This window comes from Streptomyces sp. NBC_01116, from assembly GCF_041435495.1.
Classification (GTDB): domain Bacteria; phylum Actinomycetota; class Actinomycetes; order Streptomycetales; family Streptomycetaceae; genus Streptomyces.
The window spans coordinates 5,435,615-5,489,679 of sequence record NZ_CP108644.1 but is presented as its reverse complement, the minus strand read 5'-3'; the positions used below and the strand labels follow the sequence as shown (position 1 = coordinate 5,489,679).

The window sequence follows — 54,065 nt, the reverse complement described above, 5'->3', positions numbered from 1 at the left end:
TCGAGATGAAGGTCAGCGGGAACAGCCAGATCAGGCCGCCCGAGGTCGCAGCCTCCGGGGTGCGCACCGAGAGCCCGATCAGGGCGCCGATCCAGGTGAACGCGTACCCGAGCAGCAGGAGCAGGGCGAAGCCCGCGAGCACCTTGCCGATGTTCTCGTGGGTGCGCCACCCGACGATCAGGGCGACGACCGCCAGCACGGCCAGCGTGATGGCCGTCTGGACCAGGTCCGCGAGCGTACGGCCGGTGAGTACGGCGCCACGCGCCATCGGCAGCGACCGGAACCGGTCGATGAGCCCCTTGTGCATGTCGTCGGCGATGCCCGCGCCCGCGCCGGCCGTGGCGAACGTGACGGTCTGCGCGAAGATGCCGGCCATCAGGAACTCCGTGTAGGCCGCCTTGCTGACGCCGGCCCCGGGAATGGCGATCGAGCCGCCGAAGACGTACGTGAACAGGACCACGAACATGACCGGCTGAATGACCCCGAAAAGGATCATTTCGGGAATTCTGGTCATGCGGATCAGATTCCGCTTGGCGACGACGAGGGAGTCCTTCACGGACTGCGTGACGCCTCCGGCGGGGCGAGGGACCAACGAGGGGGCGTCCTTGGCGATCGCGCTCACGGGGTGTCCTCCTTGCTCCGGGAGTCGCGGAAACGTTCCGCTTCCGCGCCGTCGGCCTCCTCGTCACCGTTCTCGTGCGCCTCGGCCGCATGGCCGGTGAGGGAGAGGAAGACGTCGTCCAGGGTGGGCCTGCGCAGGGCGATGTCGTCGATCTCCACGCCCTGCGCGTCCAGGTCGCGGATGATCTCGGCCAGCAGTTTGGCCCCGCCGCTGACCGGGACGGTCAGTTTCCGGGAGAGCTGGGCGACGGTGACCTCGCCCTTGCCGAGGGTGGTCAGCACGGACCGGGCGCGCTCGATCTCGTCCGGGCGGTGCACGACGACCTCGACGCGCTCGCCGCCGGTGCGGGCCTTGAGCTGGTCGGAGGTCCCGCGGGCGATGACCTTGCCGTGGTCGATGACGCAGATGTCGTGGGCGAGGCGGTCGGCCTCCTCCAGATACTGCGTGGTCAGCAGCAGGGTCGTGCCGCCCGCCACCAGATCCTCGATCACGTCCCAGAGCTGCTGCCGGTTGCGCGGGTCGAGACCGGTCGTCGGCTCGTCCATGAACATCACGGGCGGCGAGACGACGAGCGCCGCCGCGAGGTCGAGGCGCCGCCGCATACCGCCGGAGTACGTCTTCGCGGTGCGGTCGGCGGCGTCGCCGAGGTTGAACCGGTCCAGCAGGACGCCCGCCCGCGCCTTCGCGTCCCGGGCGCTCAGCTGGTAGAGCTGCCCCACCATCCGGAGGTTCTCCCGGCCGGTCAGATACTCGTCGACCGCGGCGAACTGACCGGAGAGCCCGATCGAGCGGCGTACCTCGTTGGGCTTCTTCAGTACGTCGATCCCGGCCACGAAGGCCGTGCCGCTGTCCGGGCGCAGCAGCGTGGTCAGCACCCGTACGGCGGTGGTCTTGCCCGCGCCGTTGGGCCCGAGCAGTCCGAGGACCGTGCCCTCGGGGACGTCGAGGTCGACGCCGTCGAGGGCACGTACGTCGCCGAAGGTCTTCACCAGACCTTCGGCATGGATCGCACCTGGCATGGAGGGACTCCCCCGTCACTCGCGGATGGTGTCGCCGGTGGCGGCCTTCCGGTCCGATCCTAGGATCGGTGGGCCGAAGCCGCCCGGTGAACGGGCACATCCCGGATGCCCGGCGGCACGCGACGGGACCGGCCCGCGCGGACCCATGCGTCGGGACCGCCCGCGCGGGCACATGCGAGGAGTCCGCCCGGGCGGGCTCCTCAGCCCATCACCCGGAAGCCCGCCGACCGCAGCGCCGACTCGACCTCCGCGCAGTGCTGCGGCCCCTTCGTCTCCAGGTGCAGGTCGACCTCCGCCTCGGTCAGGCCGAGGCGCGGGTCGGTGCGCACATGGCTGATGTCGAGGACGTTGGCGTCGGCCACGGTGAGCGCGGCCAGCAGGGCGGCCAGCGCTCCCGGGCGGTCGGTGAGGCGCAGCCGCAGGCTCAGGTAGCGGCCCGCGGCGGACATCCCGTGCCGCAGGATGCGCTGCATCAGCAGCGGGTCGACGTTGCCGCCGGACAGCACGGCCACCACCGGCCCCCGGAACGCCTTCGGGTCGCTGAGCAGCGCGGCCACCGGGCTGGCCCCGGCCGGTTCGACGACCAGCTTGGCGCGTTCCAGGCAGAGCAGCAGCGCGCTGGACAGCTCGTCCTCGGTGACCGTGCGGACCTCGTCGACCAGCTCCTCGATCAGCCGGTACGGTACGTCGCCGGGCCGGCCCACCTTGATGCCGTCGGCCATCGTGGCCGGGGAGTCGAGCGAGACGGGGTGCCCGGCGGCCAGGGAGGGCGGGTAGCAGGCGGCGCCCTCGGCCTGGACGCCGACGATGCGGACGTCGGGGCGCAGGGCCTTCACCGCGACGGCGACGCCCGCGGCGAAGCCGCCGCCGCCGATGCCGAGGACGATCGTGCGGACCTCGGGGCACTGCTCCAGGATCTCCAGCCCGACGGTGCCCTGGCCCGCGATGATGTCGGGGTGGTCGAAGGGGTGGATGAAGACCGCGCCGGTCTCCTCCGCGTACCGCTGGGCGGCGGCGAGGGTCTCGTCGACGACCTGGCCGTGCAGCCGCACCTCGGCCCCGTACTCCCGGGTCGCGGCGACCTTGGGCAGCGGCGCCCCGACGGGCATGAAGACCGTGGAGCGCACGCCGAGGAGGGACGAGGCCAGCGCGACGCCCTGGGCGTGGTTCCCGGCGCTGGCGGCCACCACCCCGCCCGCCCGTTCCACCGGGGTGAGGCCGGAGATCCGGACGTAGGCCCCGCGCAGCTTGAAGGAGCCGGTGCGCTGGAGGTTCTCGCACTTGAGGTGGACCGGGGCGCCGACCAGCTCGGTCAGATGCCGGCTGCCCTCCAGTGCGGTCACCCGCGCCACCCCGGACAGCATCTTCTGCGCGCCCCGGACGTCGTCGAGGATCAGGGCCGGGTGGCGGGCGGTCGCGCGGAAGCTCATGTCCGCAAGTCTTGCAGCTCCGCCCGTGCGCGGCAGACTCGTCTCATGGCGGCCCTCGGTGGTGGGCCTGCGGTGGTGTCCGCAGGTTTGTGCGGCACTGGTACGCGTTGCCCCGGGGCCGCGTACTCTGTCCCCCACCCATCCGACACCGCACGAAGAGAGCCCCCGGCCATGCCCCCTCAGGACATGACGACTGCTGCGTCTCCTTCCGGGGGCGCCGTCCCCGAACACCCGGGCCCCGACCGCCTGCTGGACTCCCTCCAGCACCAGGTGGCGGTCTTCGCCCGCCGTGCCGAGCAGACCCGCCTCGGCGGTGTCGGCCAGGTCCGCAACTCGATGGACCGGGCGGCGTACCTGCTGCTGAACCGGCTCGACCGGGAAGGTCCGATGGGCGTCAAGGCGCTGGCGGCCGGAATGGGCATCGACTCCTCGACGGTGACGCGGCAGGTCGCGCCGCTCGTCGACACCGGTCTGGTGAAGCGGACTTCGCATCCGGAGGACGGCCGGGCCGTGGTGCTCCAGCTCTCGCCGCGCGGTCAGGCCCGGCTGGAAGAGGTCCGGGCCTCGCGGCGCGAGCTGATGTCCCAGGTGACGGACGGCTGGTCGCAGGAGGAGCGGGACACGTTCTGCGCCCTGCTCACCCGTTTCAACGGGTCGTTGGCGGCCCGGCAGGCCGCGTACCAGCCGCCGCAGTCCGACTGACGGGGCGCGGGCGGCGGTCGGCCCCGGGGGCCTGCCCCCGGGGTCACGCCGGCCAGGTGCCCGTGAAGCGCCTGGTCGCCTGCGCACCCGAGCGCTCGACGGCGGCCTTGACCACGGAGAAGATCGCCCCCTGCACGGCGGCGGCGAGAAGGATCTGCCGCCACGGGCGGCCCTCGTCGAGGGCGTCGGGCGCATCGCCCTCGCCCTCGATGAGCTTCCACGTCTGCTTGAAGGCGGCGCCCGCGATCATCCCGCTGACAGCACCCAGGACCAGGCCGACCGGCCTGTAGGCGATCTTGGACGCCTTCATCGGGTGCGTCCACGGCTGCGGCGTACCAGCAGGAAGGCGACCAGCAGGGCGCTGCCCGTGAGGAGCGGGGCGCGGTGGGCGCGGACAGCCGTCGCGGCTCGCTCCGCCCCGTCCCGCAGAGGATCGGGAGCCTTCACCGCCGCGTACCGACCGGCGCGCGCCGTGCGCTCACGCAGCCGCGCGGTGACGCGCGCGGTCTCTTCCAGCACGGCGTCGGGTGTCCTGTCCTTCACCCGCCGCGCGGTCTGCTCCGTCAGGTGGCGCACACGGCCGGTTGCCGTCCCGGCCTTCCCGGCCGCCCGCTCCCTCACCGTGGCGACCGTGTCCTTGGCCTGCTCCGTGAGGTCCTTCGCCTGACCCTTGAGGTCGGCCTTCGCCTCTCCGTCGAGGTCGGCCTTCGCCGCGAGCGCCTCGACGGTCTGCCCGACCTTGTCGCGCGTTCGCTCCACCCGGTGGCGCAGTTCCTCAGGGGTGGGCGTGTCCGTGTCGTTCTGCGATGCGTCGTTCATCGGTGTGCCTTCTCCATCGGTGTGCCTTCTCCTTGGGCCCGGAGCCGGGGCCTGGGCGCCTGCGGGTGGCTCAGCGCTTGCGCGAACCGCCGATCCGGCTTCCCACGCCCGCGACGTGCAGCGCGAGGAGCGCGAGGCCGAGCAGCATCACATTGCCCGACGCGAACACGTCGTTGGTGGAAATGTCGGCGGCGTTGATGAGGAATGCGACGAAGAACAGTACTGCGGCTGCTATACCCAGCATGGGATTTACTCCTTCGATTCGTGTTCGTCCGTGTGCCCGGCATCGGGAAAGGTAAGCCTCGATACGGAACAGTCCTGGGCGCCGGAGTAAATCGACGAGGCTCGTGGACCGACATGGCGCAGGTTGCACGGCTTCCCTGAAATCGGGCGGGAAAACAACCGATTCCGTGTGCGTATGCCGGATGGTCCGGGGCAGGAGCTGACCAGCGGTTGCTGAGGCAAAGGGCGGATCGCCGGGCGGGACGGGACTGAAGAGCGAACCCGATTCGAGCGCCGCCCTGACGGCCACCCTGAATACGTTCATTCCTCATCCATACGAACGAAGGAATTTCCATGAGCGAGAACCTGTGGGGCTACCAGCCGAATGTCGGCCACACCGCCGGTACCGATCTGATCGGCTACAAGGTCGAGGCCACGGACGGCAGCATCGGCAAGGTCGACAAGCACTCCGACGATGTCACGTCCTCATATCTGGTGGTCGACACCGGCGTATGGATCTTCGGCAAGCACGTTCTGCTCCCGGCGGGCACCGTGAGCCGGATCGACAGCGACGAGAAGAAGGTCTACATCGACCTCACGAAGGACCAGGTCAAGGACTCTCCGGAATTCGACAAGGACAAGCACATCGGTGACGCGGACTTCCACCGCACGACCGGCGAGTACTACGGCCGCCACCGCCGCGTCTGACACGACGCCCGGCGGAACGGCGGGCGGGGCGGGAAGGCATGATGCCTTCCCGCCCCGCCCGCCGTTCCGCCGGTAGGCCACGAGTTCGCGGACCCGGCCCCTCTCGGGCGCGCTTCCCCGCACCCGCCGTGTCCGGGCTCTTGACCGGGGCGGTGCGCCGGGGCTCGTATGTGGTCCATGGCAGAGCGGGCTACCCACCGGGACCGGCTCCGCGCCCTGGAGTTCGAGGCCTTCGTGGCGGGCGCGGGCGGACGTCTGCTGCACACGGCGACGCTGCTCACCGGCGAACCGTCGCACCCGCCGGGCGCGTACGAGCGGGCCGAGCGACTGCTGCACGCGGCGCTCGCCCGTACGTACGCCGGCTGGGACGGGCTGCGCGGCGGTGACCCCTACGATCTGGCCCGCCGGGAGCTGGCCCTCCGGTTCGCCCGGGAGGCCCGGCGCCACCAGCGGCCGCGCGGCGGTCCGCTGGACCGGCTGACCCCGATCGAGCGGCTCGTCCTCGTCCTGCGGCTGTACGAGGAGGTCGGCGAGGAGCAGACGGCGGCGCTGCTCGGGCTGCCGGGCGACCGGGTCCGCGCGGTGTGCGCCCGGGCGGTGGCGGCGCTGCGCGCGCCGAGGCGCGCCGCCGGTCCGGGTCCGGCGGCCGCGCACCGTGCGGCCGGGCCGCGGCGGGCGCCGGGCTCCCGGGCGGCACCGTGAGCGGCGACCGCCGGGACCCGCGCGAGGAGCAGGTCCGCAGGATGCTGGACGGCCCGCACCCGGTCCTGCCGCCGGACCTGGCCGTGCGGGCGGTACGGCACGGCGGGCGCCGGCTGCGGCTGCGCCGGGCGGTGCGGCGGACGGCGGGCTGGCTGCTGGCCGTGGCGTTCGCGGCGTTCCTCGTCTGGGCCGGGGTCGAGCAGCCGTGGGAGACCGAGCCGGCGCAGGTCACTCCCCCGTTGGAGGGCTGGTGAGCCGTTGGGGTCCGGGGACGACGCGCCTACGCTGGAGGGGTCGAACGAGCCGAGGAGGCCGTGATGACCAGGAAGGTCGCGGACTGCCGCAACTATCCGAGCGAGACGAACTGCACCCTCACCATCGCCGGTGAGGAGGACGAGGTCGTCCGGGCCGCGAGCGAGCACGCCGCGTCGGTCCATGGGCACGAGAACAACCCCGCGCTGCGGGAGCAGGTCAGGGGCATGCTGGAGGACGAGAAGGTGGGCGTCTGACACCTGACGGGCGCCCACCGGTTCTTCCGGCGGGCGCCCCTCTTCACTTCTGCCGGATCAGCCCAGCTCTGCCGGATCGGCTCACCTCTGCCGGATCAGCCCAGCGCCTGGGTGAGGTCGGCGATCAGGTCGTCGCCGTTCTCGATGCCGACGGAGAGCCGCACCAGGTCGGCCGGGACCTCCAGCGGGGAGCCGGCGGCGGAGGCGTGCGTCATCCGGCCCGGGTGCTCCAGGAGGGACTCCACACCGCCGAGGGACTCGCCGAGCGTGAAGAGCTTCGCCCGGTTGCAGACCTCGACCGCCGCCTCCTCGCCGCCCGCGACGCGGAAGGACACCATGCCGCCGAAGGCCTTCATCTGCTTGGCGGCGACCTCGTGGCCGGGGTGCTCGGGCAGGCCCGGGTAGAGGACCTGGGAGACCTTGGGGTGCCGGGTCAGCAGGTCGGCGACCTTGGTGGCGTTCTCGGTGTGCCGGTCCATGCGGACGGCGAGGGTCTTGATGCCGCGCAGCACGAGCCAGGCGTCGAAGGGTCCGGCGACCGCGCCCATGGCGTTCTGGTGGTAGGCCAGTTCCTCGGCGAGTTCCGGGTCGCTGACGACGAGCGCGCCGCCGACGACGTCGGAGTGGCCGCCCATGTACTTCGTGGTGGAGTGCACGACGACGTCCGCGCCGAGCGCCAGCGGCTGCTGGAGGTAGGGCGAGGCGAAGGTGTTGTCGACGACGAGGCGGGCCCCGGCCTGCCGGGCGACCTGCGCCACGGCGGCGATGTCGGTGATGCCGAGCAGCGGGTTGGACGGGGTCTCCACCCAGACCGCCTTGGTCCGCGGGGTGAGCGCGACCCGCACGGCGGCCACGTCCGAGGTGTCGGCCACCGAGAACTCCACGCCCCACCGCGAGGCGACCTTCGCGAACAGCCGGAACGTGCCGCCGTAGGCGTCGTTCGGGATGACCACGTGGTCGCCGGGGGTCAGCAGCGTACGCAGGAGGCAGTCCTCGGCGGCGAGGCCGGAGGCGAAGGCGAGGCCGCGCCGGCCGCCTTCGAGGGCCGCGAGGTTCTCCTCCAGCGCGGTGCGGGTCGGGTTGGCGCTGCGGCTGTACTCATAGCCGCCGCGCAGCCCGCCCACGCCGTCCTGCTTGTACGTGGAGACCTGGTAGATCGGCGGAACCACCGCGCCGGTGAGGGGGTCGGCGGTGTTCCCCGCGTGGATGGCGAGGGTTTCGAAGCTGTGCTGGTCGCTCATGAGGCCCGAGCGTAGTTCGTGCGGAGGGCACTTACCGGCCACTCGCCGCGCCGGGGACAATGGGGTCATGGAGATTCTGTTGTTCCTGCTCGCGATGTGCATGTTCGCGGCGGTCATCGGCCCCTGGGTCATGCGCCGCCGGGGCGGTATCCGCCAGGTCGCCCCCGGTTCGCCGGACGCCGCCGACCCGGACACGTACGGCTTCGCCCGCCAGGAGGAGCTGGACGTCCGGATGCCGGGCCCCGACCAGGACCTCCTGGACGTGCTCGACGTCGTCCAGGGCACCCAGGACTGGCGGGCGGCCTCCCAGCTGCTCGCCGGGACGCCGAAGGAGGGCGAGGTGCGCTGGCAGCGGATCCAGGCCTTCGCGGGCGCGGCCTCCCTGGAGCTGGCGCAGCGGCCCGGGGCGGGTGGCGCATGGCTGCGGACCTGGCGCGCGGAGTCCCCGAAGGACGCGGGCGGTGCGGCGGTGCACGCGGAGTTCCTGGTGCAGCAGGCGTGGCGGTCCTCGGCGGCGGGGAGCGACGACTTCCGGATCATCCTGGAGGAGGCCCGTACGGTCTGCGGCGAGGCGGCCCTCCTCGCGCCGGGCGACCCCGTCCCGTACATCGTGGAGCTGGCGGTGGCCCGGGGGCTCGGCTACACCCCCGAGCAGTTCGACCAGCTCTGGGTGAAGATCATCGATCGGGCTCCGGCCCACATGGGCGCGCACATCGCGGCCCTGCACTTCCACACCGAGAGGTGGCACGGCTCGCGCAAGGACGCCGAGGCCTTCGCCACGGCCGCCGCCGCCCGCGCCCCGCAGGGTTCGCTGCTCGCGGCGCTGCCGCTGTTCGCGGTGTACGAGCACCTGCCGGAGGTCAACCTCGTGCAGGGCTTCTACCGGGGCCAGGTGGTCACCAAGGCGGTCGAGGGCGCGATGTTCGCGGTGCACGCGGCGCGGCCGGACGACCCGATGCTGGCCCATGTCCGCCACCTCCTGGTGCTGTTCCTGGTCCACATGGAGCGCTGGTCGGAGGCGATGCACCAACTGGTCAGGATCGACGGCCACGTGGGCGCGCTGCCGTGGACGGCGGACGCGGACCCGGCCGCGCAGTACACGGTCTACCGGGCGCTGGCGGTCGCCGGGTACGAGGCGAACGGCGGCAGCCCGGCGACGCTGCCGCACTGATCTCCGTACGGGGATCACGTCCTGGCGGACGCGGGCGCGGGGGCCCGGCCGACCGCCGTGGTCACCAGCGCACCGGCCACGAGAGCCGCGCCGGTCCCCATGACCGCCGTGACGCCGATGCCGTCCGCGACCAGCCCGCCGGCCAGCGCCCCGAGCGCGATGGCGCCGTTGAAGACCGCGACGAAGAGCGACGAGGCCGCCTCGCGCGCGTCGGGCGCGGCGAGCAGCACCCAGGTCTGGGTGGCCACCGAGACACCGCCGTAGCCGAGGCCCCAGACCGCCATCAGTACGGCCGCGAGCGCCGGGGAGCCGCCCAGCCACGGCAGAGCGGCCAGGGTGAGCGCCAGGACCGTGCCGATCACCAGCAGCGTCGTGCGCGGTGTGCGGGCGGCTCCGGCCCCGGCGAGGAAGTTCCCGGCCACGCCGGCGACCCCGTACACCAGGAGCAGGGCGCCGATCGTGCCCGCGCCGACGCCGGAGACGTCCTCCAGGACCGGCCTGACGTAGGTGTACGCGGCGAAGTGCCCGGTGACCAGGAAGCCGACGACGAGGAGACCGGTCCGCAGCCGGGGGTCGCGGGTCAGCCGGAGCACCCCGCCGAGCGGAACCGCCCGCTCGGCGGGCAGCCGGGGCAGCAGGAGCGCCGCCGCGACCAGCACCACGGCCCCGAGCCCGGCGGCCGCCAGGAACGCGGCGCGCCAGCCCGCGAGATCGCCGAGGTACGTTCCGGCGGGTACGCCCAGGACGGACGCGACGGCGATGCCGCTGAAGACCAGGGAGGTGGCGGCGCCGACGGACTTCGCCGGGACCAGGCGCACCGCGAGCCCGGCCGCGACGGCCCAGACGCCGCCCATGCCGACGCCCACCAGGACGCGGGCGACGACCATGGTCCCGAAGTCCGGCGCCCAGGCCGCACCGAGGTTGCCGACGACCAGCACCGCGACCAGCACGCACAGGGCCGTACGCCGGTCGGCGCGGCCGAGCAGCGGGACGAGGGCGGGGGCCGAGAGGGCCGCGACGAGACCGGTGATGGTGAGCGTCAGACCGGCCACGCCCTCCGGGACGCCGAGCGAGCGGCCCATCGGCGTGAGCAGCCCGACGGGCAGCATCTCGGACGTGACCACCGTGAAGGTGCCGAGCGCGAGGGCCACCACCCCCGGCCAGCCGTTGGGTGCAGGCGCCGGCCGGGCGGCCGGGGCGGTCGAGGACGAGTGAGCCTGTGTCATACCTCCAGCCAACCGGGGGCGGTGGACGGGAACAACGGCAGAACGCTCATCCTTCTATGAGCTGGACTCATCGATGCGGACCAGGGAGGCGGGAGCTCATGAGCAACCCGGAGATCCGGGAGCTGGAGGCCTTCCTCGCGCTGGCCGAGGAGCTCCACTTCGGCCGGGCCGGAGAGCGCCTCTACCTCTCCCAGAGCCGGATCAGCCAGCTGCTGCGGGCCCTGGAGAGCCGGATCGGCGGCCGGCTGGTCGACCGGACGAGCCGCCGGGTCCGGCTCACCCCGCTCGGCGAACAGCTCCACACGGGTCTGCGTCCCGCGTTCGACGCGATCGTCACGACGATCGAGGAGGTGCGGGAGGTGGCGCGGGGGCTGGGGGGCGTGTTCCGGGTCGGCTTCCAGGGCACGGCGAACGACGCGTTCCTGCGGGCGGTCACGGCCTTCCGGGACGGGCATCCCGACTGCGCCGCCGAGATCGTGGAGATCCCGCTCTCCGACCCGTTCGGCGCGGTGCACCGGGGCGAGGTGGACGCGGCGGTGGTGCTGATGCCGGTCCGGGACGACGCGCTGGTGATCGGTCCGGTCTTCTCGGCCCGGCCGCTGACCCTCGCCGTCTCCGACCGGCACCCGTACGCGCGCCGCCCCGGCATCGACGCAGAGGAGCTGGCGGGCTGCCCGCTCATCGGCGTCGCCGGGGCGGCCCCGGAGTACTGGCGGCTGGCCCAGGCCCCGGTCGTCACGCCCGGCGGCCGCGCGATCCCGGCCGGGCCCGCGGTGAGCAGCCTTCAGGAGGCGTTGGCGCTGGTGCGGGCGGACCGGGGCGCCATGCTGCTGTGCGACCCGACGGCGGACTACTACGGCAGTCACGCGGTGGCCTTCGTCCCGGTCACCGGCCTCCCGGACTCCTCGCTCGCGCTGGTGTGGCACCGGAACCACGAGACGGCCCGGACGCGTGGTTTCGCACGGGCACTGGCGGACGTGGCCGGTGCCGCCGGGTGAGCGGCCACCGCCCGGAATCCCGGCGGCCGCTCCCGTGTTGTACGTACCGAACACCGACCCCCGGAGGAGCCCCCGCATGTTCCTGAACCACCGCACCCCCGAGCTCCCCACCCCGGAGCAGGCCCTGCGCGGCCGCCCCGTCCCCGAATTCACCGTCCCCTCGCGTCACACGGTCCTCGGCAACCCCCTGGTGGGCCCGTATCCGGAGGGTCTGGAGGTGGCGGACTTCGCGCTGGGCTGCTTCTGGGGCGCCGAGCGGAAGTTCTGGCAGACCGAGGGCGTCTGGACGACGCTCGTCGGCTACCAGGGCGGCTACACGGAGAACCCCTCGTACGAGGAGGCCTGCTCGGGCCTGACCGGGCACACGGAGGCGGTACGCGTGGTCTTCGACCCGGCCGTCGTCCCGTACACGGAGCTGCTGAAGCTCTTCTGGGAGTCGCACAACCCGACCCAGGGTTTCCGCCAGGGCAACGACGTGGGCACCCAGTACCGCTCCGCGGTCTACACCCACTCCCCCGCCCAGGCCACGGCCGCCGACGCCTCCCGCGAGGCGTACCAGAAGGTCCTGACGGCGTCGGGCCACAAGGAGATCACCACGGAGATCCTCCCCGCCGAGGGCCGCCCGTTCTGGCCGGCGGAGGCGTACCACCAGCAGTACCTGGACAAGAACCCGGGCGGCTACTGCGGCATCGGCGGCACGGGCGTCTCGTGCCCGATCGGAGTGGCTCCGGCCGAGGGCTAGGGCCTTTCGTTCGGATCAGGTCGGACCAGGGAGCGGGGTCCGGTGCGTGCGGCTGCAAGGCGGAGGAGGGAGTCACTGCGGAGCATGGGCGACTGACGACAACGCCGCAGGTGCGCGTGCCGGGCCCCGCGAGCCCGACATGATCCAAACGAGAGACCCTAGTCCCGGGGTTTCCGCGCCTCCCCAGCCCTACGGCTCCCCGGCCCTACAGCTCCGCTCGCCCTGGCCCTCGCCCTGGCCCTCGCCCTCGCCCTCGCCCTCGCCCTCGCCCTCGCCGAGCATCGCCGGAAGCAGTCGCCGCAGCAGCCTGACGAACAGGGCGTCCCGGTCGGTGAGGTCGGCCGGGGGCGGTGCGCCGGCCGTGGTGAGGGCGGCGAGCAGGTGCGGGTGGCGGCCCTCGGCGGCGACGGCGGCCAGGTGGGCCGCCTGGGCGGACCGGTCGCCGGCGCCCGTCGCCCCCGTCTCGCGGCGGGCGAAGAGCACGGCCAGGCCGCCGAGGAGGCCGATGGCCTCCAGCTTCTGTCCGGCGGTGCCCGGCGCGGGGGCCAGGACCGCGAGCGCGTGGTCGAGGTAGTCGATCGCGTGCGGGCCCAGCACCTCGCCGCGCCGGTCGTTCAGATCGGCCAGCCACGGGTGCCGGACGTGCGCGTCCCTGGACTGGAGCGCCAGGCCGACGAGATCGTCCAGCCAGTCGCCGGTGGCCCCGGAGCCGCCGGTGGCCCCGGAGAGGTCCAGTTCGCCCGCGACCGCGTCCGCCATGAGGTCCAGCAGCTCGTCCCGGCTCCCCACGTAGCGGTAGAGCGAGGCGGGCCCCGTGCCCAGCCGCTGCGCGAGCGCGCGCATCGACACCGCCGCCAGGCCCTCCGCGTCGGCGAGGGCGAGGGCGGCCGCCGTGATCTGGGTGCGGCTGCGTTCGGGTGCGGGGCCGCGCGCGCCCCGCTCCGGGCGTGACCAGACGGTCGCCGGCCCGGCATCGCGATCGGCCACGGTCCGCCACCTTCCCCTCAGGTCCCCGTCCGGGGTCCGGAACTGGCTGTAGTCTAATACTGCGAACAACGTTCGCAGTATTCGTTCGCAGCATTCTCGTCCCCCCGGAGGAGCCCGCCATGACCTGGACCGAACGCCGCTTCGCCCGCAACGGTGCCGTCGAGCTCGCCCACGACCGGCTCCAGGAAGGCGCGGACGGCGAACCGCTGCTGCTGGTGATGGGCCTGGCGGTCTCCCGGCACTGGTGGCCCGGGGAGCTGTGCGCGGCCTTCGCCGACGCCGGATTCGCCGTCGCCCGCTACGACCAGCGGGACGCGGGCGAGTCCACCCGGCTGCCGAAGCGCACGGCCCGGGGCAACCCCTTCGCCGCCCTGGCCGCCGGCCGCGGTGCGGCCTACACCGCCGAGGACATGGCCGACGACGCCGTCGCCGTCATGGACGCGCTCGGCTGGGAGTCGGCCCACCTCTTCGGGCACTCGCTGGGCGGTGTCGTCGCCCAGCGCGTCGCCCTGCGTCACCCGGGCCGGGTGCGCACGCTCACCTCGTCCGCCGCGCTCCCGAGCGATGTCGGCGGGCTGGGGGCCTTCCGCCATCTGCGGCTCGGCACGCTCGCGAAGTTCGCCCGCGTCAAGCCCGCCCGGGACCGGGAGGAGCGGATCGCGGCCGGGCTCGCCGTGGCCCGGCTCGTCGCGTCGCCCGGCTACCCGTTCGACGAGGCGGAGGCCCTGGAGCGGATCACCGCCGACGTGGACACCGGCATCGCCGACCCGGACGCCCAGTCCCGCCAGATCGGGGCGCCCTGGCACGGCCCGTCCCTGGCCGAACTGCGCGTCCCCGCACTGGTGCTGCACGGCACGGACGACCCGCTGCTCAAGCCCTCCGCGGGCCGGGCCACCGCCGCCGCGATCCGGGACGCCCGGCTCGTCCTCCAGCCGGGCGTCGGCCACGACATCCCGCGCGAACGGCACACCGACGTCGCCGCCGAGGTGCGGGCCCTCGCGGACCGGGCCGCCCGGCTCGACGGCACCCCCTGACGGCCCTGCCCGGGTTCGGTGGTGACCCCGTAACGAACCTCCCGGGCCAGGTGCCCGCGTAACGAACCTCCCGGTTCAGGCGGCCAGCAGCACGCCGCCCGTCGGGCCCGACGGGCGCATCGCGCCGACCGAACCAGCCGAACCCGCCGGACCGGTCGACCGCACGGATCGCCGGCCGCCGGCCGCACCCATCGACCGGGACCGCGCGGCCGTGAGGCTGACCAGCCGCTCCCCCGCCAGCGCCAGGACGTCGGCAAGGCGCAGGCCGAGCGCCTGGGCCGCGGCGGCCAGCACCTCCGAGGAGGCCTCCTTGAGACCCCGCTCCACCTCGGAGAGATACGGCATGGAGATCCGGGCCGCCTCGGCGACGTCCTTCAACGTCCGCCCCTGGGACTGGCGTTCGCGGCGCAGCACCTCCCCGACGAGGTCGCGCCAGAGGGGCTCCCGGGGCAGTGCCGGGGAGGCCGCTGCCGGGAGCGGGCGCAGAGGGATCACGTCGGCCTGGTTCGTCACTCGGATGCTCACCGTCCCCAGCCTAGGAGCGCGACGCCGCCCCGGCACGGGTCGGGCGTTGCGCTCCGGGCAGATCTGCTGGTGGCGAAGTCGTGTGACCTACGGCCGGTGCCGGGGACGGCCGGTTCGGGGCGACCCTGCGTGCTCACCCGACGACGGCGGCACCGGCAGCCGCACCGGCACCGGCGGCTCGACGCCGGTAGTAGGCGACCGCGAGGACGATGGTGATGGGGCCCCAGGCGGCGACGGGGGTGACGCACACCGTCGCCAGCGCCTCCCAGGCGCCGTTGGCGTATTCGACGGATTCGGCGACACCGAACAGGCCGAGATGGCGACCGCCGCCGATGGGGACGGCGGTGAACACGGCGGTGAGGATCAGGCCGCCGATCACGGCGGGGACGACAGCCGCCATCGGCCGGACGCGCCTGCCCCCGATGACCGGCATCCAGGCAGGCGCCACCTCGCCCCAGCCCCGGACCAGCCCGATGGTCATGATCGCGGTCGATTCCGTCAGCACGCTGAGCCCGAGCACGTACGGAATGCTCACCCAGTAGGCGGGCATACCGCCCTCCTGGAGCTGCCCCATCTCGAAGTGCAGGGCGAAGGGCAGCCGCCACAGGCACGACGGCAGCGCGTAGGCCAGGCGCACCGCCCAGCGCGGAACGGGCCGCTCGGTGTCACTGACGGACGGGGGCCGGTGAAGGATCTTCATCGTCATGACTCCACCCTCGCGGAGCAGGCACGACGAGGAATCCCCCGCCCGAGCCAACCCGCTCCCCCGCCCGGGGGAGACCGCACCTGGCGGCCTCACCCGCGCGGGGTAGCGGTGGTGGCGGCGGCCACGGCGGCGTCGGCGCGTCGCCCCGTACGGTCAGATCAGGCCCTGCGCCAGCATCGCGTCCGCGACCAGTTCGAAGCCCGCGATGTTCGCGCCCACCACGTAGTTGCCGGGGCTGCCGTACCGCTCGGCGGTCGTGTAGCAGGAGTCGTGGATGTGCCGCATGATCTCGGCGAGCCGCTCCTCGGTGTGGGAGAAGGTCCACGAGTCCCGGGACGCGTTCTGCTGCATCTCCAGGGCGCTCGTCGCGACCCCGCCCGCGTTGGCCGCCTTGCCGGGGGCGAAGGCGACGCCCGCCTCCTGGAACACCCGGACCGCGTCCGGGGTGGTGGGCATGTTGGCGCCCTCCGCGACCGCCTTGACCCCGTTGCGCACGAGGGCCAGCGCGTCGGCCTCGTGGAGCTCGTTCTGCGTGGCGCAGGGCAGGGCCACGTCCACGGGGACCGACCACACCCCCGTACCGGGGACGAACCGGGCGTGTGCGCCGCGCCGTTCGGCGTACTCCGAGACGCGGCCCCGGCCGGCCTCCTTGATCTCCTTGAGGAGGGCGAGGTCGATGCCCTTCTCGTCGACGACGTAGCCGCTGGAGTCCGAGCAGGTCACCACGGTCGCGCCGAGCTGCTGGGCCTTCTCGACGGCGTAGATGGCCACGTTGCCGGAGCCGGAGACCGCGACGGTCTGGCCCTCCAGCGACTCGCCCCGGCTGCGCAGCATCTCGGCGGTGAACAGGACCGTGCCGTAGCCGGTGGCCTCCGTACGGGCCTGGGCGCCGCCCCAGCCGAGGCCCTTGCCGGTGAGGACGCCGGACTCGTAACGGTTGGTGATCCGCTTGTACTGGCCGAAGAGGTAGCCGATCTCGCGGCCGCCCACGCCGATGTCACCGGCCGGGACGTCGGTGTACTCCCCCAGGTGACGGTGGAGTTCGGTCATGAAGGACTGGCAGAACCGCATGATCTCGGCGTCGGACCGGCCCTTGGGGTCGAAGTCCGCGCCGCCCTTGCCGCCGCCGATGGGCATGCCGGTGAGGGCGTTCTTGAAGATCTGCTCGAAGCCGAGGAACTTCACGATGCCGAGGTTGACCGAGGGGTGGAAGCGCAGCCCGCCCTTGTAGGGGCCGAGCGAGCTGGAGAACTCCACCCGGAAGCCCCGGTTGACGTGGATGTCCCCGGAGTCGTCCGACCACGGCACCCGGAAGATCAGCTGGCGCTCGGGCTCGCATATGCGCTCGATGATGCGCGCGTCGACGAACTCGGGGCGCCGGGTCAGCACCGGCCCGAGCGTCTCCAGGACCTCGCGGACCGCCTGGTGGAACTCCTGCTCACCCTGGTTGCGGCGCAGGACCTCGGCGTAGAGCGGCTCGATGACGCGGGCCGCGGCCTCGTGCGTGCGGGTGGAGTCGGGCGAGTCGGGGATGACCGGCATCTGATCAGGACCTTCCGTGGTCGGCTCGTGCGCGTCGACGCCCCCGCCCCGGGGTGCGCCACCGGTCCGCCTCCCCCGCCGGAGCCCCGTGGGCTCCCTCCCGGGAGGACCACGCGGCCGACGCCCGGCAGGGTGATGCGCGGGACCGTCGTACGGTCCGATTCTCCCGCGCGGCCCGATGATCTTCGAGAAGCATCCACATATTGACCAGGATCGGCCGCTTGATCAGCGCCCGGACCATCGCGCAGGGCCCTGCGAGGCCCCCGGCCGGCCGAGTTCCGACAAGCCCGCGCGGCTCGGGTCCGCTCGCCCGCCGCACACCTTCCGGGTGGCGAAGGTCACAGCTCGGACCGGCCCTCGCGTGAGCCCCTCAGCGCCCAGAGCCCGGCCGCGGAGGCGAGCACGACCACGCCCGAGACGACACTCAGGGCTACTTCGAGGCCGTTCCTGTCGACCGCGAAACCGAGGAAGACGTTGGCGACGAGCGCGGCGGACAGGATGAGCCGGAGCAGGGTTTTCATGACGGTGATGCCTCCGTGGTCGGTGATGCGTCCAGCCTGTCGGCCGGGCCGCGCCGTGAGGAGGGAGCGGGCCCCCGTATCGGGGTGGAGCAGGCTGCACCCCCGATAGGGGGCCGGGTGGGCGGCCCGCGTGCGACCGGGGGCCGGAACCGTAAGGGTCCCGTGAAAACAACGCCGGGGCACCCGTGTTACCCGCCAGGAACAAGGACACCCCGCCTGACGATCGGTCATGATGCCCCCATGACGAAGCCTCGGGGGCGGCGGAGAGGGCAGCCTCCTGACGAATTACGGGCGCTGTACCGCGTACGCAGGACCGGGAGCGGCGACGCCCGGCCCCGCCGGACCCCGCCCGCGACACCGGGCCGGCCGGCGTCCGGGGACGCGCTCCCCAGGGCGGCCTATCCCGCGTACGCCCGCTCCGTGTATCCCGCCCCGGCGCCGCGGAGGGAGCCGCGCCTCCCCAGGGGCACGGGGGACATGCGGCGCTATCTGGCGGTCGGCCTCGACAGCTATCTGTGCCTGCTGGCCGTCGGACTCCTGGTGCGGTCCTGCCTGGACTCCGGCGGGACGGGGCACGCGGTCGCCCTGCTGCTCGTCCAGTCGGTCGCGCTGTCGTTCGCCAACCAGGTGCTGCTGACGATGGCCGTCCGGGCGAGCGCCGGAAAGCTGATCATGGGCGTCCGGGTGATCCGGCTGCCCGACGCGGGACGGCCGGGGTTCCGCCTGCTGGTGCTGCGCTGGCTGTACGGGCTCCTCTGGCTGCCGCGCCAGCCCTGGCACCGGCTCCGCGGCGCGGCGGCGGCCAGCGCCCCTGGCAGGGCCCCCGACCGCCGCTCCGGGGCGCCCGAGGACCTCGCGGGGGTGCGCCAGGTCCGGCGCAGCGACCTCCGGTCGTACCGGGCAGCGGTGCAGGGGCGCGCGGGCTGAGCCCGCTCCGTCGTAGGTGGCGGCCTCCCCGACACCGCGCCGAGGCCCGAACGCGTCACCACCGCCCTCCCACCGGATCCGCCTCGCGGACGGACCCGCACCGACCGGCAAGCCGTCAGGGAGACACAGCGGGGCAGCTCGTGCCCCGTGGCGGGACCGCCAGGTCCGTGAGGTAGCCGTCCACCGCGTCCTCCATGCACGGGCCTCTGGTGACGCTGCCGTGGCCGTGGCCCTCGTAGGTGAGGAGCACGCCGCCTCGGCCGAGCTGCCGGGCCACCGAGACCGCCCACGCGTAGCCGGTGGCGGGATCGTGCAGCGCGTTGGACAGCAGGATCGGCGGTGCCCCGTCCACGTCCAGCCGGTGCTGCGGGTTGGCGGTCGGCGCGCCCAGGCACGCCGCCACCATGTGGATCGGCAGCAGGTGGGGCAGGTCGGGCGCGGTCCGGTTCATCGTGGAGACGAGCGAGGCGTACTCCCGGTAGTCGCGCACCGGCAGGCGCCAGTCGGAGCAGAAGACCGGGGTGGCGAGGGGCAGCGGCATGTTCGAGGTGGGCGACGCGGGCAGCGGCTCGCTCACGTGCAGGCGCGCGATCTCCGTGGCGAGGCCCGCGTAGTCGGCGGAGTAGAACTTCCGGAACGCGATCCTGTTGACCAGGTCCGAGGAGGACAGTGCGGTGCCCGGCTTCGCGGGGTTCTCCAACCGGCCCTGCCCGGCCCGGTCCAGCAGGCCCTGCCAGACGGTGCGGACGTCGTGACCGCGCAGCGCGCAGGCGGCGGCGCCGTCGCACCACTTCACGAACTCCCGGAAGGAGTCCTGCGCCGTGGCCGCCTCGGACCGCAGGAACTCGCGGGTGGTCGGGATGCTGTGGTCCATGACGCTCTCCAGCACCATCGCGCGTACGCGGCGCGGGTAGGTCTCGGCGTACTGCGCACCGAGCAGCGTGCCGTACGAACTCCCGTGGAAGGTCAGCTTCCGCTCGCCGAGGGCGGCCCGGAGAGCGTCCAGGTCCCGGACCGTCCGGGCGGTGTCGAGGTGGTCGAACACCGGGCCGGTACGGGCCCGGCAATCGACGCGGAGCAGCTTGTTGTACGCCACGGTGGCGTCGAAGTCCGCCTGGCTCCTCAGCTCCGGTGACGGCCGCTCCGCGAGCAGGCCGGCGGAGCAGGCCACCGGGTTGCTGCCGCCCACCCCGCGCGGGTCGAAACCGACGATGTCGAACCTTCGGCGGACCTCGGGGCTGAACCGGCCGATGTTCCCGACCACCATCCCCACACCCGAGTCGCCCGGGCCGCCGGGGCCGAACACCATCGAGCCGATGCGCGCGCCCGGTTCGGTGGCCTGACGGCGGGCCACGGCCAGGTCCAGTCTCGGCCCGTCGGGGCGGGCCCAGTCCACCGGCACCGAGAGAGTGGCGCACTCGGCTCCCGGCTTCGCCCCGGCGTCGCACGGCGCCCATCGCGACAACGCGCCGGCAGACGGCGACGTCTGGACCACGGGAGCGCCGGAGAGGCCGGTCGTGACGGCCATGACGGTTCCCACGACCATGACCGTGCCCCGCGCGGTGAGGCGCCGCGGCGTGGATCTCCCCTTGCACCGCATGGACGTCAGCAAGGATCCTCCTCGTGAAGAGAGCGGTTGTTCCAGGCGTGCGGTCCCGGCCGGGGCGCCCTCGTCACGGTAGGTGTGCTGTCGCGGCCGTGGTGCCTCTCTCAGGGTTTTCTCCGGGGCGGACAGGGGCCGTTCAGGGTCGGTGCACGGTCGCCGCCCCCGAACCATCAGTGCCGGTGGGCCCGTTGACGATGCCGCGCTTCCGCGCCGCGTCCTCACGGGGCTGGGCCGGACACAGCGTCACAGGGGCACCGGACACGCCGAAGGCGGCGGTCCCGGAAGACTCCGGGGCCGCCGCCTTCGGGCGGGGACGGGGGGTGCCGAGCAGGAACGGCGGGAAGAGGATCAGGCCTGGGAGCCGGCCGTCCACTCGGCCCAGCTCATGTTCCAGCCGTTGAGGCCGTTGTCCGGGGTGATGGTCTTGTCCGGGGAGTTCTTGACGATGACCACGTCGCCGACGAGGGAGTTGTCGTAGAACCAGGCGCCGGGCGCGCTGGAGTCGTTCGCGCCCTTCACGTCGGCGAGGCCCACGCAGCCGTGGCTGGTGTTGGCGTTGCCGAAGATGCCCTTGCCCCAGTAGTTGCCGTGGATGAAGGTGCCCGACGTGGACAGGCGCATCGCGTGCGGCACGTCCTTGATGTCGTACTCGCCCTTGCCGTCGTCATCGGTGAAGCCGACGGTGGCGCCGTTCATCCGGGTCTCCTTGTGCTTCTCGGAGATCACCATCCGACCGTTGTACGTGGGGTTCTCGGGGGAGCCCGCGGAGATCGGGATCGTCTTGATCGTCTTGCCGTCGCGGGTGACCGTCATCTGCTTGGTCTTCGCGTCGACGGTGGAGACCTGGTTGCGGCCGACCTTGAAGGTCACGGTCTTCTGCTGGACGCCGAAGACGCCGTCCGCGCCCTCGACGCCGTCGAGGGCCAGCTTCAGGGTGACGGTGGAGCCGCCCTGCCAGTAGTCCTCGGGGCGCAGGTCCAGGCGCTGGGCGTTGAACCAGTGGCCGACGACTTCCTGGCCGCTGCTGGAGGTCACGGTGATGCCGTCCTGGACGGCCTTCTTGTCCGTGATCGCCTTGTTGAAGTTGATCGAGACGGGCATGCCGACGCCGACCGTCGAACCGTCCTCGGGGGTGAAGTTCCCGATGAAGCTGTTGTCGGGCGAGACGGTGGTGAAGGAGCTGTTCTCGTGGGCCTCGCGGCCCTTCGAGTCGGCGGCCGTGGCGTCGATCTTGTACGTGGTGGACCGCTCCAGCTGGTCCGCGGGCTTCCAGCTGGACCCGTCGGCCGCCAGGGTGCCCTCGACCGGGTCGCCGGCCGCCGTGGTCATGACGACCTTGGTCAGCTTGCCCTTGGCGACGGTGACCTGGGCCGCGTTGTTGATGCTGGCGTTGGTGGCGCCGTTCTTCGGCTTGATCGCTATCTGCGCCTCGGAGGCGTCAGCGGCTGCCGCCTTGTCGACCTCCTGCTGCGACGACTCCGAGCTGCCGGTGTTGGCCTTGCCGCCCTTGTCGCCGTCGTCGCTACAGGCCGAAAGCACCAGCACGCCGCCGAGCAGTGCGGACATGGCCATGAGGCCCCTGCGCCGCTTGCTGTCCGTCATCACACGCTTCTCCATCGTTGCCGATTCCCCAAAATCCCCGGACGGGGCCGCCAGGCCGCTCTTCCCCGTCAATGTTCCAAGAACACCCGGAAAGGGTGGTCCGTTCCACATCCCTGACAGATGTGGGGAACACCACTCATCGACGCGGCCCCGGCAGCGGTGGTTCCCGCGGCCCGGCCGCGGTTTCCGCCGACGCCCGGCGCGGCCCCGGTCCGCCGGTCGGCGGGGGCCGGGGCCGGTGTTCTCACCTGTCACACCCGCTGCGCGGGGTCACCGTCCTCGCCGTCGTTCCTCCCATTGTGCGCGACCGCGTCGCCGTACCCCTCCTCATCGCCCTCGCCCAGCGGCAGGAAGAGGTCCTCGTCGCCGCCTTCCGGGTCGTCCCAGCCCTCCGCGTCGGGGTCGTAGTCGATGCTCTCGCTGCTCCAGGAAGCCTGGGCCAGCTCGACCCCGGGCACCTCGCTGACCAGGTCGAAGGGATCGACCAGCGAGGCGAGGGCCTCTGCACCGTCTGCCCGGACCGTGGCCTCCGCATGCATCCGCTCCTCGGCGGTGTCGTTCCCTGCGACCGCCGCGACGGGCTCCCCGTACTCGGCGGCGATGGATTCGAGGGCGGTGCCGGTCAGGGCGTCGAGGTCGGTGACCTCCAGCACCATCTCCACGCGAAGTCGAACAAACCTGGATGTCTCTTCTGTGCTCATAGGCCGGAGCGTAAGGCCCGGCGAGGCCGCGACTTTCCACCGACCCGCTGCTTTGCTTAGCATCGGCCCACGGGGCTAACTCATGGTTGTCGCAAGGGGATCGAATCTGTGTCCGTCGCTCGTCGCACACTGCTGACCGCCACCGCCGCAGGCACACTGCTGGCCGCTCTCTGGTTCGTCCCGTCGGCCAACGCGACCGGTGAGAACGGCGCCCAGGGCGCCCCGGCCGCCGCGTCCGACCGGACCGCCGGACAGTCCGCCGGAAGCTCCGGCGAAGGCTCCGGCGCGCTCCTCGCCGACACCGGGCCGGGCCCGGACACCACGCCGTATCTCATCGGCGGCACAGCCCTGTTGGGCCTCGGCGCGGGCTTCGTCACGTACTCGGTGCACCGCTCCGGTGCGGGGGCGCGCCCGGCGCTCTGAGCATCCCGCTCACGGAAGGGTGCTCCCGCGCCATCGTCGCGGGAGCACCCTTCCGTGCGCACGTACGGGTACGGCTCAGGCCAGCGGCCCGGTGACCGGCTCCACGGCCGCGACCAGGCGGCCCTCCCGTACGAACGTGTCGGCGGCGGCCAGGTCCGGCGCGAGGAAGCGGTCCGGGCCCGGGCCCTCGGCGCCGGCGGCCCGCAGCGCGTCCACGGCGGCCTGCGAGGCGGGGGCGGGGGTCAGGCCCTGGGCGGCGCGGATCTCGACGGCGCGGGTCGCCGCGTACAGCTCGACGGCGACGATCCGGGTCAGGTTGTCCACGGCCGTACGGAGTTTGCGCGCGGCGGACCAGCCCATGGAGACGTGGTCCTCCTGCATCGCGGAGGACGGGATGGAGTCGGCGGAGGCGGGGACCGCGAGCCGCTTCATCTCGCTGACCAGGGCGGCCTGGGTGTACTGGGCGATCATCAGGCCCGAGTCGACCCCGGCGTCGTCCGCGAGGAACGGCGGCAGGCCGTGCGAGCGGTTCTTGTCGAGCAGCCGGTCGGTGCGGCGCTCGCAGATCGAGCCGAGGTCGGCGGCGACGATCGCGAGGAAGTCCAGGACGTACGCGACGGGGGCGCCGTGGAAGTTGCCGTTGGACTCGACGCGGCCGTCGGGGAGGACCACCGGGTTGTCCACGGAGGAGGCCAGCTCGCGGCCCGCGACCACGGCCGCGTGGTCCAGGGTGTCCCGGCCGGCGCCGTTGACCTGGGGTGCGCAGCGCACCGAGTAGGCGTCCTGGACCCGGGGCGCGTCATCCTGGTGATGGCCCGTCAGGCCCGAACCGGCCAGCACCCGCAGCATGTTGTCCGCGCTGACGCCCTGGCCGGGGTGCGGGCGGATGGCGTGCAGCTCGGGGGCGAGGACCTTGTCCGTGCCGAGCAGCGCCTCCAGGGAGAGGGCCGCGGTGATGTCGGCCGAGGTGTAGAGGTTCTTCAGGTCGGCGAGGGCCATGACGAGCATGCCGAGCATGCCGTCGGTGCCGTTGAGGAGGGCCAGGCCCTCCTTCTCGCGGAGCTCGACCGGGGTGATGCCGTGCGCGGCGAGGAGCTCGCCGGCCGGGCGGACGGTACCGTCGGGGCCCTCCGCGTCGCCCTCGCCCATCAGGGTGAGCGCGCAGTGCGAGAGCGGGGCGAGGTCGCCCGAGCAGCCGAGCGAGCCGTATTCGTGGACGACGGGCGTGATGCCCGCGTTCAGCAGGTCGGCCATGGTCTGCGCGACCTCGGGGCGTACGCCGGTGTGGCCGGAGGCGACCGTCTTCAGCCGGAGGAACATCAGCGCGCGGACGACCTCGCGCTCGACGCGGGGGCCCATGCCTGCCGCGTGCGAGCGGACGATGTTGCGCTGGAGCTGCGCCCGCAGTTCCGGGCTGATGTGGCGGCTGGCGAGGGCGCCGAAGCCGGTGGAGACGCCGTAGACCGGCTCGGGCTTGGCGGCGAGCGCGTCCACGATGAGACGGGCGGCGGCCAGGGCTTCCACGGCGGCGGCGGAGAGCTCGACCCGGGCGCCGTGGCGGGCCACGGCGACGACGTCCTCGGCGGTGGTTCCGGACGTCCCCACCACGACAGTGTGCATATCCATATTCAGCAGCGTACGTATTGAAACCCGCCATGTCACTAGTGGTGCCGTGCAGGGCCCCTTACGGAACCGGCACGAGTGCGGGCACGACTCCGCATGGGTACGTGAGCGGCTTGCCCGCGGCGCGCGCTGCCGGGAGGCTGCACGCATGCGTCGACTCCTGCTGCTCGCACCGTTGTTGCTGTTCTCCGCCGCCGGCTGCGGAATGCTCCAGTCCTCCGAGGGCGAGGCCGCGGACTCCGCGCGGGACGTGGCCAGGAAGGCGGGCGAGCGGCTCTACGGTCAGCGTCCGCGCACGGCGGAGGAGGTCGGGTACATCGCCTCCGGCGTCGAGGGGGTGGAGGTGCTGCGGGTGAAGGGCGCCTCGACCCGCGACGGGGACGGCATCGAGCTGGTCGTCCGCACGCACGGCACGGCGTACGACCAGACGTTCGACCCCGAGCCGGTCACCGTACGGCGCTGCTTCGCGGTCCGGGTGTCGCCGAAGTCCCGGTGGCGCGAGGACCCGCGCGACGTGGACTGCCCGGACGGCCCCCGGCCGGCCTTCGCCCCGCCGCCCGAACCGCCCGCGCTGCCGCACGAGGAACTGCGCGCGAAGCTCCCCCGGGTGCCGGAGGGCGGCCGGGTGGACGAGGCAGAGGTGCGCCGGGCGGTCGCCGCGCTGGACATGGACGAGGCGATCCGTACCGAGGTGAGGGCGGGCGCCGACCGGGTCGGTGTCCTCCTGTCGGTGGAGGGCGACCGCTACGACCCGCAGGACTGCCTCCTCGGCCGGGTGAGCCCGGGCGCCACCGAGGTGTGGGTGCCGTCCCGGGTACAGCGGATGCGCGGAGAGGGCGGCTGCACCGTGGAGAACGCCCTGGAGCGGATGCCGCCACCGCACTGAGGCCCGAGCGGTGGCGGGTCACGGCCGGTTGCCGCGCAGCCTTCGCCGGTCGTGCGCGGACTTCGGCGGGGAGTCCGCGAGCCGGATGACCTCGCCGTCCCGCCCGGCCACCACCGGACCCGGCGAGCGCGCGGCCTTGGCCCGGTACTGGGCGGCGTCCGCGAGCCGGAACAGCCGGCGGGCGGAGCGCACCGGGCCGATCGGGTCGCCGGTGGAGGCGACCCCGCAGGCGACCCCGTCGCCCAGCTCGATCACCGCCGCCCGGTCGCACAGCTCGGTGGCGACGCCGACCACCGCGTCGGCCGGGGGGCCCGTCGCGAGCAGGCAGAACTCGTCGCCGCCCAGCCGGGCCGCCAGCGCCTCCGGCAGCATCGCCCCGCACAGGGACAGCACCGAGCCGAAACGTTCCAGCAGGCGGTCGCCGACGGCGTGGCCGTGGGTGTCGTTCACCGCCTTGAGGCCGTTCAGGTCGCAGACGACGAGGCTGACGACCGTGTCGTCGACGCGGTGCCGCTCGATGGCCTCGTCGAGCCGGATGTCGACCGCGCGGCGGTTCGCCAGACCGGTCAGCGGGTCGGTGAAGGCCAGCTTGCGGACCTCCTCCAGGCGCTCGGTCTGGGCGATCCCGGAGGCCACGACGGCGGCGAGCACGGTCGCGAAGTCCGCGTCGGCCCGGTCGAAGACGGGCTGCCCGGCCGGCCGCGCCACGTACAGCTCGCCCCACGCCCGGCCGTGCAGCACGATCGGCGCGACCACACAGCAGCTCCGGCCGCGCCGCCGGAGCGCCGCGACCCGCTGGTGGCAGTACGGGCGGGCGCCGCGCGCCGGACCGCCCGCGCCGGGCTGCCCGTCGGCGGTCTCCACCCAGGCGTCGGGCTCGCCGCCACCCGCCCAGCGCTCGTGCAGGAACTCGGTGATCTCCGGGAACTCATGGACCGGGTAGGCCTCCTCCTCGGGGAACTCCTCCTCCCCCTCGGCCCGTTGGCCCGCGTTCACCAGCACCCGCAGTCTGCCCCGGTCCCGCTCCCACACGGAGAGCGCGGCGAAACTGCCGCTCAGCGCCTCGCAGGCGCCCAGCGCCGCGGCCCGCCACGATTCGCGCGGCGTGTAGGCCGCGGCCATGGTCTGCGCCAGCGAAACCACGGCCCGTAGCCGCTCATCGTCACCACCCATTGCTCCAGCTTATGTAGATTTGTCCCCTTTTGATCAGTTTGAAGCGTAACTAATTTCAACTATTTCCCCGGAAGCGCACTCACTCCGCGTAACCGATGCCCCGGTTCACTCACCGGGCCAGTCGGGCCGCCTCTTCTCGTTGAACGCGGCCACCCCCTCCGCCCGGTCCCCGGAGAAGGCCACCGACCGCCAGGCCGCGTCCTCGACCTCCAGGCCCGCCCGCAGGTCGAGCCCCTGCCCCAGCCGCAGCGCCTTCTTGGCCGCACGCAGCCCGACCGGCGAGTTGGCGGCGATCCGGCCGCCCAGCGCGAGGGCCTCCTCGCGGTCCCGGCCCGCCTCGACCAGCTCGTCGACCAGCCCCAGCCCGCGCGCCTCGGCGGCCCCGACCCGGCGGGCGCTGAACACCAGCTCGGCGGCGCGCGCCGCCCCCACCCGGCGCGGCAGCAGCTGTGTGCCGCCGCCGCCCGGGATGACGCCCACGGACACCTCGGGCAGCCCGACCACGGCGGTGGCGTCGGCGACGATCACATCGCAGGCGAGGGCGAGTTCGAAGCCGCCGCCGAGGGCGAAGCCGTGCACGGCGGCGATCACCGGCATGGGCAGCTCCAGGACCCCGGTGTAGGCGGCCCGGGCGGTGGGCCGCTGGCGTACGAGGTCGGCGTCGGTGAAGGAGTTGCGCTCCTTGAGGTCCGCACCCACGCAGAAGGCCCGTTCGTGGCTGGAGGTCAGGACGGTGGCGCGGACGTCCCGGTCGGCGCCGAGCGCCTCGCAGGCGGCGGCGATGGAGCGGGCCATGTCGGTGGAGACGGCGTTCATGGCCTTGGGCCGGTCGAGGACCAGCTCGGCAACGTGGTCCTGCCCCTCGTGCCGTCGGACGACGACGAACTCCCCGAACCGCTGCTCGGACGTGACGGTCATGGCTGCACCCCTGTCATGGACGGCCTGTTAACGAGCGTTACCGTCACGGATCCTAGACAGGAAGCCCCCGCCCCCGACAGAGCGGGCCGGGGGCGGGGTGCGGGGCAGGGCGGGGCGGGGACGAGGACGTGACGACCGGGGCGGAGGCGTGACGGCAGCGGCGAGGGCGGCAGCGACGAGCGACAGAGGCCGGACGGCAGCGGCGCGTCGCGGGGGCGGGCCGCGTTCAGGAGCCGGTCTTCCCCCGCCGGGCCAGCAGCCACGGCTCCACCACGCCGAGCCCGCGCACCGGGCGCTGCCACATCGGCTGGAGCCCGAAGCGGTACGTGGGCAGCGGCGGCTCGTCGTCGGGCTCGCGGCCCTCCTTCTCCGCGACCCGGGCCCGCTCGGCGGCGGCCGCGACGGCCTCGGCGGCCTGTGCCTCGGACTCCGGGGCCTCACCGTGCCGGACCAGCTCCTTGGCGAACGCCCCGTCGACCAGGACGGCGTCCTTCGGCGCTATCGAGGTGAGCCGGCTGGCGAGGTTCACCGTGGTGCCGAAGACATCGCCCATCCGGGTGGTGACCGTGCCGAAGGCGATGCCGACCCGCAGGGCGGGCATCGTCTCGTCCTGGGACATGGCCTCGATCAGCCGGAGCGCTATCTCGGCGGCGGTGCCCGCGTCGTCGGCGGCGAAGAGGACCTCGTCGCCGAGGGTCTTGATGAGCCGCCCGCCGTGGGCCGCGACCAGGTCGGCGGCGGTCGTCTCGAAGGACTCGACCAGCTCGCCGAGCTCCTCCTCCTCCAGGCGCCGGGTCAGCCGGGTGAAGCCGACCAGGTCCGCGAAGCCGACGGCGAGCCGCCGGTCGACCATCTCCTCGTCGTCCGCGGCCTGCACGACCCGGCCGGTGGCGGCGGCGAGCTGGCGCCGCCACACGTAGACGAGGAACTCCTGGAGCTCCGGGAGCAACAGCTCGATCAGCGGATACGTGACCTCGGTGCGGGTCATGCCGGGCTCGGGCGGCTCGGTCAGCCCCTCCAGGAACGAGTCGATCTGCCACTCGGCCAGCCGGGCGGTGGTCTGCCCGGTGGAACGGGCGACCTGGATCGCCATCGGCTCGCTGAGCAGCCCCGCCTCGACGAGACCGGCGAGCCGCCGCAGGGCGAGCACGTCCGCCTCGGTGAGCGCCTTGGCCTGGCCGATGTCGGCGAAGCCCATGGCCCGCCAGAACCGGGAGGCCAGGTCCATCGAGACCCCGGCGGTGCGGGCCGCCTGGAAGGGCGTGTAGCGCCGGTCGGCCCCCAGGATCAGCGCTTCGAGGCGGATGGCGAGGGGGTCGTCGGTCGGTTCCACCGTGTGGTCGACCTCGTGGTGGGGTGTGGCGTGGACCGAGGAGTCGGGCCCGGGCTCCTCACCCGCGCCGGACGTCGTGTCGCCGACGGTCACCAGCCGCCTCCTGCCCGTTCCCTGCGCACTGCCCTGCCGATCTGTCGCTGGATCGCCTCAACGATACGGCAGGTGTGCCCCAGCTCACGTCCTTGGTTGTCCGTCATCGGTGCGTCGCGCGTGACATCTCAGGCATACGCGGTATCCACCGGTACGCCCGGCGGGGGCGCACGGCCGATCAGGTCAGGCCGCCCGCCGCGCCGCGCAGGTGGACGATGTCCCCGGCCGACACCGGCCGCTGGAGCCCGTCCTCGGTGGAGAGGACGAGACGCCCGTCCCCGTCGATCGCGACCGCCTCGCCGACCAGGGACGCACCCCCCGGCAGCTCCGCCCGCACGGTCCGGTCCAGCGTCGCGCAGCCCGCCGCGTAGGCGGCCTGGAGCCCGCTCGCGGCCGCGTCGCCGTCCGCCGCCTTCCACCGGCCGTACCAGTCCTCCAGCGAGCGCAGGACGGCGCGCAGCAGGGTCTCGCGGTCGGTGGAGACCGCTCCGGCGAGCGCCAGCGACCCGGCGGTGGGGGCGGGCAGCTCGTCGGCACGGAGCGAGACGTTGATGCCGAGGCCCACGACGATGCCGTCCCCCGCGAACTCGCCGAGGATGCCGCCCGTCTTGCGCTCCTGCCCCTCGATCGTGACCAGCAGGTCGTTGGGCCACTTCAGCGACATGTCGACGCCGGCCGACTTCGCGAGCCCGGTCGCGGCGGCGACCCCGGCCAGCAGCGGCACCCACCCCCACCGCTCCACGGGGATGTCGCCGGGCTCCAGGTGGACGGAGAAGAACAGCCCGGAGCGGGGCGGTGCGGTCCAGGTCCGCTCCAGCCGTCCGCGCCCCGCGGTCTGCTCCTCGGCGACCAGCACCGTGCCCTCGGCCGCCGCCCCGCCACGGGCCCGCCCGGCGAGGTCGGTGTTGGTGGATCCGGTGGACTCCACGACCTCCAGCGACGTCCACAGCGTGCCCGGCCGCAGCAGCCCGCGCCGCAGCGCGGTCACGTTGAGGGGCGGCCGGTCGAGATCCGACCAGCGGTTGTGTGGCGCATCCGGTGGTGTCATGCAACCCAGCCTAGGTGTGGCAAAGGACGCACTGCCTTTCCGGAGGCGCGCCGATACCCTACGAGTCAGTAGCCAGAGCCGGACTGACGGCTGGCCGTCCCCCCGTGACCGGTGCCAGACGTCGTCCCCGTGACCAGGCAGGGAGCCGCCCCCCGATGTCCGAGCCGCTAAGCGACATCCACACCACCGCGGGCAAGCTCGCGGACCTGACGCGCCGCATCGACGAGGCGACGCACGCCGGTTCGGCCCGCGCGGTCGAGAAGCAGCACGCCAAGGGCAAGCTGACGGCCCGTGAGCGGGTCGAGCTGCTGCTGGACGAGGGCTCCTTCGTGGAGCTCGACGAGTTCGCCCGGCACCGCTCCACCAACTTCGGCATCGAGAAGAACCGCCCGTACGGGGACGGTGTCGTCACCGGCTACGGCACGGTCGACGGCCGCCCGGTCTGCGTGTACTCGCAGGACTTCACCATCTTCGGCGGTTCGCTCGGCGAGGTCTACGGCGAGAAGATCGTCAAGGTCATGGACTTCGCGCTGAAGACCGGCTGCCCGGTCATCGGCATCAACGACGGCGGCGGCGCGCGGATCCAGGAAGGCGTCGTCGCGCTCGGCCTGTTCGCCGAGATCTTCCGCCGCAACGTGCACGCCTCCGGGGTGATCCCGCAGATCTCGCTGATCGTCGGGCCGTGCGCGGGCGGTGCGGTCTACTCCCCCGCGATCACCGACTTCACGGTGATGGTCGACCAGACCTCGCACATGTTCATCACCGGCCCCGACGTCATCAAGACGGTCACCGGCGAGGACGTCGGCTTCGAGGAGCTGGGCGGCGCCCGTACGCACAACACCACCTCCGGGGTGGCGCACCACATGGCGGGCGACGAGAAGGACGCCATCGAGTACGTCAAGTCCCTGCTGTCCTACCTCCCGTCGAACAACCTCTCCGAGGCCCCGGCCTTCCCGGAGGAGGCCGACCTCGCCACCACCGACGAGGACCGCGAGCTGGACACGCTCATCCCGGACTCGGCGAACCAGCCGTACGACATGCACACCGCGATCGAGCACGTGCTGGACGACGGCGAGTTCCTGGAGACCCAGGCCCTGTTCGCGCCGAACATCATCACCGGATTCGGCCGGGTCGAGGGCCACCCGGTCGGCATCGTCGCCAACCAGCCGATGCAGTTCGCCGGCTGCCTGGACATCAACGCCAGCGAGAAGGCGGCGCGCTTCGTCCGCACCTGCGACGCGTTCAACGTCCCCGTCGTCACCTTCGTGGACGTGCCGGGCTTCCTGCCGGGCGTGGACCAGGAGTACGGCGGCATCATCCGGCGCGGCGCGAAGCTGATCTACGCGTACGCGGAGGCGACGGTCCCGCTGATCACCGTCATCACGCGCAAGGCCTTCGGCGGCGCGTACGACGTGATGGGCTCCAAGCACCTGGGCGCGGACCTGAACCTGGCCTGGCCGACCGCCCAGATCGCCGTCATGGGCGCCCAGGGCGCGGTGAACATCCTGCACCGCCGCACCATCGCCGCCGCCGAGGACCCGGACGCGACGCAGGCCGAGCTGATGACGGCCTACGAGGACGCGCTGCTCAACCCGTACGTGGCGGCCGAGCGCGGCTACGTCGACGCGGTCGTCATGCCGTCCGACACCCGGGCCCATATCGTCAAGGGGCTGCGTCAACTGCGGACGAAGCGGGAATCCCTGCCTCCGAAGAAGCACGGCAACATCCCGCTCTGACCGGTCCCATCAGCCGCTCGCAGAAAGGTCTGCCCATGATCAGGGTCGTACGGGGCAACCCCACCCCGGAGGAGCTGGCCGCCGCACTGGCGGTGGTCCGGGCGCGCGCCGCGGCGGCGTCCGCCGTGTCGTCCGGCGCGCCGCTGCCGCCCGAGCAGTGGTCCGACCCGGGGCGCATCGCCCGGGGCGGCAGCCCGCAGCCGGGCCCCCGGGCCTGGGCGCGGACGTACTGGCCGGCCTGAGGCGCGAAGCCGTCCCCGTCCGCACGGGGGCGGCTTTGAGTACCCGTACTCAGGCGTAGGGGCGGGCGGCGCAGCAGGATCGGGAGCATGCTGTGGTCCGACCCCGAGAACAAGCCGCCGAAGGAACTGCGCGACGCCCAGGCCATGATGCGCAGAGCCGGCGTCCTGCTGGCGCTGGCGATGCTGGTGGCGATGTTCGCCCTCGGCATCCGCTGAGCGCCGGGCCCGCGGCCCACCGGCCCTCGCGGGCCCTTCTACGATGGCCCGCATGACTGATCAGCGCCGTCTCGTGCTCGCCTCCGCCTCCCCCGCCCGTCTCGGTCTGCTGCGCCAGGCCGGATTCGCCCCCGAGGTGATCGTCAGCGGGGTGGACGAGGACGCCATCGACGCACCGACCCCCGCCGAGCTGGCGCTCGTCCTGGCCCGGGCCAAGGCGGCGGCCGTCGCGGAGCGCCCCGAGGCCGCGGGCGCCCTGGTCATCGGCTGCGACTCGGTGCTGGAGCTGGACGGCGAGGCGCTGGGCAAGCCGGCCGACGCCGAGGAGGCCACCGCCCGGTGGAAGGCGATGCGCGGCCGGCCGGGCGTCCTGCGGACCGGGCACAGCGTGATCGACACCGCCTCCGGCCGTACGGCCTCGGCGACGGCGTCCACGGTCGTACGGTTCGGCGAGCCGAGCGACGCCGAGGTGGCCGCCTACGTGGCCTCGGGCGAACCGCTCCACGTCGCGGGGGCGTTCACGCTGGACGGCCGCTCGGCGCCGTTCGTCGACTCCATCGAGGGCGACCACGGCAATGTCATCGGGCTCTCGCTGCCGCTGCTGCGCAGGCTGCTGGGCGAGCTGGACGTCTCCGTCACGGAGCTGTGGGTCTGAGACCCGCGTCGACAACGCTGCGGGTCGGTACGGCTAGCGCGTGGCCGCCAGGGCCGCCTCGTCGCCGACGCCGTCCTCGGCGCGGGGCCCGGGCCCGTACGCCAGCAGGGTGAGCACCAGCAGGGCCAGCACGAGCATCATGAACGCGAAGGCGCCCCAGCCCACCAGGCCGACGGCGACCGCGCCGAGGACGCCGTGCACGACCGCGCAGCCGATCAGGGCGATGCGTCCGAAGCGCGCCGGGGCGCGGTCGCGGGCCCCGGCCAGCAGGGCGATCAGCCCGCACAGGACCAGCAGCAGCCCGGAGAGGCCGCCCATCACCCAGGTGCCGGCGGACATGGCGTCCGGGTCCAGGCCGGCGAGCGACATGTTCTGGTTCTCGGCGATCGTGGCCAGGACGGCGTTGATGAGCACGATGCCCACCGCCTCCCCGAACAGTACGAGCGCGGTCACGATCGCCACCGGTCTGCGCATGACCGATCCACCCCCTGTTACCTGCAGTACGTGCGTAGCGCGGACCTTACTTACGGGTATTCCTGTGTACAAGGGGTCGGACAGGTCCGTACGCCGGGCAAAGAATTCACCGGCCGTTCGTAGGGACCCGACAAAGAAACGCCGTAAGGCGTTGAGCGTAAGGACAGAGACCTGAACCACACCGGCTGGTTACTGTGCGGTTGAGGATCGCGGCGTACCGTGGTGCCACAAGGGATTTCACTACTGGGGCAAGCCTCGGATCACACTCCGTGTGGGCAAGCTCACCATTGGGGACAGGTCGTACGGCCGTGTCGGTAGTCCCTAAACTCAGCTTGTTTCGAGGAGGGAGTCATCGTGCGCAAGGTGCTCATCGCCAACCGTGGCGAAATCGCTGTCCGCGTTGCTCGGGCGTGCCGGGACGCGGGGATCGCGAGCGTCGCGGTCTACGCCGAGCCGGACCGGGACGCGCTGCATGTCCGGGCCGCAGACGAGGCGTTCGCCCTGGGCGGTGACACCCCGGCCGCCAGCTACCTGGACATGGCCAAGGTGCTGCAGGCCGCCAAGGACTCCGGGGCGGACGCGATCCACCCCGGCTACGGATTCCTGTCGGAGAACGCGGAGTTCGCCCAGGCCGTCCTGGACGCCGGACTGACCTGGATCGGCCCGCCGCCGCAGGCCATCCGCGACCTCGGCGACAAGGTCGCCGCCCGGCACATCGCCCAGCGCGCGGGCGCCCCGCTGGTGGCCGGCACCCCGGACCCGGTCTCCGGGTCCGACGAGGTCGTCGCGTTCGCCGAGCAGAACGGACTGCCGATCGCGATCAAGGCCGCCTTCGGCGGCGGCGGTCGCGGCCTGAAGGTGGCCCGCACCCTGGAGGAGATCCCGGAGCTGTACGACTCCGCGGTCCGCGAGGCCGTCGCGGCGTTCGGCCGGGGCGAGTGCTTCGTCGAGCGCTACCTCGACAAGCCGCGCCACGTGGAGACCCAGTGCCTGGCCGACACCCACGGCAACGTGGTCGTCGTCTCCACCCGCGACTGCTCGCTCCAGCGCCGCCACCAGAAGCTCGTGGAGGAGGCCCCGGCCCCGTTCCTGAGCCAGGCGCAGAACGAGGAGCTGTACGCCGCGTCGAAGGCGATCCTGAAGGAAGCCGGCTACGTCGGCGCGGGCACCGTGGAGTTCCTCGTCGGCGTCGACGGCACGATCTCCTTCCTCGAGGTCAACACCCGCCTCCAGGTCGAGCACCCCGTCACCGAAGAGGTCACGGGCATCGACCTCGTACGCGAGATGTTCCGCATCGCCGACGGCGAGGAGCTGGGCTACGGCGACCCCGCCCTGCGCGGTCACTCCTTCGAGTTCCGTATCAACGGCGAGGACCCGGGCCGCGGCTTCCTGCCCGCCCCCGGCACCGTCACCACCTTCGCCCCGCCCACCGGCCCCGGCGTCCGCCTGGACGCGGGCGTCGAGTCCGGCTCGGTCATCGGCCCGGCCTGGGACTCGCTGCTCGCCAAGCTCATCGTGACCGGCGCGACCCGCGAACAGGCGCTCCAGCGCGCCGCCCGCGCGCTCGCCGAGTTCACCGTCGAGGGCATGGCCACCGCCATCCCCTTCCACCGGGCCGTCGTCGCGGACCCCGCCTTCACCGCGAACCCGTTCACCGTCCACACCCGGTGGATCGAGACGGAGTTCGTCAACGAGATCAAGCCCTTCGCCGCACCCGCCGACACGGACACGGACGACGAGGCCGGACGGGAGACCGTCGTCGTCGAGGTCGGCGGCAAGCGCCTGGAGGTGTCGCTGCCGTCCTCGCTGGGCATGTCGCTGGCCCGCACCGGCCTCGCCGCCGGCGCGAAGCCCAAGCGCCGCGCCGCGAAGAAGGCCGGTTCCGCCGCCTCGGGCGACAGCCTCGCCTCGCCCATGCAGGGCACCATCGTCAAGGTCGCGGTGGAGGAGGGTCAGGAGGTCCAGGAGGGCGACCTCGTCGTCGTCCTGGAGGCCATGAAGATGGAGCAGCCGCTCAACGCGCACCGCTCCGGCACCGTCAAGGGCCTCACCGCCGAGGTCGGCGCGTCCATCACCTCCGGCGCGCTGATCTGCGAGATCAAGGACTGACCGCCCGGTTCACTCCGAAGGGGCCCGGTCCACGTCGTGATGACGCGGACCGGGCCCCTTCGTCGCAGTGGCATCCTGGAAACCACAGAGGGTCCGAGGACCGAGGGAGGGGCAGAAGCCATGGCAGGGGCGATCCCGATGGAGACGAGCACGGCACGACCGCCGGCCCGGCCGATGCGAGCGGACGCGCGCCGGAACCACGACCGGCTGGTGGGCGAGGCCCGCAGGTCCTTCGCCGAGCACGGCACGGACGCGTCGCTGGAGGACATCGCCCGGCGGGCGGGCGTGGGCATCGGCACCCTCTACCGGCACTTCCCGAACCGGGACGCCCTGATGAACGCGGTCTTCCAGGACGCCCTGCGCTCACTCCTGGACCGCTCCCGGGAGCTGGCCGCCGCGGAGGCCCCGTGCCGGGCGCTGGTGGACTGGCTGGGCGCGATCGTCACTCATGCGGGTGAGTACCGCGGCCTGGCCCACGGCCTGATGTCCGCCTCGCGCGACGGGAGCTCGGCACTGGCGCAGTGCCATCTGCCGCTCCGGGAGGCGGGCGCGGGGCTGCTGCGCCGGGCCCAGGAGAGCGGGTCGGTGCGGGACGACGTCTCGATCGACGACCTGCTCCAGCTCACCAACGCGATCGCGCTGGCGGCCGAGCAGTCGCCCGACGACCCGGAGTTGGCGGAGCGGCTCCTGCGGCTGACGCTGCGCGGACTGAAGTAGCGGCCGCCGCACGGGGATTCTCCCCGCCCCTTCCCGTGACCGGGGTTCCGCCCCGGATCCCGCTCCTCGCACGCCGGAGGGGTGGGGAGACCCCCGGCACGGGCCTACCGCCGCCGCAGGTCCGCGACCCGGGCGCGCTGCTGCTCCCCCGGGACGTCCGCCAGCGCGGAGGCGCTGCGGAGCTGCGGCCCGAGACCGCCGTTCTGCGTGCGCCGCTGTCCGGGAAGCGGCATGTCCCGGCGGGGCTGACGCCCCGGTGAGGGGCCGTCCCCGCCGGACGCGTCCGCGCCCGGACCCGCCACCGTGATCTCCACGCCCTGGTCCGCCAGGGACTGGAGCTCGGCGGCGGCCCGCTCGTCGTGGAGCGGGGGCTCGTCCGTCACCAGGCGGGTGATCAGTTCGGTGGGCACCGTCTGGAACATGGTGTCCGAGCCGAGCTTGGTGTGGTCCGCCAGGACGACCACCTCCGCGGCGGCCTGCACGAGAGCCCGGTCGACGCTGGCCGAGAGCATGTTGGAGGTGGACAGGCCGCGCTCCGCGGTGAGACCGCTCCCGGAGAGGAAGGCCCGGGAGACCCGCAGCCCCTGGAGGGACTGCTCGGCCCCGCTGCCCACCAGCGCGTAGTTGCTCCCGCGCAGGGTGCCGCCGGTCATGACGACTTCGACCCGGTTGGCATGGGCCAACGCCTGGGCCACCAGCAGGGAGTTGGTGACGACGGTCAGACCGGGGACCCGCGCGAGCCGGCGGGCCAGCTCCTGCGTGGTCGTGCCGGCGCCGACCACGATGGCCTCGCCCTCGCCGACGAGGCCCGCGGCCAGGTCGGCGATGGCCGTCTTCTCCGCGGTGGAGAGATGGGATTTCTGCGGGAAGCCGGACTCCCGCGTAAAACCGCCCGGCAAGACCGCACCGCCGTGCCGGCGGTCGAGGAGTCCTTCTGCCTCCAGTGCCCGCACGTCCCGCCGTACGGTCACTTCGGAGGTCTGGACGACGCGGGCGAGCTCACGGAGCGATACCGCCCCGTTGGCACGCACCATTTCGAGGATCAACTGACGACGTTCTGCAGCGAACACGGAACTGACAGTAACCTGACCGCAGGTGAGTTTTCAGCAGTTTGCGCCGAATAACAGAAGTTGTACTTCGAAGGGGCCTCCAAGTGGTATAGGAGGCCCCTTTGTTGTCCGCGGGTGATCACGGAGCGGCGCGGCGTCGCCCGGACTGACGGGGGTTGACGCGGATTGTCCGGCCCCGCGGGCCCTCAGCCCTCGCCCGTGAGCTTGCGGGTGTGCAGCTGCCGGGCCACTTCGGCGATCGATCCGGACAGGGACGGGTACACGGTGAAGGCGTTTGCGATCTGTTCCACCGTCAGGTTGTTGTCGACCGCGATCGAGATGGGGTGGATCAGCTCGCTGGCGCGCGGCGCGACCACGCAGCCGCCGACCACGATGCCCGTACCGGGGCGGCAGAAGATCTTGACGAAGCCGTCGCGGATGCCCTGCATCTTGGCGCGCGGGTTGCGCAGCAGCGGCAGCTTCACCACCCGGGCCTCGATCTTGCCCGCGTCCACCTCGGCCTGGCTGTAGCCGACGGTGGCGATCTCCGGGTCGGTGAAGACGTTGGCGGAGACGGCCTTGAGGTTCAGCGGCGCGACCGCGTCGCCCAGGAAGTGGTACATCGCGATACGGCCCTGCATCGCGGCGACCGAGGCCAGCGCGAAGATGCCGGTGACGTCGCCGGCCGCGTAGACGCCGGGGGCGCTGGTGCGCGAGACGCGGTCGGTGAGGACGTGCCCGGAGTCCTTGAGCCGTACGCCGGCCTCCTCCAGCCCCATGCCCGCGGTGTTCGGGATCGCGCCGACCGCCATCAGACAGTGCGAGCCGGTGATGACCCGGCCGTCGGCCAGCGTCACCTCGACCCGGTCGCCGACGCGCTTGGCGGACTGGGCGCGGGAGCGGGCCATGACGTTCATCCCGCGGCGGCGGAAGACGTCCTCCAGGACGGCGGCGGCGTCCGGGTCCTCGCCGGGCAGCACCCGGTCGCGGGAGGAGACGAGGGTGACGCGCGAGCCGAGCGCCTGGTAGGCCCCGGCGAACTCGGCGCCGGTGACACCGGATCCGACGACGATGAGCTCCTCGGGGAGTTCGTCGAGGTCGTAGACCTGGGTCCAGTTCAGGATGCGCTCGCCGTCGGGCTGCGCGTCCGGGATCTCCCGGGGGTGGCCGCCGGTCGCTATCAGCACGGCGTCGGCGGTCAGCCGCTCCTCGGTGCCGTCCGCGGCGGTGACGACGACCTGTCGGGACCCGTCGGCGGCCTGGAGCCCGTCGAGCCGTCCCCGGCCGCGCATCACCCGGGCGCCGGCCCGGGTGACGGAGGCGGTGATGTCGTGGGACTGGGCGAGCGCCAGGCGCTTGACCCGGCGGTTGACCTTGCCGAGGTCCACGCCGACGACCCGGGCGGCCTGCTCCACGTGGGGGGTGTCGTCGGCGACGATGATGCCCAGCTCCTCGTACGAGGAGTCGAAGGTGGTCATCACCTCGGCCGTGGCGATCAGGGTCTTCGAGGGCACGCAGTCGGTGAGGACCGAGGCCCCGCCGAGACCGTCGCAGTCGACGACGGTCACCTCCGCACCGAGCTGGGCGCCCACCAGGGCTGCCTCGTAGCCGCCGGGGCCGCCGCCGATGATCACGATCCGGGTCACGAAAAGTCCGCCTCGCGTTGGGTTACCCCGCGGCCGCCCTGCCGCCCCGGCCGGGGGTCCGGGGGATCGCCCCGGGGGAATGCAGTACGTCCTCCATTGTCCCGCACGCGCCAAGGTGCTTCGCCCCGGGGCCCTCCATACGGGAAAGAGGGCGTCCGCCGCACGGGAACGAGCTGCCCGCACACCGAGGTGCGCGCCTCCCCGCACTCCCCCGACCGGGGCCTTCGTCACAGGAACCGCCGCTCCCGCGCCCACCTCCCGTACCCTCGGTCCCATGTCGCTCTACGCCGCGTACGCCGGCAACCTCGACGCGCGGCTGATGACCCGCCGCGCCCCGCATTCCCCGATGCGCAGCACCGGCTGGCTCAACGGCTGGCGGCTGACCTTCGGCGGGGAGCAGATGGGCTGGGAGGGGGCGCTGGCCACCGTGGTGGAGGCGCCGCGCTCCCAGGTCTTCGTCGCGCTGTACGACCTGGCGCCGATGGACGAGGACTCCATGGACCGCTGGGAGGGCGTCGGCCTCGACATCTACCGCCGGATGCGCGTCCGGGTGCACACCCTGGACGGCGAGGAGCCGGCCTGGATGTACGTGCTGAACGGCTACGAGGGCGGTCTGCCCTCGGCGCGCTATCTCGGCGAGATCGCGGACGCCGCGGAATCCGCCGGCGCACCGCACGATTATGTGATGGAGCTGCGCAAGCGCCCCTGCTGACCAGGGCGGACCGGGTCCGGTCGCACCATATTCGTGCGAAAGCACAAAGACCCGCGGCGCGTCTTTGCGCCAGGGCATCTACGCGCGTAGGGATCGAGCGGTTACCCTCGTCCGCGTGAACGCATCTGTTATTCCGGACAACATCCAGGGCGACCCGCGGGCAGCCGCCGCCGGGGCCGCCGCCCGCCTGCGCGAGCTGACCGGCGCCGAGACCCATGACGTCGCCCTGGTGATGGGCTCCGGCTGGGCGCCCGCGGGCGAAGCGCTCGGCGTCCCGGACGCCGAGTTCCCCGTGACCGACCTGCCCGGCTTCCCGGCGCCCGCCGTCGAGGGCCACGGCGGCACGGTCCGCTCCTACCGGATCGGCGAGAAGCGCGCGCTGGTCTTCCTCGGCCGCACGCACTTCTACGAGGGCCGGGGCGTCGCCGCCGTCGCCCACGGCGTCCGTACGGCGGTGGCCGCGGGCTGCGGGACCGTCATCCTGACGAACGGCTGCGGCGGCCTGCGCGAGGGCATGCGCCCGGGCCAGCCGGTCCTGATCAGCGACCACATCAACCTGACGGCCGCCTCCCCGATCATCGGCGCCAACTTCGTCGACCTCACCGACCTGTACTCGCCGCGCCTGCGCGCGCTGTGCAAGGAGATCGACGACACCCTCGAAGAGGGCGTCTACGTCCAGTTCCCCGGCCCGCACTACGAGACCCCGGCCGAGATCAACATGGTCCGGGTCATGGGCGGCGACCTGGTGGGCATGTCCACGGTCCTGGAGGCCATCGCGGCCCGGGAGGCGGGCGCGGAGGTGCTCGGCCTCTCCCTCGTCACCAACCTGGCGGCGGGCCTGTCCGGAGAGCCCCTCAACCACGAGGAGGTCCTCCAGGCCGGCCGCGACTCGGCGACCCGGATGGGCGCGCTGCTGGCCCGGGTGCTCGACCGCGTCTGAGCCGCGCTTCCAGCCCGTCCGGCGTCAGAGGGCCGGGGTCCGGGGCGGAGCCCCGGCCTCTCCCCGGACGCCCCGCGACACCCGCACCCACCCCCGTACCTCCTCCGCACCCCCGAAAGGCGGACCCCGTGCAGCACGACCTCATCGCACAGGCCAGGACCTGGCTGGCCGAGGACCCCGACCCCGACACGCGTGCGGAGCTGGGCGCGATCGTCGAGGCGGGCGACACCGCCGAACTGGCCGCCCGTTTCGCGGGCACGCTCCAGTTCGGCACCGCCGGGCTGCGCGGGGAGCTGGGAGCCGGGCCCATGCGGATGAACCGGTCCGTGGTGATCCGGGCGGCGGCGGGTCTCGCCGCCTATCTGAAGGACCAGGGCGAGGAGGGCGGCCTCGTCGTCATCGGCTACGACGCCCGCTACAAGTCGGAGGACTTCGCGCGCGACACCGCGGCCGTGATGACGGGCGCCGGACTGCGCGCCGCCGTGCTGCCCCGCCCGCTCCCCACTCCCGTGCTGGCGTACGCCATAAGGCATCTGGGCGCGGTCGCCGGGGTCGAGGTCACCGCCAGCCACAACCCGCCGCGCGACAACGGCTACAAGGTCTACCTCGGCGACGGCTCGCAGATCGTGCCTCCGGCCGACGGCGAGATCGCCGCCGCCATCGACGCGGTCGGCCCGCTGGCGGGCGTGCCACGCCCGGAGGGCGGCTGGGAGGTCCTCGGCGACGAGGTCCTGGCCGCCTACCTGGCCCGTACGGACGCGGTCCTGGCCCCCGGCAGCCCCCGTACGGCACGGACCGTCCACACCGCGATGCACGGCGTCGGCACCTCCGTACTGACCGCCGCGTTCGAGCGGGCCGGGTTCCCGGCGCCGGTCCTCGTCACCGAGCAGGCCGAGCCCGACCCCGCGTTCCCCACCGTGGCCTTCCCCAACCCGGAGGAGCCCGGCGCGATGGATCTCGCCTTCGCCACCGCGCGCCGGGCGGCGCCGGACCTGATCATCGCCAACGACCCGGACGCGGACCGCTGCGCCGTCGCCGTGCCCGACACCGCCACGGAGGGCGGCTGGCGGATGCTGCGCGGCGACGAGGTGGGTGCGCTGCTCGCCGCGCACCTGGTGGAGCGGGGCGTGAGCGGCGTGTTCGCGGAGTCGATCGTGTCGTCGTCGCTGCTCGGCCGGATCGCGGAGAAGGCGGGCCTCGGTTACGAGGAGACCCTGACGGGCTTCAAGTGGATCGCCCGGGTGGACGGACTGCGGTACGGGTACGAGGAGGCGCTCGGCTACTGCGTGGACCCCGAGGGCGTCCGCGACAAGGACGGCATCACCGCCGCGCTGCTCGTCGCCGAGCTGGCCTCCGTACTCAAGGAGCGGGGCCGTACGCTCCTGGACCTGCTGGACGACCTGGCCCTCGCGCACGGCCTGCACGCCACCGACCAGCTCTCGGTGCGGGTGGAGGACCTCTCGGTCATCGCGGACGCCATGGCCCGGCTCCGCGCGCAGCCGCCGACCGCGCTGGCCGGCCTCGCCGTCACCTCGGCCGAGGACCTGGCGCGGGGCACCGACAGGCTGCCGCCCACCGACGGGCTGCGCTACCACCTGGAGGGCGCCCGGGTGATCGTCCGCCCGAGCGGCACCGAGCCGAAGCTGAAGTGCTATCTGGAGGTCGTCGTCCCGGTGGCGGACGCGGCCGGGCTGCCCGCCGCGCGGGCCCGGGGCGCCGAACTGCTCGCCGGGATCAAGCGGGACCTCGCGGCGGCCGCGGGGATCTGACGCACCGCCCCCACGCCGGAGGGCCGGCACCCCGGGAGGGGCGCCGGCCCTCCGGGCCTCTCGTTCGGATCATGTCGGGCTCAGCCGATCGCCCCCACCACCACGAGCACGACGGCCCCGGCGACGGCCGGGGCGATCACCTCGTAGGCCCAGCGCACGGAGCCCCGGTCCGCGCCCTCGGCCGTCGTGCCGCCGGAGCGCTCGGCCAGGTCCCGCAGATCGCGGACGGTCTGGTCGGCGGACGCGGTGCGGGCGGCGGAGTCGCGGACGTCGGCGCTGACCGACGTACGGCCGTAGGGGTCGTCGTGCGCCGCGCGGGCCGCGCTGCGCGCCGCGCGCTTGCGGGCGCGCAGGGAGACCGGGATGGCCCACAGCTGGTACTTCGTGCCGTCCCGGGCGAGCAGCTCGGAGGAGTACGAGGCCCGTACGTCGGCGACCTCGGTCCAGGGCAGCTGGATCGTCCGGAACGGGTTGCGGATCCGGATGCGCTCGTCGTCCACGAAGACGGCGGGCCGGAGGGTGAAGGCCACGACCAGCGGCACCACCAGGAGCAGCGCGGCCGCCGCCAGCCAGGGCACCCGCCCCTCGCCCCGGATCATGGCGTCCCCGGCCATCCAGGCGATCAGCAGGAGCAGCAGCGACCCGCAGACCAGTGCGGCGACGGAACGGTGGGTCCGGGTCGCGGGGTGCGGCTCTGCGGGAGGTGTGGGGCTCGTCATGGGGCCGATTCTGCCTGACGGGCGCGGGGGCCGACGGAGCGGCCGCACCGCCCGGTCGCGCGGCCGTGACGCCCGGAGGAGCGGGGCGCGCGGGACGGGGTGCGGGACGCACGGACGGTCCGGCCCCCTGTACAGGTCGCTACGCGCGTAGATATGCTCCTCTGGTGACCATGCCCACCACTGCTCCCGCATTCTCCGACGCGACGGCGTCCGACAGTGCGCTGCGCCGCTTCCTGTTCGGGCTGCCCGGCGTCGACGCCGTCGGCCTCGAAGCGCGCGCCGCCTCCCTCGGAACCCGTTCGATCAAGACGACGGCCAAGGCGTACGCCATCGATCTCGCCATCTCGATGATCGACCTGACGACGCTGGAAGGCGCGGACACCCCGGGCAAGGTCCGGGCTCTCGCCGCCAAGGCCGTCAACCCCGACCCGACCGACCGCACGACGCCCCGCACCGCGGCGGTCTGCGTCTATCCCGACATGGCGGCCACCGCCGCCGCCGCGCTGGCCGGGTCCGGCGTGAAGGTGGCGTCCGTGGCGACCGCCTTCCCGGCGGGCCGTGCCGCGCTGGACGTCAAGCTCGCGGACGTCCGCGACGCCGTGGCGGCCGGGGCCGACGAGATCGACATGGTGATCGACCGGGGGGCGTTCCTCTCCGGCCGGTTCCTGAAGGTGTACGAGGAGATCCTCGCCGTGAAGGCGGAGTGCGGGACCGCCCGCCTCAAGGTGATCTTCGAGACCGGCGAGCTGTCCACGTACGACAACATCCGCCGGGCGTCCTGGATCGGGATGCTGGCGGGCGCGGACTTCATCAAGACCTCGACCGGCAAGGTGGCCACCAACGCCACCCCCGCGAACACCCTCCTCATGCTGGAGGCCGTCCGCGACTTCCGGGCGGCCACCGGCACGCAGATCGGCGTGAAGCCGGCCGGCGGCATCCGCACCACCAAGGACGCGGTGAAGTTCCTGGTGCTGGTGAACGAGACCGCGGGCGAGGACTGGCTGGACCCGCACTGGTTCCGGTTCGGCGCGTCCAGCCTGCTCAACGACCTGCTGATGCAGCGCCAGAAGCTCAGCACCGGCCGTTACTCCGGCCCCGATTACGTGACGGTGGACTGATAGCCATGGCATCCGCATTCGAGTACGCACCGGCGCCGGAGTCCCGCTCCGTCGTCGACATCGCCCCGTCGTACGGGCTGTTCATCGACGGCGAGTTCACCGAGGCCGCCGACGGCAAGGTCTTCAAGACCGTCTCGCCGAGCAGCGAGGAGGTCCTCTCCGAGGTCGCGCGGGCCGGCGCTGCGGACGTGGACCGGGCCGTGAAGGCGGCCCGCAAGGCGTTCGAGAAGTGGTCGGCGCTGCCCGGCTCCGAGCGCGCCAAGTACCTGTTCCGGATCGCCCGGATCATCCAGGAGCGCAGCCGCGAGCTGGCCGTTCTCGAAACCCTCGACAACGGCAAGCCGATCAAGGAGACCCGCGACGCGGACCTCCCGCTGGTCGCGGCGCACTTCTTCTACTACGCGGGCTGGGCCGACAAGCTCGACCACGCGGGGTACGGGGCGAACCCCCGCCCGCTGGGCGTGGCCGGCCAGGTCATCCCGTGGAACTTCCCGCTGCTGATGCTCGCGTGGAAGATCGCCCCGGCGCTCGCCACGGGCAACACGGTGGTCCTGAAGCCCGCCGAGACGACCCCGCTGAGCGCACTGTTCTTCGCGGACATCTGCCGCCAGGCCGGGCTGCCCAAGGGCGTCGTGAACATCCTGACCGGCTACGGCGACGCGGGCGAGGCCCTCGTCACGCACCCGGACGTGAACAAGGTCGCCTTCACCGGTTCGACCGCCGTCGGCAAGGCGATCGCGCGCTCCGTCGCGGGTACGGACAAGAAGGTCACCCTGGAGCTGGGCGGCAAGGGCGCGAACATCGTGTTCGACGACGCGCCGATCGACCAGGCCGTCGAGGGCATCGTCACCGGGATCTTCTTCAACCAGGGCCAGGTCTGCTGCGCGGGCTCCCGGCTGCTGGTCCAGGAGTCGGTCCAGGACGAGGTGCTGGACGCCCTGAAGCGCCGGCTGTCCACGCTGCGGCTGGGCGACCCGCTGGACAAGAACACCGACATCGGCGCGATCAACTCCGCCGAGCAGCTCGCCCGGATCACCGCCCTGGTGGAGACCGGCGAGGCGGAGGGCGCGGAGCGCTGGAGCGCCCCCTGCGAACTGCCGTCGTCCGGTTACTGGTTCGCCCCGACGCTCTTCACGAACGTCACCCAGGCGCACACGGTGGCCCGTGACGAGATCTTCGGCCCGGTGCTCTCCGTCCTCTCCTTCCGCACCCCGGACGAGGCGGTCGCCAAGGCGAACAACAGTCAGTACGGCCTCTCGGCCGGCATCTGGACGGAGAAGGGCTCCCGCATCCTCGCGGTGGCCGGCAAGCTCCGCGCGGGCGTCGTCTGGGCCAACACGTTCAACAAGTTCGACCCGACGTCGCCGTTCGGCGGCTACAAGGAGTCGGGCTACGGCCGCGAGGGCGGCCGCCACGGCCTGGAGGCGTACCTCGATGTCTGACCAGAACCGTCTTGGCGTCTTCAAGACCTACAAGCTGTACGTCGGGGGCAAGTTCCCCCGCTCCGAGAGCGGCCGGGTGTACGAGGTGACGGACTCCAAGGGCCAGTGGCTCGCCAACGCGCCGCAGTCCTCCCGCAAGGACGCGCGCGACGCGGTCGTCGCCGCGCGCAAGGCGTTCGGCGGCTGGTCGGGCGCGACCGCGTACAACCGCGGCCAGGTCCTCTACCGCGTCGCGGAGATGCTGGAGGGCCGCAAGGACCAGTTCGTCCGCGAGGTGGCCGCCTCCGAGGGGCTGTCGAAGTCGAAGGCGGCGGCCGCGGTGGACGCGGCGATCGACCGCTGGGTCTGGTACGCGGGCTGGACCGACAAGATCGGCCAGATCTCGGGCGGGGCCAACCCGGTCGCGGGGCCGTATCTCAACCTCTCCACCCCCGAGCCGACGGGCGTCGTCGCGGTCCTCGCGCCGCAGGAGTCGTCGCTCCTCGGGCTGGTCTCGGTGATCGCCCCGGTGATCGCGACCGGCAACACGGCGGTCGTCATCGCCTCGGCGGACGCCCCGCTGCCCGCGCTCTCGCTCGGAGAGGTGCTGGCCACCTCGGACGTCCCCGGCGGCGTGGTCAACATCCTGTCGGGCGCCACGGCGGAGCTGGCGGCCCCGCTCGCCGCACACCAGGACGTCAACGCGATCGACCTCACCGGTGCGGACACCGCCCTGGCGAAGGAGCTGGAGATCGCGGCCGCGGACAACCTGAAGCGCGTCCTGCGGCCGGGCCCGGTGGACGCGGACGGCGCGGCGGACTCCGCCGACTGGTCGGCCTCCCCCGGCACGCACCGCCTGACGGCGTTCCTGGAGACCAAGACGGTGTGGCACCCGACGGGCGCCCTGGGAGCCTCCGGCTCCTCGTACTGACGCGCACCCGAAGCCCGGACGGGGCCGCCCTCCCACCCCGGGGCGGCCCCGTCCGCCGTCTCCGCGCGCCGGGCGTCAGCCGGTGACGAGCCCGGTGACCGTCCCCACCACCGGCAGGTCGCCCAGCGAGCCGCCGCTGGTGATCGGGTCCGTGAGGACGGCCGTGGTCAGCGGCTTGAAGTCCGCGATCTGGGTGCCCACGGCGTTGTCCAGCGGGTCCACCCCGGTGTTGGCCAGCGGGTCCAGCTGGAGGTCGGTGATCGGGGCGACGCTGCTGGCCAGCGAGGTCCCGAGCGCGCTGGTCACCGCCGGTGCGGCGGTCTCGCCGACCGCCTGGAGGGCCGAGGCGCCCTGGTCCGGGATCTCCGCGACCGGGGGCAGCTGGACGGCCCCCGCGGAGCCCGCACCGGCTCCCAGGGCGGCCCCCAGCGCGGTGATGGTCAGACCCGCGCGCAGCAGGACGCGACGTTCGGGCTTACGTGCATGAAGTGCCATGTTTTCCACCTGATCGAACCTGGTCGGGTAATCGTCTGTGCGCGCAGAGTAGTTGAGGTGTGATGCTGGATACCAACAGGAGGCCCGAGGGGTCCCCTGCGCGGGTCAATGCCTCACACTTCTGTTCTGTGAGTTCCCAACCGATCCCGACCCGCGTCGTCCTGCTCGCGGGCCCCTCCGGCTCCGGCAAGTCCGTCCTGGCCGCCCGCACCGGTCTGCCGGTGCTGCGCCTGGACGACTTCTACAAGGAGCACGACGACCCGACGCTGCCCCGGGTCCCCGGCTCCGCGGACATCGACTGGGACTCCGCCCGGTCCTGGGACGCGGACGCGGCGGTGGCCGCCATCGCCGAGCTGTGCCGGTGCGGCCGGACGGACGTTCCGGTGTACGACATCGCCACCAGCTCCCGTACGGACCACGAGGCCTTCCACATCGAGCGGTCACCGCTGTTCGTGGCGGAGGGCATCTTCGCGGCGGACATCGCCGAACGCTGCCAGGACCTGGGGCTGCTGGCGGACGCGCTGTGCCTGCGCGGCCGCCCGTCCACCACGTTCCGGCGGCGGCTGGTGCGGGATCTGCGCGAGGGCCGCAAGTCGGTGCCGTTCCTGCTGCGGCGGGGCTGGCGGCTGATGCGGGCCGAACGCCGCATCGTGGCCCGCCAGACGGCCCTGGGGGCGTATCCCTGCGGCAAGGAGGAGGCGCTGGGGCGGTTCGCCGCCGCGGCGGCCGGGCGCTGCCGCAGGGCGGGCGTGGGAGCGCCGGTCCCGGAGTAGGGACGGGCGCCCCGCCCGCGCTCAGCCGGCGGGGGCCGCGCAGCCGAAGGTCCTGGCGGCGGCCTTCACGAAGGGCTCGACGTAGGCGTCCCGCTGGGGAAGGTCCGCGTGGAGCTTGCTCGCTTCCAGGTACTGCTGTCCCGAGTCCACCGCCAGGTAGAGGGGGTCGCCCTCCGCGCAGCGCAGGATGAATCCAGCACCCTTGTCGACGATTTCCGCTTCCCGGCCGCCCCGCGCCGCGCCGGTGACCGTGCCCGGAAACTTCCGCATGGCGGCGATGAGCAGCGGGTCCCGGGAGGCCGTGTACTTCATGAAGCCGTCCGCACGGACATGGCCGCGCGTCTCGTCGTCCAGGGTCAGCTTGCAGGTCCACAGGTCGGTGGGGGCCTTCTGCCCCTCGTCGAGGACCTTCGCCCCTGCCGGCACCTGGCCCGCCACGGTCAGGCCGTCCAGGCCGCACACCTGTCCCGCGGTGACCGGGCGGGCGGCGTCGGAGCGCGGAGGCACGAGCGTTCCGGGCTTCCCGGGGAGGTCACCGCATCCGGTCCGGGCCGCGACGGTCCGTACGGTGTCGGTGGCCAGGGCGGCGAAGGCGGCGCGGTCGGCAGCCGGTTCGGTGATGTCGAACTCGGCGACCACCGGCCGGTCCGTCCAGCACTTCTCGGGCAGCATGACCCACGCCTTGTGAGCGTCGACGCCGCCGGTCACCTCGCCGCTGAAGAACGAGGCGCCCGTCGGGTAGGGCTCACTCTCGAAGGTCAGCGGATCGTGGCCTCGTACCCGCCAGAGCCGAACAGTCAGCCGGCTCTCGCCCGAGCCGGGGACGACGGACGACTTCTCGACCCCGCACGTCGTATCCGTCAGGTCGTCGTCATCCAGACCGTCCCCTTCGGCGTCCAGACGCCCGGACCCCGGAAGGACCGCGTCCGCCTTCTCCGCCGAGACCAGGTCCCCGCAGATCCGCTCAGCCGTCAGCACGTTGGTGTTGCGCCAGGCGTGCGACAGCCCCGCCACCGTCACGACCAGAACGGCCACGACCGCCCGGACCATCCATGCCGGCCTCGTGCGGCCCACTGCTGCGCTCACTTGCTCACTTCCTGGTTCGCGGGCGGCCGCGGGCAACGGCGCCGACCACACCGTAACGGTCGGGGCACACGGAGAAGCGGGGCCGTACAGGACCCCCCGGCCCGTACGACCCCGCTGTGTCTCCCCCGTGGCCCTCGCCTCCCCCGAAGCGACGGGCCGTTCCCCCGTGGTTCCCCCGAACCCCCTCGATCCCCGTTTTCTCCTGCTCCCCCGTGCTTCCCCCGTGGCCCCCGCCTCCCCCGAGACGGAGGGCCCAGCCTCAGGCCACCAACTCGCCGAAGGACTCCTGCTCGTCACGTCCGAAGCTGAGGACCTCGTCCTCGCGCAGCCGGCGCAGGGAGCGCCAGATGCTGGACTTCACCGTGCCGACACTGATGTCGAGGATCGACGCGATCTCCGGGTCGGTGCGGCCCTCGTAGTACCGCAGGACCAGCATCGTGCGCTGGAGTTCGGGCAGCCGGGCGAGCGCCTGCCAGAGCACCGCCCGCAGCTCCGTGCCGCGCATCGCGTCCGTGTCGCCCACCGTCTCCGGCAGCTCCTCGGTCGGGTATTCGTTGAGCTTGCGCCTGCGCCAGGCGCTGATGTGCAGATTGGTCATGGTGCGGCGCAGATAGCCGCCGACCGCCGCCTTGTCGCTGATCCGGTCCCACGCCCGGTACGTCGAGAAGAGGGCGCTCTGCAGCAGGTCCTCGGCCTCGAACCGGTCACCGGTCAGGTGGTAGGCGGTCGCGTACAGGGAGGCCCGTCGCTCCTGGACGTAGGCCGTGAACGCCGCTTCGGCGTCCGCGTCCCCCGTCCTGGCCGTGCGGTCCCCCGCGGCCTCCCCGTACGCGCTCGCCGCACCCTTGGGCGCGTCGACCACCGCCATGTACGGCATGCGCACCTGCTCCGCCGCCGTCTGGTGCTGACGCCCGGCGCTCCGAACACACCCCCGTACATTCGTGGCGCCGGACTTCTCCGTGCTCCGCCCGACGTCGTGGAGACGCGTGACAACCGCGCTTGAGCCGGTGCTGTGCAGTGCGTTCATCTCGCGCCCCCTATCGGTGGAGTCCGTTCTCGTTCCCTGCTGACCACGAGCTTGCCGGGGCAGTTTCATGGCGCTGTCCCCCGACTGTCACAGGCCTGTCACAGGGGTGGCCGGGGCCGTGCCCGGACAATCGGAGGGGGCCACAGGTCGAACTGAAGCGCCACCATGGGCCAGAATGACGTCCGTGCCTTTCCTGTTGCTGATCGAGGACGACGACGCCATCCGCACGGCCCTCGAACTCTCGTTGTCACGCCAGGGCCACCGTGTGGCCACCGCGGCGACGGGAGAGGACGGCCTGGAACTGCTGCGTGAGCAGCGGCCCGACCTGGTCGTGCTGGATGTGATGCTGCCCGGGATCGACGGTTTCGAGGTGTGCCGGCGTATCCGCCGCACCGACCAGCTGCCGATCATTCTGCTGACCGCGCGCAGCGACGACATCGACGTCGTGGTGGGACTGGAGTCCGGCGCGGACGACTATGTGGTGAAACCCGTCCAGGGCCGGGTGCTGGACGCCCGGATCCGGGCGGTGCTGCGCCGCGGGGAGCGCGAGTCGACCGACTCGGCGACCTTCGGCAACGTGGTGATCGACCGCTCCGCCATGACCGTCACCAAGGACGGCGAGGACCTCCAGCTCACGCCGACCGAGCTGCGGCTCCTGCTGGAGCTGAGCCGCCGGCCCGGCCAGGCCCTGTCCCGGCAGCAGTTGCTGCGCCTGGTGTGGGAGCACGACTACCTGGGCGACTCCCGTCTGGTGGACGCCTGTGTGCAGCGGCTGCGCGCGAAGGTGGAGGACGTGCCGTCCTCGCCGACCCTGATCCGTACGGTGCGGGGCGTGGGCTACCGGCTGGACTCGCCTCAGTGACCGAAACCGCCAAGCGGTCCCTGCGCGCCGGTCTGCGCTGGACCAGTCTGCGGCTGCGCCTGGTCGTGGTGTTCGCGCTGGTGGCGCTGACGGCCGCGGTCTCCGCTTCGGGGATCGCGTACTGGCTCAACCGCGAGGCCGTGCTGACGCGTACGCAGGACACCGCGCTCGACGACTTCCGGCGGCAGATGCAGGAGACCGCGGCGGGGCTGCCGACGCGCCCCACCAAGGACGACCTCCAGCGGGCCGCCGGGGAGATGGCGTCCAGCAGTCCGGGCTACAGCGTGCTGCTGGTGGCCGAGCGCGAGCGCGGCAAGCCGATCGTGGGCTACTCCGACCTGGACAGCTTCACCCGGGCCGACGTGCCGGACTCGCTCCAGGAGCAGGTGGCCCGCAAGCAGCCGCTGACGTCGAGCAACGAGCACGAGTACCACCTGTTCTGGCAGCGGACGAGCATCGCGGGCACGCCGTACCTGGTCGCCGGTACGCGGATCATCGGCGGCGGCCCGACCGGTTACATGCTCAAGTCCCTCGACCAGGAACGGCAGGACCTCAACTCACTGGCCTGGTCGCTGGGGATCGCCACCGCTCTCGCGCTGGTCGGCTCGGCGCTGCTCGCGCAGGCCGCCGCGACGACGGTGCTGCGTCCGGTGCAGCGGCTCGGCGACGCGGCCCGCAAGCTCGGCGAGGGCAAGCTCGACACCCGGCTGGAGGTGTCGGGCACCGACGAACTCGCCGATCTCTCCCGTACGTTCAACAGAACGGCCGGCTCACTGGAGAAGAAGGTCGCGGACATGAGCGCGCGGGAGGAGGCGAGCCGCCGGTTCGTCGCCGACATGTCGCACGAGCTGCGCACCCCGCTGACCGCGATCACCGCGGTGGCCGAGGTGCTGGAGGACGAGGCGGACACCCTCGACCCGATGATCGCGCCCGCGGTGCATCTGGTGGTCAGCGAGACCCGGCGGCTGAACGACCTGGTGGAGAACCTGATGGAGGTGACCCGCTTCGACGCGGGCACGGCCCGGCTGGTTCTGGACACGGTCGACGTGGCCGACCAGGTGACGGCGTGCATCGACGCGCGGGCCTGGCTGGACGCGGTGGACCTGGACGCGGAGCGCGGCATGATGGTCCGGCTCGATCCGCGCCGGCTGGACGTGATCCTGGCCAATCTGATCGGCAACGCCCTCAAGCACGGGGGTTCGCCGGTGGGCGTACGGGTGCGGACCGAGGGCGAGGAGCTGGTCATCGACGTACGGGACCACGGTCCGGGCATCCCCGAGGACGTGTTGCCGCACGTCTTCGACCGGTTCTACAAGGCCAGCGCCTCCCGGCCGCGGTCGGAGGGCAGCGGGCTCGGCCTCTCCATCGCCATGGAGAACGCGCACATCCACGGCGGTGACATCACGGCGGCGAACTCGCCGGACGGCGGCGCCGTCTTCGAACTGCGGCTGCCGCGCGACGCCGAGAAGCTCGCGCACCACGACGAACCGGGGGCGGACGCCCCGGACGAGAACGGGGCGACGTGAAGCGCGGCGATGTCACGTACCGGCGAGGCCCGCTCCGGCGGCGTACGGCAGCCTCGTTGGCGGCCGTGCTGACGGCCGCCGCGCTGGCCTCCGGGTGCGGGATCCGTACGACCTCGGTGCCGGTGGACGCGGGGGCCGCGCCCTCCCGGGTGCCGTGCCGGCTGTCGGCGTCGGACGTCGCCGGCCGGTCGGCGGCCGGCGTGAGCGCCACGGTGTATCTGGTGTGCACCTCGCAGCTGGTCACCGTGGACCGCCCGGTGGCGGCGGACGCGACCGGCGCCGACCCGGTGGCGGCCGCCCGGACCCTGCTGAAGGAGGTCCAGCAGGCGCCGCCCGCGAACGAGCGGCGGGCCGGGTTCACCACCGCGGTTCCGGCGGGGCTGCGGGTGACTCCGGTCCGGGACGACGATCCGGAGGGCACCGTGCGCCTCAGCAGCCAGCCGGAGGACCTGTCGGCGGAGGCGCTGGCCCAGCTGGTGTGCACGTACGCGGAGAGCGAGACGCTGGTCCGGGACGGGTCCGTGGTCCTGGGCGGGCCCGGGGACTACCCGCCGCGCGGTTATCTGTGCACCTCGCAGACGAAGTCCCGGCCGGGCGACCTGGCCACGCCGGACGGCGTCCGGCAGGACTGACGCGGGTCCCGCGCGGCCTGACGGCTCTCCCGGGCCGGGGGGCCGTCAGGGAGGCGGGCCGCGACGGCGCGGAACCGATCCCGCCGGTCGCGGCGTCTTGGTGGACGTGCGTCACAGTTCGGACGGCCAGACCGTCATCCACTTCCGCGCGGCGGGGGTCACTCTCCTTGTCGCGCATCTGCTGTTCGTCGGGTGGCTGACGCTGCGCCCGCTGGACGTCCCCTGGATCACCGCGGCGAACTTCGAGCCGCTCGCCGGGATCAGGGCGGACCTCGCGCTGGGACCGGCCGAGGCGGCCCGCCGGATCGGCGGGGCGCTGGCGCTGCTGGCCCCGCTCGGGGTGCTGCTGCCGATGGCCGGGGGGCGGATCTTCGTCTCCCCCTGGGTCTCCCTGCTGCGTACGGTCGCCGCCGGGGCGCTGATCTCGATGGCCATCGAGCTGGGCCAGACCGGGGTGCCCGGTCAGATCGTCGACATCGACTCGCTGCTGCTGAACACCACCGGGGTCGTACTGGCCCATCTGCTGGTCGTCCCGGTCTGCCGGGCGCGGCTGCGCCGCAAGGGGCTGCCGGGGGTGCGGGACCTGGCCCGCTACCGGCAGGAGACCCGCCTCAGGGACGAGGCCCCTGGGGGCTCGACCCCGACGATTACCGGGGTCGGCCTCGCCCCGTAGAGCGATGCTTTGTCCCCCTTCGCGGCGCACCATGGATACATCGGGGAGCGCACAAGGCCGCTCCCCACGCAACGGTTCGCGAAGGAGCCCACCATGGCCGCACTTGTCCGCCCCCGCGAAGGCCGCATGATCGGCGGAGTGTGCGCGGGCCTCGCCCGGCGCTTCGGCACCTCCGCCACCACGGTGCGCGTCGTCTTCGTCGTCTCCTGTCTGCTGCCCGGCCCGCAGTTCCTGCTCTACCTGGCGCTGTGGGCGCTGCTGCCGTCGGAGAAGTCCGCCTCCTCCGCGACGGCCTGGTGACGCGCGGCACCACGGGGAGCGGGAGACGCGCGGTGGGGCGCACACCCTGGATCAGGGTGTGCGCCCCACGGGCATGTACGGGTGGCGCCGGTGGCCCGGCACGCGGGCCGGGGTGACCCGGCGGCCCCTCAGCCGCCGAGCGGGATCCCGTTGGCGGTGAGGCCCTTGGTGGGCAGTCCGCCGAGCAGACCGGTGACCGGGGCGGCCGCGTCGGTGGCGTCGCCGCCGAGGACCTTGCCGACGGTCTCCTGGACCGGCGCGTTCTGGGCCGACTTGGCTACGGTGTCGAGCGCCATCGTCGAGACGGGGAGCACCCCGGCCGCGGCCTCCAGCGGCAGCGCGGGGGCGGCGGAGGCGCTGCCGGCGGCGGCAGCGGCGAAAGCGGCGCCGAGAGCGGCGACACCGAGAGTCTTGGCAGCAGACTTCTTCATGGAGAATTCATCCTTGGGGAAGGGGATGTGAGCGGCTCTGCAAGCTA

At 73.0% G+C, this 54,065-nt stretch carries 59 protein-coding genes (1 of these 59 cut by a window edge); 30 read left to right on the top strand and 29 right to left on the bottom strand.

Annotation, left to right across the window (positions count from 1 at the left end):
• The 3 genes from OG245_RS24295 to ilvA all read right to left on the bottom strand — a co-directional run.
• Positions 1–622: the 5' portion of an ABC transporter permease gene (locus tag OG245_RS24295; protein ID WP_371625566.1), read on the bottom strand. It extends 245 nt beyond the left edge of the window; 622 of the gene's 867 nt are visible here — the first part of the coding sequence; it begins with the start codon at positions 620–622; its stop codon lies beyond the left edge, outside the window.
• Positions 619–1,641, bottom strand: a complete 1,023-nt coding sequence (locus OG245_RS24290) for an ATP-binding cassette domain-containing protein (protein WP_371625565.1) — start codon at positions 1,639–1,641, stop codon at positions 619–621. The genes OG245_RS24295 and OG245_RS24290 overlap by 4 nt, the downstream gene beginning before the upstream one ends.
• A 200-nt stretch (positions 1,642–1,841) precedes the next feature.
• Positions 1,842–3,071 (bottom strand): threonine ammonia-lyase, encoded by a 1,230-nt coding sequence (gene ilvA, locus OG245_RS24285; RefSeq protein WP_371625564.1) that lies wholly within the window; start codon positions 3,069–3,071, stop codon positions 1,842–1,844.
• A 171-nt stretch (positions 3,072–3,242) separates the two neighbouring features.
• Here ilvA and OG245_RS24280 point away from each other — a divergent pair, with 171 nt between their 5' ends.
• Complete coding sequence (locus tag OG245_RS24280) at positions 3,243–3,773, top strand: MarR family transcriptional regulator (protein ID WP_026290210.1); 531 nt, start codon at positions 3,243–3,245, stop codon at positions 3,771–3,773.
• 43 nt (positions 3,774–3,816) lie between these two features.
• Here the strand turns inward: OG245_RS24280 and OG245_RS24275 are convergent, their stop codons facing one another.
• From OG245_RS24275 to OG245_RS24265, 3 genes are all read right to left on the bottom strand, one after another.
• Positions 3,817–4,083 carry a DUF4235 domain-containing protein gene (locus tag OG245_RS24275; protein ID WP_371625563.1) on the bottom strand — a complete coding sequence of 89 codons (267 nt, stop codon included), beginning with the start codon at positions 4,081–4,083 and terminating at the stop codon, positions 3,817–3,819.
• Positions 4,080–4,592: a DUF3618 domain-containing protein gene (locus OG245_RS24270; RefSeq protein ID WP_371625562.1), complete on the bottom strand. Its 513-nt coding sequence runs from the start codon at positions 4,590–4,592 to the stop codon at positions 4,080–4,082. Before OG245_RS24270 ends, OG245_RS24275 begins: the two co-directional genes overlap by 4 nt.
• A 70-nt stretch (positions 4,593–4,662) precedes the next feature.
• On the bottom strand, positions 4,663–4,836 hold the full coding sequence (locus OG245_RS24265; protein ID WP_371625561.1) for a hypothetical protein: 174 nt from the start codon (positions 4,834–4,836) through the stop codon (positions 4,663–4,665).
• Positions 4,837–5,168: 332 nt separating this feature from the next.
• Between OG245_RS24265 and OG245_RS24260 the strand changes: the two genes are divergently transcribed.
• The 4 genes from OG245_RS24260 to OG245_RS24245 all read left to right on the top strand — a co-directional run bounded on the left by OG245_RS24260 (position 5,169) and on the right by OG245_RS24245 (position 6,733).
• Complete coding sequence (locus OG245_RS24260; protein ID WP_371625560.1) at positions 5,169–5,522, top strand: PRC-barrel domain-containing protein; 354 nt, start codon at positions 5,169–5,171, stop codon at positions 5,520–5,522.
• A 177-nt stretch (positions 5,523–5,699) separates the two neighbouring features.
• Positions 5,700–6,224: a sigma factor-like helix-turn-helix DNA-binding protein gene (locus OG245_RS24255; RefSeq protein ID WP_371625559.1), complete on the top strand. Its 525-nt coding sequence runs from the start codon at positions 5,700–5,702 to the stop codon at positions 6,222–6,224.
• On the top strand, positions 6,221–6,478 hold the full coding sequence (locus tag OG245_RS24250; protein WP_371625558.1) for a hypothetical protein: 258 nt from the start codon (positions 6,221–6,223) through the stop codon (positions 6,476–6,478). The genes OG245_RS24255 and OG245_RS24250 overlap by 4 nt, the downstream gene beginning before the upstream one ends.
• Before the next feature lie 63 nt (positions 6,479–6,541).
• Positions 6,542–6,733, top strand: a complete 192-nt coding sequence (locus OG245_RS24245; protein ID WP_371625557.1) for a DUF1059 domain-containing protein — start codon at positions 6,542–6,544, stop codon at positions 6,731–6,733.
• 95 nt (positions 6,734–6,828) lie between these two features.
• Here the strand turns inward: OG245_RS24245 and OG245_RS24240 are convergent, their stop codons facing one another.
• The gene (locus OG245_RS24240; protein WP_371625556.1) at positions 6,829–7,974 is read right to left on the bottom strand and encodes a cystathionine gamma-synthase; all 1,146 of its coding nucleotides are present in this window, start codon (positions 7,972–7,974) and stop codon (positions 6,829–6,831) included.
• A 67-nt stretch (positions 7,975–8,041) separates the two neighbouring features.
• Here OG245_RS24240 and OG245_RS24235 point away from each other — a divergent pair, with 67 nt between their 5' ends.
• The gene (locus tag OG245_RS24235; protein WP_371625555.1) at positions 8,042–9,145 is read left to right on the top strand and encodes a hypothetical protein; all 1,104 of its coding nucleotides are present in this window, start codon (positions 8,042–8,044) and stop codon (positions 9,143–9,145) included.
• Positions 9,146–9,159: 14 nt separating this feature from the next.
• Here the strand turns inward: OG245_RS24235 and OG245_RS24230 are convergent, their stop codons facing one another.
• Entirely contained in the window at positions 9,160–10,371 is a 1,212-nt protein-coding gene (locus tag OG245_RS24230; RefSeq protein ID WP_371625554.1) for an MFS transporter, read from the bottom strand.
• A 98-nt stretch (positions 10,372–10,469) separates the two neighbouring features.
• On the opposite strand from OG245_RS24230, the gene OG245_RS24225 reads away from it, so the two are divergent.
• Together OG245_RS24225 and msrA are read left to right on the top strand one after the other, a co-directional pair.
• The gene (locus tag OG245_RS24225) at positions 10,470–11,369 is read left to right on the top strand and encodes a LysR family transcriptional regulator (RefSeq protein ID WP_371625553.1); all 900 of its coding nucleotides are present in this window, start codon (positions 10,470–10,472) and stop codon (positions 11,367–11,369) included.
• Between the two features lie 76 nt (positions 11,370–11,445).
• Positions 11,446–12,111, top strand: a complete 666-nt coding sequence (gene msrA, locus OG245_RS24220; protein ID WP_371625552.1) for a peptide-methionine (S)-S-oxide reductase MsrA — start codon at positions 11,446–11,448, stop codon at positions 12,109–12,111.
• Between the two features lie 189 nt (positions 12,112–12,300).
• Here the strand turns inward: msrA and OG245_RS24215 are convergent, their stop codons facing one another.
• The gene (locus OG245_RS24215; protein ID WP_371625551.1) at positions 12,301–13,098 is read right to left on the bottom strand and encodes a TetR/AcrR family transcriptional regulator; all 798 of its coding nucleotides are present in this window, start codon (positions 13,096–13,098) and stop codon (positions 12,301–12,303) included.
• 119 nt (positions 13,099–13,217) lie between these two features.
• Here OG245_RS24215 and OG245_RS24210 point away from each other — a divergent pair, with 119 nt between their 5' ends.
• The gene (locus tag OG245_RS24210; protein WP_371625550.1) at positions 13,218–14,132 is read left to right on the top strand and encodes an alpha/beta fold hydrolase; all 915 of its coding nucleotides are present in this window, start codon (positions 13,218–13,220) and stop codon (positions 14,130–14,132) included.
• Positions 14,133–14,207: 75 nt separating this feature from the next.
• Here the strand turns inward: OG245_RS24210 and OG245_RS24205 are convergent, their stop codons facing one another.
• The 4 genes from OG245_RS24205 to OG245_RS24190 all read right to left on the bottom strand — a co-directional run bounded on the left by OG245_RS24205 (position 14,208) and on the right by OG245_RS24190 (position 17,426).
• The gene (locus OG245_RS24205) at positions 14,208–14,657 is read right to left on the bottom strand and encodes a helix-turn-helix domain-containing protein (protein ID WP_371625549.1); all 450 of its coding nucleotides are present in this window, start codon (positions 14,655–14,657) and stop codon (positions 14,208–14,210) included.
• Between the two features lie 133 nt (positions 14,658–14,790).
• Positions 14,791–15,363 (bottom strand): hypothetical protein, encoded by a 573-nt coding sequence (locus OG245_RS24200; protein ID WP_371625548.1) that lies wholly within the window; start codon positions 15,361–15,363, stop codon positions 14,791–14,793.
• Between the two features lie 153 nt (positions 15,364–15,516).
• The gene (gene gdhA, locus OG245_RS24195; RefSeq protein WP_371625547.1) at positions 15,517–16,905 is read right to left on the bottom strand and encodes an NADP-specific glutamate dehydrogenase; all 1,389 of its coding nucleotides are present in this window, start codon (positions 16,903–16,905) and stop codon (positions 15,517–15,519) included.
• Positions 16,906–17,243: 338 nt separating this feature from the next.
• On the bottom strand, positions 17,244–17,426 hold the full coding sequence (locus tag OG245_RS24190; RefSeq protein ID WP_371625546.1) for a hypothetical protein: 183 nt from the start codon (positions 17,424–17,426) through the stop codon (positions 17,244–17,246).
• A 477-nt stretch (positions 17,427–17,903) separates the two neighbouring features.
• Here OG245_RS24190 and OG245_RS24185 point away from each other — a divergent pair, with 477 nt between their 5' ends.
• Positions 17,904–18,353 carry an RDD family protein gene (locus OG245_RS24185; RefSeq protein WP_371625545.1) on the top strand — a complete coding sequence of 150 codons (450 nt, stop codon included), beginning with the start codon at positions 17,904–17,906 and terminating at the stop codon, positions 18,351–18,353.
• Positions 18,354–18,468: 115 nt separating this feature from the next.
• On the opposite strand, the gene OG245_RS24180 is transcribed toward OG245_RS24185, so the two are convergent.
• The 3 genes from OG245_RS24180 to OG245_RS24170 all read right to left on the bottom strand — a co-directional run bounded on the left by OG245_RS24180 (position 18,469) and on the right by OG245_RS24170 (position 22,262).
• Positions 18,469–19,953, bottom strand: a complete 1,485-nt coding sequence (locus OG245_RS24180) for an alpha/beta hydrolase (protein ID WP_371627978.1) — start codon at positions 19,951–19,953, stop codon at positions 18,469–18,471.
• Between the two features lie 354 nt (positions 19,954–20,307).
• Positions 20,308–21,576, bottom strand: coding sequence for an Ig-like domain-containing protein (locus OG245_RS24175; protein ID WP_371625544.1), 1,269 nt, complete (start codon positions 21,574–21,576; stop codon positions 20,308–20,310).
• Between the two features lie 236 nt (positions 21,577–21,812).
• The gene (locus tag OG245_RS24170; protein WP_371625543.1) at positions 21,813–22,262 is read right to left on the bottom strand and encodes a hypothetical protein; all 450 of its coding nucleotides are present in this window, start codon (positions 22,260–22,262) and stop codon (positions 21,813–21,815) included.
• A 108-nt stretch (positions 22,263–22,370) separates the two neighbouring features.
• Here OG245_RS24170 and OG245_RS24165 point away from each other — a divergent pair, with 108 nt between their 5' ends.
• Positions 22,371–22,685, top strand: a complete 315-nt coding sequence (locus OG245_RS24165; protein ID WP_371625542.1) for a hypothetical protein — start codon at positions 22,371–22,373, stop codon at positions 22,683–22,685.
• 75 nt (positions 22,686–22,760) lie between these two features.
• On the opposite strand, the gene hutH is transcribed toward OG245_RS24165, so the two are convergent.
• Positions 22,761–24,311 (bottom strand): histidine ammonia-lyase, encoded by a 1,551-nt coding sequence (hutH, locus tag OG245_RS24160; RefSeq protein ID WP_371625541.1) that lies wholly within the window; start codon positions 24,309–24,311, stop codon positions 22,761–22,763.
• A gap of 145 nt (positions 24,312–24,456) precedes the next feature.
• Here hutH and OG245_RS24155 point away from each other — a divergent pair, with 145 nt between their 5' ends.
• A complete protein-coding gene (locus OG245_RS24155; protein ID WP_371625540.1) occupies positions 24,457–25,194 on the top strand; it encodes a translation initiation factor IF-2 in 738 nt (245 codons plus the stop codon).
• Between the two features lie 18 nt (positions 25,195–25,212).
• Here OG245_RS24155 and OG245_RS24150 read toward each other — a convergent pair whose 3' ends face one another.
• The 4 genes from OG245_RS24150 to OG245_RS24135 form a co-directional block, all read right to left on the bottom strand.
• Complete coding sequence (locus tag OG245_RS24150; RefSeq protein WP_371625539.1) at positions 25,213–26,367, bottom strand: diguanylate cyclase domain-containing protein; 1,155 nt, start codon at positions 26,365–26,367, stop codon at positions 25,213–25,215.
• 105 nt (positions 26,368–26,472) lie between these two features.
• Positions 26,473–27,285 (bottom strand): enoyl-CoA hydratase/isomerase family protein, encoded by an 813-nt coding sequence (locus OG245_RS24145; protein ID WP_371625538.1) that lies wholly within the window; start codon positions 27,283–27,285, stop codon positions 26,473–26,475.
• A 226-nt stretch (positions 27,286–27,511) separates the two neighbouring features.
• Positions 27,512–28,711 (bottom strand): adenylate/guanylate cyclase domain-containing protein, encoded by a 1,200-nt coding sequence (locus OG245_RS24140; protein ID WP_371625537.1) that lies wholly within the window; start codon positions 28,709–28,711, stop codon positions 27,512–27,514.
• A gap of 178 nt (positions 28,712–28,889) precedes the next feature.
• A complete protein-coding gene (locus OG245_RS24135) occupies positions 28,890–29,759 on the bottom strand; it encodes a biotin--[acetyl-CoA-carboxylase] ligase (RefSeq protein WP_371625536.1) in 870 nt (289 codons plus the stop codon).
• 155 nt (positions 29,760–29,914) lie between these two features.
• Here OG245_RS24135 and OG245_RS24130 point away from each other — a divergent pair, with 155 nt between their 5' ends.
• The 4 genes from OG245_RS24130 (at position 29,915) to OG245_RS24115 (ending at position 32,608) form a co-directional block, all read left to right on the top strand.
• Positions 29,915–31,495 carry an acyl-CoA carboxylase subunit beta gene (locus OG245_RS24130; protein ID WP_371625535.1) on the top strand — a complete coding sequence of 527 codons (1,581 nt, stop codon included), beginning with the start codon at positions 29,915–29,917 and terminating at the stop codon, positions 31,493–31,495.
• 35 nt (positions 31,496–31,530) lie between these two features.
• Positions 31,531–31,737: an acyl-CoA carboxylase epsilon subunit gene (locus OG245_RS24125; RefSeq protein ID WP_371625534.1), complete on the top strand. Its 207-nt coding sequence runs from the start codon at positions 31,531–31,533 to the stop codon at positions 31,735–31,737.
• Between the two features lie 87 nt (positions 31,738–31,824).
• Positions 31,825–31,953 (top strand): morphogenic membrane protein MmpB, encoded by a 129-nt coding sequence (gene mmpB, locus OG245_RS24120; RefSeq protein WP_371625533.1) that lies wholly within the window; start codon positions 31,825–31,827, stop codon positions 31,951–31,953.
• A 43-nt stretch (positions 31,954–31,996) separates the two neighbouring features.
• Positions 31,997–32,608, top strand: coding sequence for a nucleoside triphosphate pyrophosphatase (locus OG245_RS24115; protein ID WP_371625532.1), 612 nt, complete (start codon positions 31,997–31,999; stop codon positions 32,606–32,608).
• Between the two features lie 33 nt (positions 32,609–32,641).
• Here OG245_RS24115 and OG245_RS24110 read toward each other — a convergent pair whose 3' ends face one another.
• Positions 32,642–33,082 (bottom strand): hypothetical protein, encoded by a 441-nt coding sequence (locus OG245_RS24110; RefSeq protein ID WP_371625531.1) that lies wholly within the window; start codon positions 33,080–33,082, stop codon positions 32,642–32,644.
• 354 nt (positions 33,083–33,436) lie between these two features.
• On the opposite strand from OG245_RS24110, the gene OG245_RS24105 reads away from it, so the two are divergent.
• A complete protein-coding gene (locus OG245_RS24105) occupies positions 33,437–35,191 on the top strand; it encodes a biotin carboxylase N-terminal domain-containing protein (RefSeq protein WP_371625530.1) in 1,755 nt (584 codons plus the stop codon).
• Between the two features lie 120 nt (positions 35,192–35,311).
• Positions 35,312–35,908, top strand: a complete 597-nt coding sequence (locus OG245_RS24100) for a TetR/AcrR family transcriptional regulator (RefSeq protein WP_371625529.1) — start codon at positions 35,312–35,314, stop codon at positions 35,906–35,908.
• Between the two features lie 104 nt (positions 35,909–36,012).
• Here the strand turns inward: OG245_RS24100 and OG245_RS24095 are convergent, their stop codons facing one another.
• Positions 36,013–36,978 (bottom strand): DeoR/GlpR family DNA-binding transcription regulator, encoded by a 966-nt coding sequence (locus tag OG245_RS24095; RefSeq protein WP_371625528.1) that lies wholly within the window; start codon positions 36,976–36,978, stop codon positions 36,013–36,015.
• Between the two features lie 185 nt (positions 36,979–37,163).
• Entirely contained in the window at positions 37,164–38,603 is a 1,440-nt protein-coding gene (locus OG245_RS24090) for an NAD(P)H-quinone dehydrogenase (protein WP_007458836.1), read from the bottom strand.
• Positions 38,604–38,877: 274 nt separating this feature from the next.
• On the opposite strand from OG245_RS24090, the gene OG245_RS24085 reads away from it, so the two are divergent.
• From OG245_RS24085 to OG245_RS24075, 3 genes are all read left to right on the top strand, one after another.
• The gene (locus OG245_RS24085) at positions 38,878–39,315 is read left to right on the top strand and encodes a gamma-glutamylcyclotransferase (protein ID WP_007458837.1); all 438 of its coding nucleotides are present in this window, start codon (positions 38,878–38,880) and stop codon (positions 39,313–39,315) included.
• Between the two features lie 115 nt (positions 39,316–39,430).
• Positions 39,431–40,255 (top strand): purine-nucleoside phosphorylase, encoded by an 825-nt coding sequence (locus OG245_RS24080; RefSeq protein ID WP_371625527.1) that lies wholly within the window; start codon positions 39,431–39,433, stop codon positions 40,253–40,255.
• 128 nt (positions 40,256–40,383) lie between these two features.
• Complete coding sequence (locus OG245_RS24075) at positions 40,384–42,024, top strand: phospho-sugar mutase (RefSeq protein ID WP_371625526.1); 1,641 nt, start codon at positions 40,384–40,386, stop codon at positions 42,022–42,024.
• A gap of 80 nt (positions 42,025–42,104) precedes the next feature.
• On the opposite strand, the gene OG245_RS24070 is transcribed toward OG245_RS24075, so the two are convergent.
• Positions 42,105–42,743: a PH domain-containing protein gene (locus tag OG245_RS24070; RefSeq protein ID WP_371625525.1), complete on the bottom strand. Its 639-nt coding sequence runs from the start codon at positions 42,741–42,743 to the stop codon at positions 42,105–42,107.
• 170 nt (positions 42,744–42,913) lie between these two features.
• Here OG245_RS24070 and deoC point away from each other — a divergent pair, with 170 nt between their 5' ends.
• From deoC to OG245_RS24055, 3 genes are read left to right on the top strand one after another with little or no spacing between them, the layout of a single operon-like run.
• Positions 42,914–43,861, top strand: a complete 948-nt coding sequence (gene deoC, locus OG245_RS24065; RefSeq protein ID WP_371627977.1) for a deoxyribose-phosphate aldolase — start codon at positions 42,914–42,916, stop codon at positions 43,859–43,861.
• A 5-nt stretch (positions 43,862–43,866) separates the two neighbouring features.
• Entirely contained in the window at positions 43,867–45,303 is a 1,437-nt protein-coding gene (locus tag OG245_RS24060) for an aldehyde dehydrogenase family protein (RefSeq protein ID WP_371625524.1), read from the top strand.
• Positions 45,296–46,213: an aldehyde dehydrogenase family protein gene (locus OG245_RS24055; protein ID WP_371625523.1), complete on the top strand. Its 918-nt coding sequence runs from the start codon at positions 45,296–45,298 to the stop codon at positions 46,211–46,213. The genes OG245_RS24060 and OG245_RS24055 overlap by 8 nt, the downstream gene beginning before the upstream one ends.
• A 75-nt stretch (positions 46,214–46,288) precedes the next feature.
• On the opposite strand, the gene OG245_RS24050 is transcribed toward OG245_RS24055, so the two are convergent.
• Entirely contained in the window at positions 46,289–46,708 is a 420-nt protein-coding gene (locus OG245_RS24050) for a hypothetical protein (protein ID WP_371625522.1), read from the bottom strand.
• Positions 46,709–46,770: 62 nt separating this feature from the next.
• Between OG245_RS24050 and OG245_RS24045 the strand changes: the two genes are divergently transcribed.
• The gene (locus OG245_RS24045; RefSeq protein ID WP_371625521.1) at positions 46,771–47,481 is read left to right on the top strand and encodes a uridine kinase; all 711 of its coding nucleotides are present in this window, start codon (positions 46,771–46,773) and stop codon (positions 47,479–47,481) included.
• A gap of 21 nt (positions 47,482–47,502) precedes the next feature.
• On the opposite strand, the gene OG245_RS24040 is transcribed toward OG245_RS24045, so the two are convergent.
• Entirely contained in the window at positions 47,503–48,531 is a 1,029-nt protein-coding gene (locus OG245_RS24040; RefSeq protein WP_371627976.1) for a hypothetical protein, read from the bottom strand.
• 295 nt (positions 48,532–48,826) lie between these two features.
• A complete protein-coding gene (locus OG245_RS24035; protein ID WP_371625520.1) occupies positions 48,827–49,594 on the bottom strand; it encodes a SigE family RNA polymerase sigma factor in 768 nt (255 codons plus the stop codon).
• Positions 49,595–49,778: 184 nt separating this feature from the next.
• On the opposite strand from OG245_RS24035, the gene afsQ1 reads away from it, so the two are divergent.
• From afsQ1 to OG245_RS24010, 5 genes are all read left to right on the top strand, one after another.
• Complete coding sequence (gene afsQ1 / locus OG245_RS24030; protein WP_006127084.1) at positions 49,779–50,456, top strand: two-component system response regulator AfsQ1; 678 nt, start codon at positions 49,779–49,781, stop codon at positions 50,454–50,456.
• Positions 50,453–51,982, top strand: a complete 1,530-nt coding sequence (locus tag OG245_RS24025; protein WP_371625519.1) for an ATP-binding protein — start codon at positions 50,453–50,455, stop codon at positions 51,980–51,982. The genes afsQ1 and OG245_RS24025 overlap by 4 nt, the downstream gene beginning before the upstream one ends.
• On the top strand, positions 51,979–52,614 hold the full coding sequence (locus OG245_RS24020) for a hypothetical protein (RefSeq protein ID WP_371625518.1): 636 nt from the start codon (positions 51,979–51,981) through the stop codon (positions 52,612–52,614). Before OG245_RS24025 ends, OG245_RS24020 begins: the two co-directional genes overlap by 4 nt.
• 100 nt (positions 52,615–52,714) lie before the next feature.
• Entirely contained in the window at positions 52,715–53,287 is a 573-nt protein-coding gene (locus OG245_RS24015) for a VanZ family protein (RefSeq protein ID WP_371625517.1), read from the top strand.
• Between the two features lie 93 nt (positions 53,288–53,380).
• Positions 53,381–53,587: a PspC domain-containing protein gene (locus OG245_RS24010; RefSeq protein ID WP_371625516.1), complete on the top strand. Its 207-nt coding sequence runs from the start codon at positions 53,381–53,383 to the stop codon at positions 53,585–53,587.
• Between the two features lie 128 nt (positions 53,588–53,715).
• Here OG245_RS24010 and OG245_RS24005 read toward each other — a convergent pair whose 3' ends face one another.
• Complete coding sequence (locus OG245_RS24005; RefSeq protein ID WP_359614750.1) at positions 53,716–54,018, bottom strand: hypothetical protein; 303 nt, start codon at positions 54,016–54,018, stop codon at positions 53,716–53,718.
• Between the last annotated feature and the right edge of the window lie 47 nt (positions 54,019–54,065).

Bases quoted from the DNA above. Each gene is read 5' to 3' on its own strand.
- OG245_RS24290 (WP_371625565.1), bottom strand. From the start codon at position 1,641: ATGCCAGGTGCGATCCATGCCGAAGGTCTGGTGAAGACCTTCGGCGAC.
- ilvA (WP_371625564.1), bottom strand. From the start codon at position 3,071: ATGAGCTTCCGCGCGACCGCCCGCCACCCGGCCCTGATCCTCGACGAC.
- OG245_RS24280 (WP_026290210.1), top strand. From the start codon at position 3,243: ATGCCCCCTCAGGACATGACGACTGCTGCGTCTCCTTCCGGGGGCGCC.
- OG245_RS24275 (WP_371625563.1), bottom strand. From the start codon at position 4,083: ATGAAGGCGTCCAAGATCGCCTACAGGCCGGTCGGCCTGGTCCTGGGT.
- OG245_RS24270 (WP_371625562.1), bottom strand. From the start codon at position 4,592: ATGAACGACGCATCGCAGAACGACACGGACACGCCCACCCCTGAGGAA.
- OG245_RS24265 (WP_371625561.1), bottom strand. From the start codon at position 4,836: ATGCTGGGTATAGCAGCCGCAGTACTGTTCTTCGTCGCATTCCTCATC.
- OG245_RS24260 (WP_371625560.1), top strand. From the start codon at position 5,169: ATGAGCGAGAACCTGTGGGGCTACCAGCCGAATGTCGGCCACACCGCC.
- OG245_RS24255 (WP_371625559.1), top strand. From the start codon at position 5,700: ATGGCAGAGCGGGCTACCCACCGGGACCGGCTCCGCGCCCTGGAGTTC.
- OG245_RS24245 (WP_371625557.1), top strand. From the start codon at position 6,542: ATGACCAGGAAGGTCGCGGACTGCCGCAACTATCCGAGCGAGACGAAC.
- OG245_RS24240 (WP_371625556.1), bottom strand. From the start codon at position 7,974: ATGAGCGACCAGCACAGCTTCGAAACCCTCGCCATCCACGCGGGGAAC.
- OG245_RS24235 (WP_371625555.1), top strand. From the start codon at position 8,042: ATGGAGATTCTGTTGTTCCTGCTCGCGATGTGCATGTTCGCGGCGGTC.
- OG245_RS24230 (WP_371625554.1), bottom strand. From the start codon at position 10,371: ATGACACAGGCTCACTCGTCCTCGACCGCCCCGGCCGCCCGGCCGGCG.
- OG245_RS24225 (WP_371625553.1), top strand. From the start codon at position 10,470: ATGAGCAACCCGGAGATCCGGGAGCTGGAGGCCTTCCTCGCGCTGGCC.
- msrA (WP_371625552.1), top strand. From the start codon at position 11,446: ATGTTCCTGAACCACCGCACCCCCGAGCTCCCCACCCCGGAGCAGGCC.
- OG245_RS24210 (WP_371625550.1), top strand. From the start codon at position 13,218: ATGACCTGGACCGAACGCCGCTTCGCCCGCAACGGTGCCGTCGAGCTC.
- OG245_RS24200 (WP_371625548.1), bottom strand. From the start codon at position 15,363: ATGACGATGAAGATCCTTCACCGGCCCCCGTCCGTCAGTGACACCGAG.
- gdhA (WP_371625547.1), bottom strand. From the start codon at position 16,905: ATGCCGGTCATCCCCGACTCGCCCGACTCCACCCGCACGCACGAGGCC.
- OG245_RS24190 (WP_371625546.1), bottom strand. From the start codon at position 17,426: ATGAAAACCCTGCTCCGGCTCATCCTGTCCGCCGCGCTCGTCGCCAAC.
- OG245_RS24185 (WP_371625545.1), top strand. From the start codon at position 17,904: ATGCGGCGCTATCTGGCGGTCGGCCTCGACAGCTATCTGTGCCTGCTG.
- OG245_RS24180 (WP_371627978.1), bottom strand. From the start codon at position 19,953: ATGCGGTGCAAGGGGAGATCCACGCCGCGGCGCCTCACCGCGCGGGGC.
- OG245_RS24175 (WP_371625544.1), bottom strand. From the start codon at position 21,576: ATGGAGAAGCGTGTGATGACGGACAGCAAGCGGCGCAGGGGCCTCATG.
- OG245_RS24170 (WP_371625543.1), bottom strand. From the start codon at position 22,262: ATGAGCACAGAAGAGACATCCAGGTTTGTTCGACTTCGCGTGGAGATG.
- hutH (WP_371625541.1), bottom strand. From the start codon at position 24,311: ATGGATATGCACACTGTCGTGGTGGGGACGTCCGGAACCACCGCCGAG.
- OG245_RS24155 (WP_371625540.1), top strand. From the start codon at position 24,457: ATGCGTCGACTCCTGCTGCTCGCACCGTTGTTGCTGTTCTCCGCCGCC.
- OG245_RS24150 (WP_371625539.1), bottom strand. From the start codon at position 26,367: ATGGGTGGTGACGATGAGCGGCTACGGGCCGTGGTTTCGCTGGCGCAG.
- OG245_RS24145 (WP_371625538.1), bottom strand. From the start codon at position 27,285: ATGACCGTCACGTCCGAGCAGCGGTTCGGGGAGTTCGTCGTCGTCCGA.
- OG245_RS24135 (WP_371625536.1), bottom strand. From the start codon at position 29,759: ATGACACCACCGGATGCGCCACACAACCGCTGGTCGGATCTCGACCGG.
- OG245_RS24130 (WP_371625535.1), top strand. From the start codon at position 29,915: ATGTCCGAGCCGCTAAGCGACATCCACACCACCGCGGGCAAGCTCGCG.
- OG245_RS24125 (WP_371625534.1), top strand. From the start codon at position 31,531: ATGATCAGGGTCGTACGGGGCAACCCCACCCCGGAGGAGCTGGCCGCC.
- mmpB (WP_371625533.1), top strand. From the start codon at position 31,825: ATGCTGTGGTCCGACCCCGAGAACAAGCCGCCGAAGGAACTGCGCGAC.
- OG245_RS24115 (WP_371625532.1), top strand. From the start codon at position 31,997: ATGGCCCGCATGACTGATCAGCGCCGTCTCGTGCTCGCCTCCGCCTCC.
- OG245_RS24110 (WP_371625531.1), bottom strand. From the start codon at position 33,082: ATGCGCAGACCGGTGGCGATCGTGACCGCGCTCGTACTGTTCGGGGAG.
- OG245_RS24100 (WP_371625529.1), top strand. From the start codon at position 35,312: ATGGCAGGGGCGATCCCGATGGAGACGAGCACGGCACGACCGCCGGCC.
- OG245_RS24085 (WP_007458837.1), top strand. From the start codon at position 38,878: ATGTCGCTCTACGCCGCGTACGCCGGCAACCTCGACGCGCGGCTGATG.
- OG245_RS24070 (WP_371625525.1), bottom strand. From the start codon at position 42,743: ATGACGAGCCCCACACCTCCCGCAGAGCCGCACCCCGCGACCCGGACC.
- deoC (WP_371627977.1), top strand. From the start codon at position 42,914: ATGCCCACCACTGCTCCCGCATTCTCCGACGCGACGGCGTCCGACAGT.
- OG245_RS24060 (WP_371625524.1), top strand. From the start codon at position 43,867: ATGGCATCCGCATTCGAGTACGCACCGGCGCCGGAGTCCCGCTCCGTC.
- OG245_RS24055 (WP_371625523.1), top strand. From the start codon at position 45,296: ATGTCTGACCAGAACCGTCTTGGCGTCTTCAAGACCTACAAGCTGTAC.
- OG245_RS24050 (WP_371625522.1), bottom strand. From the start codon at position 46,708: ATGGCACTTCATGCACGTAAGCCCGAACGTCGCGTCCTGCTGCGCGCG.
- OG245_RS24045 (WP_371625521.1), top strand. From the start codon at position 46,771: ATGCTGGATACCAACAGGAGGCCCGAGGGGTCCCCTGCGCGGGTCAAT.
- OG245_RS24040 (WP_371627976.1), bottom strand. From the start codon at position 48,531: ATGGTCCGGGCGGTCGTGGCCGTTCTGGTCGTGACGGTGGCGGGGCTG.
- OG245_RS24035 (WP_371625520.1), bottom strand. From the start codon at position 49,594: ATGAACGCACTGCACAGCACCGGCTCAAGCGCGGTTGTCACGCGTCTC.
- OG245_RS24010 (WP_371625516.1), top strand. From the start codon at position 53,381: ATGGCCGCACTTGTCCGCCCCCGCGAAGGCCGCATGATCGGCGGAGTG.
- OG245_RS24005 (WP_359614750.1), bottom strand. From the start codon at position 54,018: ATGAAGAAGTCTGCTGCCAAGACTCTCGGTGTCGCCGCTCTCGGCGCC.